At 73.6% G+C, this 54919-nt stretch carries 55 protein-coding genes and 1 pseudogene (2 of these 56 running past the window's edge); 27 read left to right on the top strand and 29 right to left on the bottom strand.

The window, feature by feature from the left end; all coding sequences use genetic code 11:
• On the top strand, positions 1-1162 hold the 3' portion of the coding sequence (locus ACFV9J_RS05640) for a polysaccharide pyruvyl transferase family protein (protein ID WP_385350287.1). The gene continues 62 nt to the left of window position 1, outside the view; the window shows 1162 of its 1224 coding nt (coding positions 63-1224); its start codon lies beyond the left edge, outside the window; the stop codon is at positions 1160-1162.
• Between the two features lie 14 nt (positions 1163-1176).
• Positions 1177-2613 carry an FAD-dependent oxidoreductase gene (locus tag ACFV9J_RS05645; RefSeq protein WP_385350290.1) on the top strand — a complete coding sequence of 479 codons (1437 nt, stop codon included), beginning with the start codon at positions 1177-1179 and terminating at the stop codon, positions 2611-2613.
• A gap of 12 nt (positions 2614-2625) precedes the next feature.
• On the opposite strand, the gene ACFV9J_RS05650 is transcribed toward ACFV9J_RS05645, so the two are convergent.
• From ACFV9J_RS05650 to ACFV9J_RS05670, 5 genes are all read right to left on the bottom strand, one after another.
• Positions 2626-3675 (bottom strand): RNA polymerase sigma factor RpoD/SigA, encoded by a 1050-nt coding sequence (locus tag ACFV9J_RS05650; protein ID WP_385350293.1) that lies wholly within the window; start codon positions 3673-3675, stop codon positions 2626-2628.
• A gap of 25 nt (positions 3676-3700) precedes the next feature.
• Positions 3701-3955, bottom strand: a complete 255-nt coding sequence (locus ACFV9J_RS05655; protein ID WP_385350295.1) for a DUF6343 family protein — start codon at positions 3953-3955, stop codon at positions 3701-3703.
• 12 nt (positions 3956-3967) lie between these two features.
• Positions 3968-4393, bottom strand: a complete 426-nt coding sequence (locus tag ACFV9J_RS05660; protein WP_385350298.1) for a CBS domain-containing protein — start codon at positions 4391-4393, stop codon at positions 3968-3970.
• A gap of 95 nt (positions 4394-4488) precedes the next feature.
• Positions 4489-4917 (bottom strand): PPC domain-containing DNA-binding protein, encoded by a 429-nt coding sequence (locus tag ACFV9J_RS05665; protein WP_385350300.1) that lies wholly within the window; start codon positions 4915-4917, stop codon positions 4489-4491.
• 44 nt (positions 4918-4961) lie between these two features.
• Positions 4962-5342 carry an IclR family transcriptional regulator C-terminal domain-containing protein gene (locus ACFV9J_RS05670; protein WP_385350303.1) on the bottom strand — a complete coding sequence of 127 codons (381 nt, stop codon included), beginning with the start codon at positions 5340-5342 and terminating at the stop codon, positions 4962-4964.
• Positions 5343-5459: 117 nt separating this feature from the next.
• Between ACFV9J_RS05670 and ACFV9J_RS05675 the strand changes: the two genes are divergently transcribed.
• Positions 5460-5585, top strand: a complete 126-nt coding sequence (locus ACFV9J_RS05675; RefSeq protein ID WP_385350306.1) for a hypothetical protein — start codon at positions 5460-5462, stop codon at positions 5583-5585.
• Positions 5586-5599: 14 nt separating this feature from the next.
• On the top strand, positions 5600-5722 hold the full coding sequence (locus ACFV9J_RS05680) for a hypothetical protein (protein ID WP_385350309.1): 123 nt from the start codon (positions 5600-5602) through the stop codon (positions 5720-5722).
• 33 nt (positions 5723-5755) lie between these two features.
• Here the strand turns inward: ACFV9J_RS05680 and ACFV9J_RS05685 are convergent, their stop codons facing one another.
• Positions 5756-7738 (bottom strand): BTAD domain-containing putative transcriptional regulator, encoded by a 1983-nt coding sequence (locus ACFV9J_RS05685; RefSeq protein ID WP_385350312.1) that lies wholly within the window; start codon positions 7736-7738, stop codon positions 5756-5758.
• A gap of 216 nt (positions 7739-7954) precedes the next feature.
• Between ACFV9J_RS05685 and ACFV9J_RS05690 the strand changes: the two genes are divergently transcribed.
• Positions 7955-8833 carry an alpha/beta fold hydrolase gene (locus ACFV9J_RS05690; RefSeq protein WP_164275907.1) on the top strand — a complete coding sequence of 293 codons (879 nt, stop codon included), beginning with the start codon at positions 7955-7957 and terminating at the stop codon, positions 8831-8833.
• Between the two features lie 85 nt (positions 8834-8918).
• Positions 8919-10200: pseudogene (locus ACFV9J_RS05695) on the top strand (MFS transporter).
• Between the two features lie 498 nt (positions 10201-10698).
• Here ACFV9J_RS05695 and ACFV9J_RS05700 read toward each other — a convergent pair.
• From ACFV9J_RS05700 to ACFV9J_RS05715, 4 genes are all read right to left on the bottom strand, one after another.
• Positions 10699-11730 carry a hypothetical protein gene (locus tag ACFV9J_RS05700; RefSeq protein ID WP_385350314.1) on the bottom strand — a complete coding sequence of 344 codons (1032 nt, stop codon included), beginning with the start codon at positions 11728-11730 and terminating at the stop codon, positions 10699-10701.
• 159 nt (positions 11731-11889) lie between these two features.
• Complete coding sequence (locus ACFV9J_RS05705) at positions 11890-12318, bottom strand: VOC family protein (protein WP_385350316.1); 429 nt, start codon at positions 12316-12318, stop codon at positions 11890-11892.
• Between the two features lie 110 nt (positions 12319-12428).
• Positions 12429-12851, bottom strand: a complete 423-nt coding sequence (locus ACFV9J_RS05710) for a PPOX class F420-dependent oxidoreductase (RefSeq protein ID WP_385350319.1) — start codon at positions 12849-12851, stop codon at positions 12429-12431.
• A gap of 124 nt (positions 12852-12975) precedes the next feature.
• Positions 12976-13866, bottom strand: coding sequence for an NAD(P)-dependent oxidoreductase (locus ACFV9J_RS05715; RefSeq protein ID WP_385350321.1), 891 nt, complete (start codon positions 13864-13866; stop codon positions 12976-12978).
• Positions 13867-13998: 132 nt separating this feature from the next.
• Between ACFV9J_RS05715 and ACFV9J_RS05720 the strand changes: the two genes are divergently transcribed.
• Complete coding sequence (locus tag ACFV9J_RS05720; protein WP_003977950.1) at positions 13999-14463, top strand: type II toxin-antitoxin system PemK/MazF family toxin; 465 nt, start codon at positions 13999-14001, stop codon at positions 14461-14463.
• On the opposite strand, the gene ACFV9J_RS05725 is transcribed toward ACFV9J_RS05720, so the two are convergent.
• Complete coding sequence (locus ACFV9J_RS05725; RefSeq protein WP_385350326.1) at positions 14448-15287, bottom strand: TIGR02452 family protein; 840 nt, start codon at positions 15285-15287, stop codon at positions 14448-14450. The two genes, ACFV9J_RS05720 and ACFV9J_RS05725, sit on opposite strands and share 16 nt — an antisense overlap.
• A 286-nt stretch (positions 15288-15573) precedes the next feature.
• On the opposite strand from ACFV9J_RS05725, the gene egtA reads away from it, so the two are divergent.
• The 4 genes from egtA to egtD are packed head-to-tail and all read left to right on the top strand — an operon-like array spanning position 15574 to position 19995.
• Positions 15574-16875, top strand: coding sequence for an ergothioneine biosynthesis glutamate--cysteine ligase EgtA (gene egtA / locus ACFV9J_RS05730; RefSeq protein ID WP_385350329.1), 1302 nt, complete (start codon positions 15574-15576; stop codon positions 16873-16875).
• The gene (gene egtB / locus ACFV9J_RS05735; RefSeq protein ID WP_385350331.1) at positions 16872-18212 is read left to right on the top strand and encodes an ergothioneine biosynthesis protein EgtB; all 1341 of its coding nucleotides are present in this window, start codon (positions 16872-16874) and stop codon (positions 18210-18212) included. The genes egtA and egtB overlap by 4 nt, the downstream gene beginning before the upstream one ends.
• Entirely contained in the window at positions 18212-19027 is an 816-nt protein-coding gene (gene egtC / locus ACFV9J_RS05740) for an ergothioneine biosynthesis protein EgtC (protein WP_385350334.1), read from the top strand. The genes egtB and egtC overlap by 1 nt, the downstream gene beginning before the upstream one ends.
• Positions 19024-19995, top strand: a complete 972-nt coding sequence (egtD, locus tag ACFV9J_RS05745; protein ID WP_385350337.1) for an L-histidine N(alpha)-methyltransferase — start codon at positions 19024-19026, stop codon at positions 19993-19995. The genes egtC and egtD overlap by 4 nt, the downstream gene beginning before the upstream one ends.
• A gap of 39 nt (positions 19996-20034) precedes the next feature.
• Here the strand turns inward: egtD and ACFV9J_RS05750 are convergent, their stop codons facing one another.
• Positions 20035-21303 (bottom strand): extracellular solute-binding protein, encoded by a 1269-nt coding sequence (locus ACFV9J_RS05750; RefSeq protein WP_385350340.1) that lies wholly within the window; start codon positions 21301-21303, stop codon positions 20035-20037.
• 251 nt (positions 21304-21554) lie between these two features.
• Between ACFV9J_RS05750 and ACFV9J_RS05755 the strand changes: the two genes are divergently transcribed.
• On the top strand, positions 21555-21770 hold the full coding sequence (locus ACFV9J_RS05755; RefSeq protein WP_016325534.1) for a dodecin: 216 nt from the start codon (positions 21555-21557) through the stop codon (positions 21768-21770).
• 33 nt (positions 21771-21803) lie between these two features.
• Here ACFV9J_RS05755 and ACFV9J_RS05760 read toward each other — a convergent pair whose 3' ends face one another.
• The gene (locus tag ACFV9J_RS05760) at positions 21804-22295 is read right to left on the bottom strand and encodes a hypothetical protein (protein ID WP_385350343.1); all 492 of its coding nucleotides are present in this window, start codon (positions 22293-22295) and stop codon (positions 21804-21806) included.
• 57 nt (positions 22296-22352) lie between these two features.
• On the opposite strand from ACFV9J_RS05760, the gene ACFV9J_RS05765 reads away from it, so the two are divergent.
• Entirely contained in the window at positions 22353-23372 is a 1020-nt protein-coding gene (locus ACFV9J_RS05765; protein WP_385350346.1) for an LLM class flavin-dependent oxidoreductase, read from the top strand.
• A gap of 40 nt (positions 23373-23412) precedes the next feature.
• Positions 23413-25758 (top strand): ATP-binding cassette domain-containing protein, encoded by a 2346-nt coding sequence (locus ACFV9J_RS05770; protein WP_385350349.1) that lies wholly within the window; start codon positions 23413-23415, stop codon positions 25756-25758.
• 45 nt (positions 25759-25803) lie between these two features.
• On the opposite strand, the gene ACFV9J_RS05775 is transcribed toward ACFV9J_RS05770, so the two are convergent.
• The 6 genes from ACFV9J_RS05775 to ACFV9J_RS05800 all read right to left on the bottom strand — a co-directional run bounded on the left by ACFV9J_RS05775 (position 25804) and on the right by ACFV9J_RS05800 (position 32016).
• Positions 25804-26775, bottom strand: a complete 972-nt coding sequence (locus ACFV9J_RS05775; protein WP_385350352.1) for a DUF2382 domain-containing protein — start codon at positions 26773-26775, stop codon at positions 25804-25806.
• A gap of 72 nt (positions 26776-26847) precedes the next feature.
• Complete coding sequence (locus tag ACFV9J_RS05780) at positions 26848-27675, bottom strand: lysophospholipid acyltransferase family protein (RefSeq protein ID WP_385350355.1); 828 nt, start codon at positions 27673-27675, stop codon at positions 26848-26850.
• Entirely contained in the window at positions 27675-28445 is a 771-nt protein-coding gene (locus ACFV9J_RS05785; protein ID WP_385350358.1) for a GNAT family N-acetyltransferase, read from the bottom strand. The genes ACFV9J_RS05780 and ACFV9J_RS05785 overlap by 1 nt, the downstream gene beginning before the upstream one ends.
• 205 nt (positions 28446-28650) lie before the next feature.
• On the bottom strand, positions 28651-29397 hold the full coding sequence (locus ACFV9J_RS05790; protein WP_385350361.1) for a succinate dehydrogenase/fumarate reductase iron-sulfur subunit: 747 nt from the start codon (positions 29395-29397) through the stop codon (positions 28651-28653).
• A complete protein-coding gene (locus ACFV9J_RS05795; RefSeq protein WP_385350363.1) occupies positions 29394-31343 on the bottom strand; it encodes a fumarate reductase/succinate dehydrogenase flavoprotein subunit in 1950 nt (649 codons plus the stop codon). The genes ACFV9J_RS05790 and ACFV9J_RS05795 overlap by 4 nt, the downstream gene beginning before the upstream one ends.
• A 1-nt stretch (position 31344) precedes the next feature.
• Positions 31345-32016, bottom strand: a complete 672-nt coding sequence (locus ACFV9J_RS05800) for a succinate dehydrogenase (protein WP_385351307.1) — start codon at positions 32014-32016, stop codon at positions 31345-31347.
• Positions 32017-32147: 131 nt separating this feature from the next.
• Here ACFV9J_RS05800 and ACFV9J_RS05805 point away from each other — a divergent pair, with 131 nt between their 5' ends.
• On the top strand, positions 32148-33032 hold the full coding sequence (locus ACFV9J_RS05805; RefSeq protein WP_003977934.1) for a LysR family transcriptional regulator: 885 nt from the start codon (positions 32148-32150) through the stop codon (positions 33030-33032).
• 31 nt (positions 33033-33063) lie between these two features.
• On the opposite strand, the gene ACFV9J_RS05810 is transcribed toward ACFV9J_RS05805, so the two are convergent.
• Positions 33064-33963, bottom strand: a complete 900-nt coding sequence (locus tag ACFV9J_RS05810; protein ID WP_385350368.1) for an NAD(P)H-binding protein — start codon at positions 33961-33963, stop codon at positions 33064-33066.
• Positions 33964-34140: 177 nt separating this feature from the next.
• Here ACFV9J_RS05810 and ACFV9J_RS05815 point away from each other — a divergent pair, with 177 nt between their 5' ends.
• A complete protein-coding gene (locus tag ACFV9J_RS05815) occupies positions 34141-34977 on the top strand; it encodes a LysR family transcriptional regulator (RefSeq protein WP_385350370.1) in 837 nt (278 codons plus the stop codon).
• A 422-nt stretch (positions 34978-35399) separates the two neighbouring features.
• Here the strand turns inward: ACFV9J_RS05815 and rmdA are convergent, their stop codons facing one another.
• The 3 genes from rmdA to ACFV9J_RS05830 form a co-directional block, all read right to left on the bottom strand.
• On the bottom strand, positions 35400-37544 hold the full coding sequence (gene rmdA, locus ACFV9J_RS05820; protein ID WP_385350373.1) for a cyclic Di-GMP phosphodiesterase RmdA: 2145 nt from the start codon (positions 37542-37544) through the stop codon (positions 35400-35402).
• Positions 37541-38353 (bottom strand): SAM-dependent methyltransferase, encoded by an 813-nt coding sequence (locus ACFV9J_RS05825; protein ID WP_385350375.1) that lies wholly within the window; start codon positions 38351-38353, stop codon positions 37541-37543. The genes rmdA and ACFV9J_RS05825 overlap by 4 nt, the downstream gene beginning before the upstream one ends.
• Before the next feature lie 225 nt (positions 38354-38578).
• Positions 38579-39526, bottom strand: coding sequence for an SCO0930 family lipoprotein (locus tag ACFV9J_RS05830; RefSeq protein WP_385351310.1), 948 nt, complete (start codon positions 39524-39526; stop codon positions 38579-38581).
• 748 nt (positions 39527-40274) lie between these two features.
• Here ACFV9J_RS05830 and ACFV9J_RS05835 point away from each other — a divergent pair.
• The 3 genes from ACFV9J_RS05835 (at position 40275) to ACFV9J_RS05845 (ending at position 41916) form a co-directional block, all read left to right on the top strand.
• Positions 40275-40406 (top strand): hypothetical protein, encoded by a 132-nt coding sequence (locus ACFV9J_RS05835; protein WP_385350378.1) that lies wholly within the window; start codon positions 40275-40277, stop codon positions 40404-40406.
• A 15-nt stretch (positions 40407-40421) separates the two neighbouring features.
• On the top strand, positions 40422-41186 hold the full coding sequence (locus ACFV9J_RS05840) for a hypothetical protein (protein ID WP_385350381.1): 765 nt from the start codon (positions 40422-40424) through the stop codon (positions 41184-41186).
• Between the two features lie 211 nt (positions 41187-41397).
• The gene (locus tag ACFV9J_RS05845; RefSeq protein ID WP_385350384.1) at positions 41398-41916 is read left to right on the top strand and encodes a hypothetical protein; all 519 of its coding nucleotides are present in this window, start codon (positions 41398-41400) and stop codon (positions 41914-41916) included.
• Between the two features lie 82 nt (positions 41917-41998).
• Here the strand turns inward: ACFV9J_RS05845 and ACFV9J_RS05850 are convergent, their stop codons facing one another.
• A complete protein-coding gene (locus ACFV9J_RS05850; RefSeq protein WP_385350387.1) occupies positions 41999-42493 on the bottom strand; it encodes a hypothetical protein in 495 nt (164 codons plus the stop codon).
• Between the two features lie 330 nt (positions 42494-42823).
• On the opposite strand from ACFV9J_RS05850, the gene ACFV9J_RS05855 reads away from it, so the two are divergent.
• Complete coding sequence (locus ACFV9J_RS05855) at positions 42824-43489, top strand: class F sortase (RefSeq protein WP_385350390.1); 666 nt, start codon at positions 42824-42826, stop codon at positions 43487-43489.
• Between the two features lie 31 nt (positions 43490-43520).
• Here ACFV9J_RS05855 and ACFV9J_RS05860 read toward each other — a convergent pair whose 3' ends face one another.
• Positions 43521-44360: a polysaccharide deacetylase family protein gene (locus ACFV9J_RS05860; protein WP_385350392.1), complete on the bottom strand. Its 840-nt coding sequence runs from the start codon at positions 44358-44360 to the stop codon at positions 43521-43523.
• A gap of 110 nt (positions 44361-44470) precedes the next feature.
• On the opposite strand from ACFV9J_RS05860, the gene ACFV9J_RS05865 reads away from it, so the two are divergent.
• Together ACFV9J_RS05865 and ACFV9J_RS05870 are read left to right on the top strand one after the other, a co-directional pair.
• On the top strand, positions 44471-44932 hold the full coding sequence (locus ACFV9J_RS05865; protein ID WP_003977923.1) for a universal stress protein: 462 nt from the start codon (positions 44471-44473) through the stop codon (positions 44930-44932).
• 120 nt (positions 44933-45052) lie between these two features.
• The gene (locus tag ACFV9J_RS05870; RefSeq protein ID WP_385350395.1) at positions 45053-46459 is read left to right on the top strand and encodes an amino acid permease; all 1407 of its coding nucleotides are present in this window, start codon (positions 45053-45055) and stop codon (positions 46457-46459) included.
• Here the strand turns inward: ACFV9J_RS05870 and ACFV9J_RS05875 are convergent.
• Positions 46456-47271, bottom strand: a complete 816-nt coding sequence (locus ACFV9J_RS05875; RefSeq protein WP_385350398.1) for an alpha/beta fold hydrolase — start codon at positions 47269-47271, stop codon at positions 46456-46458. The genes ACFV9J_RS05870 and ACFV9J_RS05875 overlap by 4 nt on opposite strands.
• A gap of 57 nt (positions 47272-47328) precedes the next feature.
• Between ACFV9J_RS05875 and ACFV9J_RS05880 the strand changes: the two genes are divergently transcribed.
• Positions 47329-47802, top strand: a complete 474-nt coding sequence (locus ACFV9J_RS05880; RefSeq protein ID WP_385350401.1) for a MarR family winged helix-turn-helix transcriptional regulator — start codon at positions 47329-47331, stop codon at positions 47800-47802.
• Between the two features lies 1 nt (position 47803).
• Here ACFV9J_RS05880 and ACFV9J_RS05885 read toward each other — a convergent pair whose 3' ends face one another.
• Positions 47804-48958 carry a CapA family protein gene (locus ACFV9J_RS05885; protein WP_385350404.1) on the bottom strand — a complete coding sequence of 385 codons (1155 nt, stop codon included), beginning with the start codon at positions 48956-48958 and terminating at the stop codon, positions 47804-47806.
• Between the two features lie 253 nt (positions 48959-49211).
• Here ACFV9J_RS05885 and ACFV9J_RS05890 point away from each other — a divergent pair, with 253 nt between their 5' ends.
• From ACFV9J_RS05890 to ACFV9J_RS05900, 3 genes are all read left to right on the top strand, one after another.
• Positions 49212-49766: a sigma-70 family RNA polymerase sigma factor gene (locus ACFV9J_RS05890; protein WP_385350407.1), complete on the top strand. Its 555-nt coding sequence runs from the start codon at positions 49212-49214 to the stop codon at positions 49764-49766.
• Between the two features lie 140 nt (positions 49767-49906).
• Complete coding sequence (locus tag ACFV9J_RS05895; RefSeq protein WP_003977917.1) at positions 49907-50422, top strand: hypothetical protein; 516 nt, start codon at positions 49907-49909, stop codon at positions 50420-50422.
• Positions 50423-50617: 195 nt separating this feature from the next.
• Entirely contained in the window at positions 50618-51268 is a 651-nt protein-coding gene (locus ACFV9J_RS05900) for a zf-HC2 domain-containing protein (RefSeq protein ID WP_385350411.1), read from the top strand.
• 53 nt (positions 51269-51321) lie between these two features.
• Here ACFV9J_RS05900 and ACFV9J_RS05905 read toward each other — a convergent pair whose 3' ends face one another.
• Together ACFV9J_RS05905 and ACFV9J_RS05910 are read right to left on the bottom strand one after the other, a co-directional pair.
• Positions 51322-52185: an Fpg/Nei family DNA glycosylase gene (locus tag ACFV9J_RS05905; protein ID WP_385350414.1), complete on the bottom strand. Its 864-nt coding sequence runs from the start codon at positions 52183-52185 to the stop codon at positions 51322-51324.
• A 40-nt stretch (positions 52186-52225) separates the two neighbouring features.
• Positions 52226-54316: a SpoIIE family protein phosphatase gene (locus ACFV9J_RS05910; RefSeq protein ID WP_385350417.1), complete on the bottom strand. Its 2091-nt coding sequence runs from the start codon at positions 54314-54316 to the stop codon at positions 52226-52228.
• 139 nt (positions 54317-54455) lie between these two features.
• Here ACFV9J_RS05910 and ACFV9J_RS05915 point away from each other — a divergent pair, with 139 nt between their 5' ends.
• Positions 54456-54919, top strand: the 5' end (the start) of a protein-coding gene (locus ACFV9J_RS05915) for a lipase maturation factor family protein (protein WP_385350420.1). It continues 949 nt past the right edge of the window; the window shows 464 of its 1413 coding nt (coding positions 1-464); it begins with the start codon at positions 54456-54458; its stop codon lies beyond the right edge, outside the window.

The raw sequence follows: 54919 nt of genomic DNA on the forward strand, positions 1-54919 counted from the left end.
TTCCTACGGCGGCTTCAACACCGGCGACGAGGCGATCCTGACCTGCGTGCTGGGCTGCCTGCGCGTCCGGCGGCCCCACGCGCACCTCGTCGTGCTGAGCCGGAACGCGGAGCACACCCGCGCCCATCACCCCGACGCCGACGAGGTGGTGCCCTGGGAGGGGGTGAGCCGCAACCACGTCCTCGATGTGCTGCCCGGCCTGGACCTGCTGGTACTGGGTGGCGGCGGCATCCTCTACGACGGCGAGGCGCGGCGCTATCTGCGGCTGGTGCGGGCCGCGCAGACCCGGCACGTGCCCACGTTCGCCTACGCCGTCGGCGCCGGGCCGCTCACGGACCCCGAGGACCGGGACGCGGTGCGCACGGTGCTGGCGGAGATGGACGACGTCGTCGTACGGGACGAGGAGTCGCGGCTGGTGCTGGAGGAGGTCGGCCTGGAGCGGGAGGTCGCGGTGACCGCCGACCCGGCGCTCCTGCTGGCTCCGGAGCCGTTCACCGAGGCGATGATGCGCGACGAGGGCATCCCGCCCGGCACCCGGCTGGTGGGGATGTCGGTGCGCGAACCGGGGCGGGCCGCCGAGAAGCTCGACGAGGGCGACTACCACGCGCTGCTCGCCGACGTCGCGGACTTCCTGGTCCGCCGGCTGGACGCGCGCGTGGTGTTCCTGCCGATGGAGCGGCACGACGTACGGCACGCGCACGCCGTGCTGTCCCACATGACCGCCCCCGACCAGGGCCGCATCCTGCACGGCGACTACAGCCCGGGGCAGGTCCTCGGCTTCATGCGGCATCTCGACGTGGCCGTGGGCATGCGCCTGCACTTCGTGATCTTCGCCGCGCTCACCGGCGTACCGGTGCTGCCGCTGCCGTACTCCGGCAAGGTCTTCGACTTCGCGCGCCGGCTGGGCGCCCCGGCGCTGGTGGGGGTGGCGCGGGAGCAGGCCGGGCTGCTGCTGGCGGAGGTGGACCGGTTGTGGGACGAGTATCCGCGGCGCCGGGAGGACCTGCGGGGCCGGATGGGCGAACTGTCCGCGTCGGCGCGGGAGACCGGCGAGCGGTGCGGGGCCCTGCTCGACGAGATCGGTGCCGCACGCGGGCCGGGCGGCGCCCCCGCGGCGGGTGCGGGCCCGTACCGCGCCGAGCCGCGGCCGCTGAACGCCTGACCGGAGGGTGAGCGATGCCGATCCTGGAAGAGCCCCACGAGTCCCGCACCGTCACCCTGCCGCCCCGCCCGGCCCGGCTCGGGGGCCGCTGCGACGTCCTGGTGGTGGGCGGCGGCCCCGCCGGCTTCGCGGCCGCGGTCGGCGCGGCCGACGCCGGGGCCGACACCGTGCTGGTGGAGCGGTACGGCTTCCTCGGCGGCAACGCGACCGCGGCGCTGGTGATGCCGCTGATGTCGTTCCACAACGAGCACGAGCAGGCCGCGTTCACCGAGGCCGGGGACACCTCGCGGCTGCTGCCCACCGACCACGGCGAGGGCGAGCCGGTGGTCGCGGGCGTGCTGTGGCAGTTGCTCGACCGGCTGACGGGCCGCGGCGGCTGTCTGCCGCCCTCCCCGAAGACCGGGTACACGGTCCCCTTCGACCCGGAGCTGTTCAAGTTCTGTCTGCTGGAGATGGCGGACGAGTCGGGGGTGCGGATGCTGTTCCACTCCTTCGCCTCCGGCGCGCTCCCGCTGGAGGACGGCTCGGGCCGGCGGGTGGTGTTCGAGACGAAGTCGGGGCCGGTGGTGATCGACGCCGGGGTGGTGGTGGACGGCACGGGCGACGGCGACGTGGCGGCGGCCTGCGGGGCGCCGTACGAGATCGGGCGGCCCGAGGACGGGCTGGTGCAGCCCATGACGCTGATGTTCCGCGTCGCGGACTTCGCCCGGCCGGACTTCGCCGCCTACGTGCGCGAGCACCCCGACCAGTGGCGGGGTGTGCACGGACTGTGGGACCTGATCGAGGAGGCCAGGAGGAACGGCGAACTGCGGCTGCCGCGCGAGGACATCCTCTTCTTCGCGACCCCGCACCCGCACGAGGTCGCCGTCAACAGCACGCGGGTGAACCGGGTCCTGGGCACCAGCGTCTGGGACCTCACCCGCGCCGAGTACACGGCCCGGCACCAACTGGCGCAGATCGACCGCTTCCTGCGCACCCGCGTGCCGGGCTTCGAGGAGTCGTACGTGGTGCAGAGCGGCACGCACATCGGCGTGCGGGAGAGCCGGCGGGTGCTCGGCGACCACCTGCTGACCGGTCACGACATCCTGGCGGCGCGCACCTTCCCGGACGTGGTCGCGCACGGCGCCTATCCGGTCGACATCCACAACCCGCGCGGCTCCGGCACCGTCCTCAAGCGGGTGCCGCGGGGCAGTTTCTACGACATTCCGCTGCGCTGTCTGCTGCCCCGGGACACCGACCGGCTGCTGGTGGCGGGCCGCTGCATCTCCGGGACGCACGTGGCGCACTCCTCGTACCGGGTGATGCCCATCGCCATGGCCACCGGTCACGCGGCCGGGGTGTGCGCGGCGCTGACCGTACGGCACGGCAGCGGGCCGCGCGGTCTGCCCTACCGGCTGGTGCAGCGGGAACTGCTCCGGCAGGGGGCGAGGCTGCGGACGGAGCCGCACTAGGTCAGGTCCGGGTCAGCTCGCCCAGTCGAGGAGGCGTTCGCGGTTCTCGGGGGCGCGCAGGTGGGCGAGGGACTCCTTCTCCAGCTGGCGGACGCGTTCGCGGGTGAGGCCCACGTGCTGGGCGACCTGTTGCAGGGTGCGGGGGCGGCCGTCGTGCAGCCCGTAGCGCAGGCTGAGGATCAGGGACTCGCGGGGCGCGAGGGTGCCGACGGCCTCCCGCAACTCCGCCGCGAGTGCCTGGAACTCGGCGACCTCCGGGGCGCGCAGCACCTCGGTGTCGGGGATGAGGTCGCCGACGACGGTGTCGCCGGTCTCGTCCACGGGGGTGTCCAGGCTGACCGCGTCCCGGCCCACCCTGCGCAGCCAGACGACCTTGTCCGCGTCGATGCCGCTCTCGGCGGCGACCTCCTCGGTGGTCGGCTCCCGGTCGAGGCCCGCGCGGAGCCTGCGTTCCACCTTGGCGAGCTTCTGGAGCTGCTCCACGACGTGGACCGGCAGCCGTACCGTGCGGGCGTGGGTGGCCAGGCCCCGTTCGATGGCCTGGCGGATCCACCAGGTGGCGTACGTGGAGAACTTGAAGCCCTTGGTGTGGTCGAACTTCTCCACGGCCCGGATCAGTCCGAGGTTGCCTTCCTGGATGACGTCCAGGAGCGGCAGTCCGCGGTGGGCGTGGCGCTTGGCCATCGACACCACGAGCCGCAGGTTGGCCCGCACCATGTGGTCCTTGGCCTCCTGGCCGTCGTGGACGGTCTCCTCCAGCGTGCGGCGCCGCCCGGGTGTGGGGGCGGGCTCGCCGGTGTCGGCCGCCTCCAGTTGCTCCCTGGCCCGGACTCCCGCCTCGATACGGATGGCGAGGCGGACCTCGTCCTCGGCGGTCAGCAGGGGGGTGGCCCCGATCTGGGTCAGGTACTGGCCGAGCAGGTCGGGTTCCTCGTCGGGTTCGGGGATCCGGGTGCGCAGCCGCGCGGTACGGGTGGTGGCGCGGCGGTCCTCCCGGGTGCGTGCCGTCGGTGTGCGTGCCGTCGGTGTGCGTGCCGTCGGTGTGCGTGCCGTGGGCTCCATGTCGTTTCCTCCGTCCCCTTCCGGATCACGGGCTTCCGGGCCCGCGTCCGCTTCTCAGCCGGCGGACCACCACCAGCAGGTCGGCGGCCGCCAGCAGGGTGAGCGCCGCGCACACCACGGCGACGACCACGAGCATGCCCCGGCCGGGACTGTCGCCGGGGGCGGTGTCCGCGGCCCACACGCCGAAGAACACGGCCCCCGCGAGGAACAGCGGCAGGAAGACCGCCGACAGCAGCAGTCTCAGCCGCAGGGCGCTCCGTGCGTGGACCGGCTCGCTCATGACGGCCCTGTGTCAGTGGCCGGGTGCGGCCCGGCTGATGTCCGCGAGCGCGGAGTGCGGGTCGTCGGTGGCGGCGAGGTCGCCCAGGGTGACCACGCCGACCGGGACACCGCCGTGCTCGACGACCGGGAGCCGGCGCACGGCGTGGCGGGCCATCAGCTCGGCCGCGCGGTCGGTGGTGTCGTCGGGTTCGAGGGTGACGACCGGCGGGGGCGTGCACACCGCGCCGACCGTGGTGGCGTCGGGGTCCCGCCCGTCGGCGACGCCGCGCAGCACGATGTCGCGGTCGGTGAGGACGCCGAACAGGTCGCAGTCGTAGGTCACCAGGACGTCGCCGACGTCCTCCTCGCGCATCAGCCGGGCCGCCCGGGCCACCGTCGTCATGGGCTCGACGGCCACCGCGGCCGGTGACATCACGTCTCGGATGCGCCGTGTCATCTCGCGCCTCCCGGGGTCGGTACGTGTCGGTACGGGACTGCCTGCGGGCCGCGTAGCCCGTACCGGGGCCGGTAAACCGTTCCGCGGCGCCGGGCTCAGCCGGGGTCGATCAGGGCCAGGCCGAGGTCGGGACGGTGGGTCTTGGCCAGCTCCGCCGGGCTGTCCCGGACGACGACCTCCAGGGTCGGCCAGACCCGGCCGGACAGCAGGTGGCCGCCGCGGGTGGAGCCGTCGGACAGGCCCAGTACGGCGTGCAGGTGCGGGGTGGGTCCGTCGTCGGCGACGGCGATGTCCCCGAGGAGGGACAGCACCTCGCACTGCTCCCGCACCGGGATGTGCCGGTAGTCCCTGGCCTGCCGGTCGAACCAGCCGACGACCGCCTGGGAGAAGGCGCCCACGGCGGTCACCTGGGAGGCCCCCAGGGACCGGTCGCGGGCGAAGGCGGTCAGCTCGGCGACCGCGTCCTCGCCCGGTCGAGCACCACCACGTACACCGCGGACGGGCCCTCCTGCACCTGCTGCCACTTCATGGCCCGGCGGGTACCCGGCGCGGGCCGGGGCAATCCCGGTCAGCGCCCCGGCCCGGGGCCCGCCGCGAGGTCCGCCTCCAGGGCCCGTGCGGCCGCGTTGAGCGTCGCCACCAGGGACGGCAGGCGGTGCGGGTCGTAGCGCACGCTCGGCATCGACACCGACAGGCCCGCCACCGCCCGGCCGCCCTCGTCGCGCACGGGGACGCCAACCGCGACCAGCCCGCGCTCGGAGCGCTCCTGGTTCACCGCGAAGCCGCTGCGGCCCACCCACTCCAGCTCGGCCCGCAGCGCGCCGAGGTCCGGGAGGTCGCCGGGTCGGTCGCGGTGGCGCTCGGGGGCGTACACGTCGGCCCGTTCGTCCTCGGTCAGCTCGGCGAGCAGCAGCAGTCCGGTCGTGGTGCGGTGGGCGGGGAAGACCATGCCCTCGCGGGAGCCGACCCGCAGCGCCTGGGTGCACTCCTCACTGGCGATGAAGCGGGCGGTGTCGCGGGTGCGGATGGTCAGGTTCGCCGTCTCGTTCAGGAGGCCGACGACCCGGTGCAGGTGGGGCAGGGCGGCGGCGCGCAGCAGGGAGACCTGGGAGCGGGAGTGCGCGGCCAGTTCCCGGACGAGCTGCCCGGCGGCGTCCGACCCGCGCTCGACGTACGGCTGAGGAGCGGCTGAGGCGCAACGCGATCATGCGGGAACGGGACGCCTACGACTACGGTTTCACGGACTGGGTGTACGGCCCCACGGCGCTGAGCCCCGACGAGGAGCCCGCGCCGTTCACGCCGATCCCGCTGGCCTCGGCACGCCTGTGACGATCACCGCCCCGCCGGGTCGCGCCGGCGCCGTCATGCCGCCAGGGCCCGGCGGATCGCGTCCAGCCAGCCGTCGACCGGCCCGAAGGTGAGCAGCCCGCTGCCCGCGCCCGCGAGTTCACCGGACGCGGGCAGCAGCCTGTCGTGGGTCCGCCGCAGCGCCGGACGGTCGGCGAGGGCGAGGGCGAGCGCGGCCTCGGCGCAGCACAGCGCCTCGTAGAGGAGGTCGGGCGGCGGTTCGGTCAGGGCCCGCAGGGCGCTTCGGGCCTCGGTGCGGCGGCCCTCGGCCAGCAGGGCGAAGGGCTCGGCCCAGGGCCGGTACGGTCCCCAGTCCGCACCCGGGTCCACCTGCGCGGGCCGGCCGTGGGACAGCCGCAGGCCGAGCAGCGCGAGTGGCAGGAGTCCGCGTTCCAGGCCGGGCATTCCCGCGCCGTCGAGCCGGGCGGCGGCCGACCGGTAGGCGGCCTCGGCGCTGTCGTGGGAACCGGCGGACGGGCCGGCGGTGGCGGCCCGGCGCAGGGCCAGGTACCAGGCGGTGAAGACGGCCACGAGGGGCCGTTCGTGCCGTTCGGCGAGGCGGTCCACGGCGTTCGCGTGTGCGTCGGCGGCGGTGAAGTCGGCGCCGGCCGACCGGGCCTGGAGCCGGATCAGCTGGCCGAGCACCTCGTAGTTGACCAGGCCGTGCCGGGCGCCGAGGGCGACGAGTTCGGCGCCGATGGTGTCCCGGCGCGGCGCCAGTCCGGCGCGGGTGCAGGACTGCATGAAGACGCCGTTGAGGGCGAACGCGAGCAGGGCGGGGTCGTCCAGGCGGCGGGCGATGCCCTCGGCCTCGGCGGCGGCCCGCGGCCCGCGCGGGGAGCGCACGCCCCGCGACTCCAGGGCGACCGTGGCCAGCAGACGGCAGCGTGCCGCCTCGGTGGTGGGGTCCTCGGGCAGGGCGCCGAGGGTGCGCTCGGCGGCGTCGACGAGGCGCCGCGCCAGTGCGGGGTCGTCGCTGCGGGTCCAGTTGGCGGGGACGTCGTAGGCGCCGATCACCCGGGCCGTCAGCTCCGCGTCGCCCGTCTCCTCCGCCGCCTGGACGGCCGTCATCCGGTGCTCCCGGGCGGCCTCCAGGCCACCGCCGCCGGTGACCGCGAGGCTCCGCAGCAGGCCGACGGTGGATTCCAGGCGGGCCCGGGAACCGGCGGCGACCGTGCGGTCGTACGCCTCGGTCGCGCGGGCCCACAGCCGGGCCGCCGCGTCCGCCGGTTCGCGGGGCGGGTCCAGGTCCGGGTCCTGGGCGAGGATGCCGGCCTCCAGGCGGCGCAGCCGCGGGCCGGGGTCGATGCCGAGCCGCCCGGCCAGCAGGGCGCGGGCCCGGCGCAGCACGGCGAGGGCGTCCGCCTGCCGTCCGGTCCGGTACAGGGCGAGCGCGAGCAGGCGCCAGGACTCCTCGCGCCAGGGGTGCTCGGTGAGGTGCGCGTCCAGGTCGGGGACCGCCTCGGCGGCGCGCCCGAGTTCCACGAGCAGCTCCGCGCGCCGCTCGACGGCGCGCAGCCGCAGCTCGGTGAGCCGGGAGCGTTCGCCGCGGGCCCAGTCCGCCGCGCCGAACTCGGCGTAGGCGGGTCCCCGCCACTCCCCCAGCGCCGCCCGCAGCCGCTCGGGGGCCTGAGCGGCCGGCAGCCGGTCCGCCTCGGCGACGGCGGCCTCGAAGCGCCACGCGTCCACGGTGTCCGGCGCCGCGCGCAGGGCGTAGCCCGGCCCCTCGGTGACCAGCAGCCGGGCGGGGGCGCGCGGCGGGCGGTCGGGTTCCAGGGCGCGGCGCAGGTCGCCGACGAAGGTGCGCACCGCTCCGACGGCCCGCGGCGGCGGGGCGTCCCACAGGTCCTCGACCAGGCGGGCGACGGGGACGACCCGCCGCCGGGCCAGGATCAGCCGGGCGAGCACGGCCCGGTGCCGGGGGCCCTTGAGAGCGAGGGAGTGGGGGCCGCGCCGGGCGGTGACGGCTCCGAGCACACCGAACGTGACCGCTTCCATGTCCGTCTTCCGTCCGCTCCGATCCGCCACCGCGTGTGCGATCACCACGGTACGCGTGCGGGCCGGTACCCGGCCGGTCGGCGGTCGGCTGCCGGCCGGCTGCTGATCGGTTGCTGATTCGGGCGCGGCAGCCTCGAAGGCGTCGCCAGGACGTGTGACACGAGCAGGAACAGAGAGGCGCTGACCACCATGACGACCCAGACCAACCAGTCCACCGTGGAACCGGCCATTCCCGGCTTCACCCGCGAACGCGTGACGGTCGCCGACGGCGTCGGCCTGCACGTGGCCGTCGGCGGCACGGGCAGCCCGGTCGTGCTGCTGCACGGCTTTCCCCAGACCCACCTGATGTGGCGGCACGTCGCCGCCGACCTGGCGGCCGACCACACGGTCATCTGCCCCGACCTGCGCGGCTACGGCGCCAGCGACAAGCCCGCCGACCCGGACGGCACCGCGTACGCCAAGCGGGCCATGGCCGCCGACGTGGTCGCCCTGGCCCGGGAGCTGGGGCACGAGCGGTTCGCGCTGGCCGGTCACGACCGGGGCGCGCTGGTCGCGGTGCGCGCCGGGCTCGACCATCCCGACGCGGTGACGCACCTGGCCGCGCTGGACGTGCTGCCGACGCTGGACATGTGGGACGTCCTGCACGGCACGACGGCGGCGGTGGGCTTCCACCTGTATCTGATGGCGCAGCCGCCGGGGCTGCCGGAGCAGCTGATCGGCGCCGCGCCGGACGCGTTCTTCGGTCACTTCCTCGACGTCTGGACCCGGGACCCGGACGCCCTGCCCGCCGACGTCCGGGCCGCCTATCTGAAGGCGTCCCGCGAGGCGGTGCCGTCCATCGTGGCCGACTACCGGGCCTCGGCCGGCGTCGACGTGGACCACGACCGGGCGGACCGGGAGAACGGCAACCGGCTCCGGATGCCGGTGACCGTGCTCCAGCAGGACTGGGGCGCCGCGCTCGGCTACGACGCCGCCGCGCTGTGGCGGGCGTGGGCCCCGGACCTGCGGCACGAGACCGTCGGGTGCGGGCACTTCATGGCGGAGGAGGCGCCGGACGAGGTCGCCGGAGCGTTGCGCGAGCTGCTCACCCGGTAGCGCCCGCCTCGGGGCATGTGCACAACGATCGGTTGTACGTGCCGACCGGCCGGTTGTTTGATCCGCCCGGCCCCGGCTCGCTTGGATGTCGGGCGTGACGGAGTCGGGTGTGGTCGAGTCGGACGTGGTGGGCGGCGGGTCGTTGGGGCGGGGGTTCGGATGGCTGTGGGGTGCGTACGCGGTCAGCACGTTCGGCACCCGGCTCGCCTTCGACGCCTTTCCGTTGATCGCGGTCATGGTGCTGGACGCCGGTCCGGCACGGGTGGCGGCGCTCTCGGCGGTCGGCCTCGCGGTGGGCGCGGTGGTGGCCGTGCCGCTCGGGCCGTGGGTGGAGTTCCGGCGCAAGCGGCCCGTGATGATCGCGACGGACCTGCTGCGCTGCGCGGTACTGCTGAGCGTGCCGCTCGCGTACGCCCTCGGCCGGCTCGGTTTCGCCCAGTTGCTGGTCGTGTCGGTCGTCGTCGCCGCGGCCGACATCACGTTCAGGGCCGCGGCCGGTTCCTGTCTCAAGGCGCTGGTGCGAGGGCCGGACCTGCTGCGGGCCAACGGCCGGTTCGAGGCGACGACCTGGACCGCGGCCATGCTCGGACCTCCGGTCGGCGGGGCCGCGATCGGGCTCTTCGGCCCGGTGGTGACGGTGGCGGCCGACGCGGTCAGCCATCTCTTCTCGGCGCTGGGCATCCGCGCGATCGGGGGTGGGGAGCCGCACCCGCGGCGCGCGGCGGCGAGCCGGCTGCGCGCCGGTGACCTGCTGGACGGCTGGCGGTACGTGCTCGCCTCACCGGCCCTGCGCCCGCTGTTCCTCAACACGGTCCTGGTCAACGGTCTGATCATGGCGACGGCACCGCTGCTGGCCGTGCTCATGCTGGGCGACCTGGGCTTCGCCCCCTGGCAGTACGCGCTCGCCTTCGCCGTGCCGTGCCTCGGCGGGCTGGTCGGCTCGCGCATGGCCGGACCGCTCGTGGCCCGCTTCGGGGAGCACCGGGTGCTGGTGACCAGCGGCGTGCTGCGGGTGTGCTGGCCCGTGGGGCTGGCCTTCGTCGGTCCGGGGACCGGGGGGGGTGGTGCTGGTGATGGCCGTCGAGTTCGGACTGATCGCGTCCGTGGGCGTGTACAACCCGGTGTACGCCACCCGTCGGCTGGAGCTGACGCCCGCGGACCGGGTGGCGCGCACGCTGTCGGCCTGGACGGTCAGCGGGAAGCTGACGACCGCCGCACTGACCGCGCTGTGGGGTCTGCTGGCCGGCCTGACCGGGACGCGTACGGCGGTCGCGCTCGCGGGCGTGCTGCTCCTGGCGACCCCGCTGCTGCTGCCGCGACAGCCCCACACGTCCACTCCCACCCCGCCCCGGCCCGCCGCCGACTGAGACCCCACGGTCACGCTCCTGCCGCCGCCCCGACACCGGCCGGGCAAGCACCGAAAGCCCCGGCGAACCGGACCCGCCAGCCCGTGCGCCACGCCCCACCCGGCGCAACACCCGTCGCGCCCGGCCCCGAACCCCGCCGACCGGACGCGAAGGCCCGTCGGACTCCCACCCCGCACACCGCTCCGACACGTCCGCACCCAGGCCCGGGCAAACAACCGAGGGCCCCGGCCAACCGGGCCCGACGCCCGGGCGCCACACACGACCCCGACGGGACACCCGGCCCTGCCCGGCCCCGGACCGGCGCGCCGAACACGAAAGCCATCAGTCACCCCGGCCCTCACGCCCGCGCCGACCCGACCGCACCCAGGTCGGGAGGCCGATGGCCCGGCGAACCGGGTACGACAGCCGGTGCGCCACACACGACTCCGTCGGGACACCCGTCCCTGCCCGGCCCCGGACCAGCCCGTCGAGCGCGAGAGAAGACCGGGCTCCCGTCCCTCAAGCCCGCGGCGACGCGTCCGCGCGCAGGTCGGGGAAGCGTCGGCGGGCCTCGGCGAACAGGGCCGGGTAGTCGGTGCCGTGGGTGACCGCGGCGGCGAAGAGGGCGCCGAGCGCGGCGCGCAGGGGGTCCGGGTCCGCGGCGGCGCGCAGGGCGGGCAGGGCCAGGGCGCGGCACAGCGGGGCGCCCTGGCCCGCGCCGGGCGGGTCGGGCGCGGTGAGGGCGGTGCGGGCGTCGGTGAAGAAGCGGTCCCAGGCCCGCCGGGGATCGTCGAACGGGGGCGGCAGGGGCTCTCCCCGGTCCAGCGCGGCCAGCGCGGGCGCGATCCAGTCGACGCCGTCCAGTCCGGCGGCGGTGAGGGCCCGGCGGGCGGCCCAGCGGGCGAGGCCGCGCTGGGTGGCCGGGCACGCCGCGTCGACGGCGTCGAGCAGCTCCCGGTCCAGCGGTACCAGCCCGCGGGCGTCGGCACCGGCCTCCCGCACCCGTCGGCTGGGCAACCGGCCGCCCCAGGACCGGATCTCGGCGCGCTCCCGCTCGGTCCGCGCCCCCGGAACGGGCGGCTCCAGGGCGCGCGCGTAGCGGTGCCGGTGTGCGGCGCTGCGCGAGGTCTGCCGGACCACCCGGTCCGCGGTGGGCGGGGCCGGCCAGAACTGCAGCAGGTACTGGCCGACCGGTCCCGCGTCCCGGGCCGTGGCGGGCCCGCCCCCCGCACCGCCGTCCATGCCTCGCCCGCAGTAGCGCACCCGGTGGTCGGCGGGCGGCAGGGCCCATTCGCACAGTGCGCCGCGGCCGCAGGGCAGGACGGCGGTCGAGGCGGTCAGCGGGCGGAAGGACGCCTCCACCACGTCCTCCCAGCGGTCCTCGAGGGGCGGCGCGGCGCCGTGCACCTCGACGGTCAGGGCGATCTTCCCGCTGCTCAGGCCCGTGCAGAGGAAGAGGCAGCCCGGGACGGCCGCGCCGCACAGACCGTTGGTCTGCCCGGCGCAGGCCTCCGAAGGCACCGGTGCCCACGGCTCGCGACGGCTGTCCACGTGGAACCGCCCGTGGACGACCGGTAGTTCACCCCTGTACACCGTCCGCATCCGCACGGCCAGTCCCCCCTCGCATCCGGCACTTCGAGGCCACCAGTATGCGGAGGGGGTCTGACAAACGGTCCCGGCCGTGGCCGGTGACGGCCTCGGGGACGCCGGTCAGCAGGCCCCGGGCACGTCCTCGGTGACGCCGTTCAGCGGCGAGGCCGGGTCGCTGCCGTAGGGGCGGGTGAAGGCCTCCATGCCGTGCCCGGACGGGTCGGTGAAGTACACGCCCCGGCCGCCGTCGTTGCGGTTGATCCGGCGCGGGTGCCGGCCGGGCGGGTCGGCCTGGATGGGGATCCGGCCCGCGACGAGGCGGGCGAGGATGCCGTCGAACTCGTCCTCGGAGACGAGGAACGCGTAGTGCTGCACGGGGATGTCGATGTCGACGGTGGCGAAATCGAGGGTGACGCCGTTGGCGGTCGTCACGGGCAGGAACATTCCGGCCGGTTCGCCGACCTCGAGACCGAGGATTCCGGCGACGAAGCGGGCGGACTTCTCCCTGTCCTGGGAGAGAACGATGGTGTGGTTGAACTCGACTGACACGGGGCAATGCCTCCACGGGCATCTCCGCGGCGCCTCCATGCCTCACCCGGACGGTGACCGACACGCGATGCCGCGCGACGATCATACGCCCCGGGTCCGCCCGCCGTCCGTCAGCCCGACTGGGAACTGTCCTTCAGCTCCCCCCAGCCGTGCCAGCGCTCCACCTCGATCCAGGCGCTGACCCGGGGACGCTCCCGGTTCGGGTACGGGTTGCCCGTGTAGTGCCGGGCGAGACGGTCGATGCCGGAGAGGTCCTCGTCGTCGCGCATCTCGGCGACGCGGCCGATGAGGGTGACGTGGGTGTACCAGTCGTCGGCCGAGAGGACGGTGAGGGTGACGCGCGGGTCGCGGCGCAGGTGTCCCAGGCGCACGCGGCCCGCGTCGAGGTTGATCAGCACCCGGCCGTCGTCGTCCCACGCGTACCAGGTGGGCGTGGAGACGGGGGCGCCGTCCTGGCGGAGGGTGGCCATGACGCACGGGTTGGGGCGGCGCAGCAGTTCGACGGCCTCGGGCGGCAGCGGCGGCTTCGACATGCGGACTCCTCGCGGTGTGGTGTGGTGTGGTGTGGTGTGGTGTGGTGTGGTCCGGCACCGGGTCCGGACGCCGGTGTCGGTGCGGGTGCCGGGGTGTCTCGTGCACCCGGTACCCCGGGTGGGCTCAGTCGCTCGCCTTCTCCTCGAAACTGGCGAAGTAGGCCGCCGCCATGTCCTCGTCGCCGTGTCCCTGGGCGGCGGCCCGGGCGAAGCGCTGCGCACCGGCCGCGGCGAGGTCCAGCCGGACGCCGTTCGCCTCGCCGGCCTCGACGATCAGGCGGGCGTCCTTCTCGGCGGTGGCGACAGCGAACTGGGCCGGCCTCAGCGCGCCGTCGCGGATCAGGCCGGCCTTGGCCCGCAGGTAGCCCATGTCGAGCGGACCACCGGCGATGGCGTCGAAGAAGGTGTCCGGGTCGACGCCCAGGGCCTTGGCGAGCGAGAGGGTCTCGCCGCCGGCGTTGGTGACGGCGAGGACCCAGCTGTTGGCGACCAGTTTCAGCCGGGTGGCGCTGCCGGCCGCGCCGTCCTCGCCGGTCCACACGGTGCGCGAGCCGACGGCGTCGAACACGGGGGCCACGGTGTCCCGCGCCTCGCCCGGACCCGCCGCCAGCACCAGCAGTTGACCGGCCTCGGCGGGCTGCCGGGTGCCGAGGACGGGGGCGTCGAAGAAGACGAGGCCCCGCTCGTGGGCGTAGGCGGCCAGGTCGGCGACCGCGTCGACGCCCGCGGTGGTGGACTGCGCCCACACGGTGCCGGGCCGCAGGCCGGGCTCGGCCCGCCGCATGACGTCGAGGGCGGCCGGGCCGTCGTAGAGCATCGTCAGGACGACGTCGGCGCCGCGTACGGCCTCCTCCGGGCTGTCCGCGACGTGCGCGCCGTCGGCGGCCAGCGGCTCGGCCTTGTCCCGGCTGCGGTTCCAGACGCGGACGGCGTGTCCGGCGCGGGCGAGGTTGCGGGCCATCGCGGCACCCATGATGCCGGTGCCCAGGACGCTCACGGTGAGCTGGTCGGTCATGACGTCGCCTTCTGACTCGTACTGTCGCGTGTCGCCGGTGGCCGGGCTCCTGCGAGCCGGGCCCGGGGGCCAGCCTGCCACCGGACTCGGGTCCCCGCGCGTCCGCGCGGACCCGTCCCGTACGGTACGGCCGTGAACGCCTTCACCGACGACATCGACAGCAACGGCGAGACCGCCCCGGGCCGTTACGGACCCGCCGCCACCACCGAGGCCGACCCGCGGGAGGTGGGCCGGGTACGGACGGAGTACTCCCCCGCGCACGACGGCGATCCCGATCCCGGCGAGATCGTCTGGACGTGGGTGCCCTATGAGGAGGCGGACGGCCGCGGCAAGGACCGGCCCGTGCTCGTGGTGGCCCGGGAGGCCGCCGGGACGGTGCTGGCCGTGCAGTTGTCCAGCAGGCGGCACGACGGGGACCGGGAGTGGGTGCCGATCGGCAGCGGGCCCTGGGACCGCTCCGGGCGGGATTCCTGGGTCGACGTGGACCGGGTGCTGCGGCTGCACGACGCGGGGATGCGCCGCGAGGCGTGCGCTCTGGACCGGATGCGCTTCGACCTCGTACGGCAGCGGCTGCGGGAGCGCTACGGCTGGAGCTGACCGGGACGGCCGGCGCCCTCCGGGAAGGCACGCTCGAAGGCCGCCCGGACGGTGGCGCCCGGGGTGCGGTCCAGGATGCCGAAGGCCACCCGTTCGAAGGCGCCGGCGAACCGCCCGCCGGGCCCGAGCAGTGACCGGAACGCGCCCGCCACCTGGGCGGGGTCGTTGCGGAACACGCCGCAGCCCCAGGCCCCGAGGACCAGCCGCCGGTACCCGTGGGCCGCGGCCGTCTCCAGCACCCGCTCGGCGCGCCCGGTGAGGGCGGCGGGCAGGCCGGCGGCCCGCTCCGGGGCCGTGCGCAGCACCACGCCCGCGTTGGGCGCGGCGGCGGTGAGGAACCCGGCCGTGAACGGCTCGTCCAGCAGGCGGCCCCGGTCGTCCCGGAAGACGGGTACGCCGGGCGAGTGGACGACGCGGTCCGTGTAGAACGGGTCGCGGTGGGCGCGGTGGTGGTCGTAGAACTCGCGCGCCCGCAGCAGGCAGGTGTACAGGGCGGAGGCCCGGCACAGGGCCTCCTCCTGGGCCTGGGCGCCGCCCAGGTAGCCGCCGCCGGGGTTGCGCGCGGAGGCGAAGTTGAGCACGGCGACCTCGCCGCCGAGGCGGCGGGCGGCCTCCAGGCTGCTCTCGCCGGTGACCTCGAAGACCGTGCGCGCCCCGGCCGCAACGGACACCTCGACGGGCCCCGGCCCGTACATCCGCGTACCGTCCTGGGCCGCCCCGACCGCCGTCGCAAGGGGCACCTCACGCCCGTCGGACGCGCGGTAGGACCCGGCCGCGACGATCTGCTCCGTCTGCTGTGCGATGCCCCGCAGGCGCGCGCTCACGGCGCCACCCCCGTGGACGCCGTGACCGCGCGCGGTGCGGTCTCCCCCGTCGTGCTCATGCGGGAATCCTGGGTGATGCTGAGGGTGCGGTGCAACGGAGTTTCCCGACCGGCGTACGACGTGGAAAGCCCTCGGAAACGGGCGGATCGCGGAGATTACCGAGCGGGAACGTCCCGAAATGCATCCTTGTGCGGAGCGGCACGAGGGTCTTGGGTGGGACGAGTGTGCCGGCCCGGCCCACCGCAGAGGGGCCGGCGGCATGGTGGAATCTCAGGAGGATCCCGACATGTCCGATTCGGTTGGTGGCTGTATCCGGCCCCGTACCGCGGTCAGTGAGGCCGAGGTCGAGGCGCTGGTCCGCGGCATCTGCTTCAAGACCGGTCCGCCCAGGCTCCTCGGCGTCGAGGTGGAATGGCTCGTCCACGAGCTGCGCGCGCCGCGGCTCCCCGTGTCACCCGAACGGCTCCGTGCGGTGTACACCGCGCTGCGGGCCGTGCCCCTGAGGTCGGCGCTGACCGTCGAACCCGGCGGCCAGCTGGAGCTGAGTTCGCTCCCCGCCGCCTCGCTGACGGAGTGCGTCCGCTCCGTTGCCGCCGATCTGGAAGCCGTCCGCGCCGTGCTGCGCGAGGACGGCCTCGCCCTGGTCGGCCTCGGCCACGATCCCTGGCAGCCGCCGCGCCGCTACCTGCGGCAGCCGCGCTACGACGCCATGGAGTCCTGTCTCGACCGCACCGGCCCCGGTGGCCGCTTCATGATGTGCGCCTCCGCCTCGGTGCAGGTGTGCGTGGACGCCGGGCACGAGGAGCCTGGGCCACTGGGGTACGTGCGCCGGTGGTGGCTGGCCCATCATCTGGGCGCGGTCCTGCTGGCCGCGTTCGCCAACTCCCCGCTGTCCGGCGGGCGCCCCACCGGCTGGCGGTCCACCCGGCAGCTGCGGTGGGCGCAGATCGGCGCCGGGCGGGCGGGCGGTCCCCCGCTGGACAGCGACCCGCGCGGCACCTGGGCGCGGCACGTGCTGGACGCCCCGGTGATGTGCGTGCGCCGAGACGGCGGCCCCTGGGACGTGCCGGAGGGCCTGACGCTGCGGGAGTGGACCCGCGAGCTGGTGCCCCGGCCGCCGACCCGGGAGGACCTCGACTACCACCTGACCACGCTCTTCCCGCCGGTGCGTCCGCGCGGCCACCTGGAGCTGCGGATGATCGACGCGCAGCCCGGGGACGACGGCTGGATCGTGCCGCTGGCGGTGACCGCCGCGCTGTTCGACGACCCCGAGGCCGGCGAGACCGCCTACCGGGCCGTCAAGCCCCTGGCGGAGCGCACCCTGGGCCTGCCCGCGCCGCACAATCCGCTGTACGAGGACGCGGCCCGTGACGCCCTCACCGATCTCGAGCTGCGCGAGGCCGCCGTCACGTGTTTCACGGCGGCACTCGCCGCGCTGCCCCGGCTCGGCGCGAGCACCGAGGTGACGGACGCCGTCGCCGCGTACCGGGAGCGCTACGTCCTGAGGGGCCGCTGCCCCGCCGACGATCTGCTGGACATGCCGGGCGGCGCGGACCGTGGCCCGCACGGGAGGGAGACCCGCTCATGACCGACCCCACTGACGCGACTGCGCCCACCACCGCCGAGGCCCTGCGTGAGCGGGCCCTGACCACGCTGGTCACCGCCCGCGAGCGCACCACGCTGCTCACCAGCTGCGTGGAGGGTCCCGACCTGACCGCCCAGGTGTCGCCGCTGATGTCCCCGCTGGTGTGGGACCTGGCGCACATCGGCAACCAGGAGGAGCAGTGGCTGCTGCGCGCGGTCGCCGGGCAGGAGGCGATACGCCCGGAGATCGACAGCCTGTACGACGCCTTCGAGCATCCGCGCTCCGAGCGGCCGAGCCTGCCCCTGCTGTCGCCCGCCGAGGCCCGCAGGTACGCGTCGGACGTGCGCGGGCGGGCCCTGGACGTGCTGGAGGCCACCGCGTTCGACGGGACGCGGCTGACGGAGGCGGGCTTCGCCTTCGGGATGATCGCCCAGCACGAGCAGCAGCACGACGAGACCATGCTGATCACGCACCAACTGCGCAAGGGGCCCCGCGTGCTGACCGCGCCCGACCCGGATCCGGCGCCGCTGTTCACCGGACCGGCCGAAGTCCTGGTGCCGGGCGGCCCGTTCACCATGGGCACCTCGACCGAGCCGTGGGCCCTGGACAACGAACGCCCCGCGCACCGGCGCGAGGTGGCGCCGTACTTCATCGACACCGTCCCGGTGACCAACGGCGCGTACCTGGCGTTCATCGACGACGGCGGCTACGACGACCCGCGCTGGTGGACGCCCGAGGGCTGGGACCACATCCGCCGGCACTCCATCGCCGCCCCGCTGTTCTGGCGCCGGGACGGCGGGCAGTGGCTGCGCCGCCGCTTCGGGGTGACCGAGGCGGTACCGGCCGACGAGCCGGTGCTCCACGTGTGCTGGTACGAGGCCGACGCGTACGCCCGCTGGGCCGGGCGCCGGCTGCCCACCGAGGCCGAGTGGGAGAAGGCCGCGCGGTACGACCCGGCCGGGGACCGCGCGATGCGCTATCCCTGGGGCGACGCCGACCCGGGCCCGGAGCACGCCAACCTCGGGCAGCGGCACCTGCGTCCGGCGCCCGCGGGCAGCTACCCGGCCGGTGAGTCGCCGCTCGGTGTACGGCAGTTGATCGGCGACGTCTGGGAGTGGACGTCGAGCGACTTCGCCCCGTACCCGGGCTTTCGGGCGTTCCCGTACAAGGAGTACTCGCAGGTGTTCTTCGGCCCCGAGTACAAGGTGCTGCGCGGGGGTTCCTTCGCCGTGGACGCGGTGGCCTGCCGGGGCACGTTCCGCAACTGGGACTATCCGATCAGGCGGCAGATCTTCTCCGGGTTCCGCACCGCCCGGTCGGCTTCCGCGCAGGCCGCCTGATGTGCCGTCACCTGGCCTACGTGGGCCCCGGCGAGCCGCTCGGCGACCTTCTCGTGACGCCGCCGCACGGTCTGTACCGCCAGTCGTGGGCGCCGCGGCACCAGCGGTACGGCACGGTCAACGCCGACGGGTTCGGCGTCGGCTGGTACGCCGAGGGCGACCCGGTGCCGGCCCGGTACCGGCGGGCCGGCCCGATCTGGGCGGACCGGTCCTTCGCCGACCTCGCCCGGGTGGTGCGGACCGGCGCGCTGCTCGCGGCGGTCCGGGACGCGACGCTGGCCGGCGCCGACGCGGAGGCGGCCGCGGCCCCGTTCGCCGCGGGGGCCTGGCTGTTCAGCCACAACGGCGCCGTGGCGGGCTGGCCCGCTTCGCTGGCTCCGGTGGCCGCGACGCTGCCGCCCGGTGAGCTGCTGTCGCTGGAGGCGCGCAACGACTCGGCGCTCGTGTGGGCGCTGGTCCTGGCCCGGCTGCGGGCCGGGGACGACGAGGGCCGGGCGCTGGCCGAGACGGTGCTGGAGGTCGCCGCGGCGGCCCCGGCCTCCCGGCTCAACCTGCTCCTCACCAACGGCTCCACCGTCACCGCCACCACCTGGGGCGACACCCTGTGGTACCTGTCCCGCCCGGGTGGCGGCACGGTCGTCGCCTCCGAACCGTACGACGACGACCCCCGCTGGCAGGAGGTCCCCGACCGCACCCTGCTCACTGCGAGCCGCACGGACGTGCGACTCACCCCGCTCAAGGACCCGGGCGGGACCACCGCGCCCGGCCTCGGCCCGACCGACGCTTTCGTCTCTGCGAAGGAGCCCCGCACGTGAGCCAGTTCCGTCTGACCCGGACGCTGCCCGAGGACGCCACGGACGCCGCCCTGCGCGCCGACGTCCTGGCGGGCCTGACGAGCACGCCCAAGTGGCTGCCGCCGAAGTGGTTCTACGACGCGCGGGGCAGCGAGCTGTTCGAGGCGATCACCGCGCTGCCCGAGTACTACCCGACCCGGGCCGAACGGGAGATCCTCGTCGACCGGGCCGGGGAGATCGCGGCGGCGACCGGTACCCGCACCCTGGTGGAGCTGGGTTCCGGCTCCTCGGAGAAGACCCGCGTGCTGCTCGACGCGCTCACCGAACGGAACGGGCTGCGCGGCTACGTGCCGGTCGACGTGAGCGAGAGCGCCCTCGTCCAGGCCGGGCAGGCGCTCGTCGCCGAGCGCCCCGGCCTCCGGGTGCACGCGCTGATCGCCGATTTCACGGGCGGGCTGACGCTGCCCGACACGCCGGGCCCCCGGCTGGTGGCGTTCCTCGGCGGCACGATCGGCAACCTGCTGCCCGAGGAACGCGCCGGGTTCCTGGCCTCCGTGCGCTCCCTGCTCTCCCCGGGCGACACCCTGTTGCTGGGCACCGACCTGGTCAAGGACGAAGGGGTGCTGGTCCGCGCCTACGACGACGCGGCCGGGGTGACGGGCGAGTTCAACAAGAACGTGCTGTCCGTGGTGAACCGCGAGCTGGAGGCCGACTTCGCGCCCGCGGCCTTCGATCACGTGGCGCTCTGGAACGCCGAACGGGAGTGGATCGAGATGCGGCTGCGCTCGCGCACCGCGCAGACCGTGAAGATCCAGGCGCTCGACCTGGCCGTGGACTTCGCGGACGGGGAGGAGTTGCGCACCGAGGTGTCCGCGAAGTTCCGGCGGGAGGGGGTGCGGGCCGAGCTGGCGGCGGCCGGTCTGGACCTGGCCCACTGGTGGACGGACGGCGAGGGCCGTTTCGCCCTGTCGCTGAGCGTGGCGCGCTGAGTCCGGGGCGCCGGCCCGCGCGCCCCCGGCACCCGCCGGTCAGCGCGTGTTGACGTCCAGCAGTTCGGTGATGCGGTCGGAGGCCTTCTGGGCCTCCGACTTCGCCTTCGCCCCCTTGAGCACGTTCGTCATGTACTCCTTGATCGGGTTGTCCGCCTCGACCGCGCCCCACCGGGGCGTACCGGGGGTCGCCCGGCCCTGTGCGGCGCCGGCCGCCATGGCCTCGATCCCCTCCTCGCCGGAGACGTCCTTGGCGAGCGACTTCTTGTTGGGGACGTAGTTCATGGTGCGGGCCAGGTCGGTGTTCCACTTGGTGCTCACCAGCGCCTCGACCACGGCACGGGCGCCGTCCTCCTGGTCGGTGTTCTTCGGGACGACGAGGTCGGAGCCGCCGGTGAAGACGGCGCCGGGCTTGTCGGCGCTCTTGCCGGGCACGGGGAAGAAGCCGATCCTGCCCTTGAGTTCGGGGTTCTCCCGCAGGATGGACTGGGCCTGGCCCGGCACCGCGATGATCTGCGCGACCTGTCCCTTCGCGAAGACCCCGGCCTGCGGCGGGTGTTCCTCGTCGGCGTCGACCGGGCCGTCGCCCAGGGCCTGCAGTTCGCGGTAGAAGTCCATGCCGCGCAGGGCCGCCGCGGAGTCCAGGGCGCCCGTCCAGACGCCGCCCTCGCCGTCCTGGGTGGCGAGTTCGCCGCCCTCGTCCCAGATGAATCCGGAGAGCGTGTACCAGTCCTGCCCGGCCAGGTAGATGCCCTGGTCGCCGTTCTTGTCGAGCTTCTCCGTGGCGTCGAGCCACTCCTCGCGGGTGCGGGGCGGCTCGCCCACGCCGGCCTGCTCGAAGAGATCCTTGCGGTAGATCACCACGCGGTTGGCTGCGTACCAGGGGATGCCGAACTGCTGGGACATCCACTGCCCCGGTTCGGCGAGGCCCGGCAGCCAGTCACGGATGCCCCAGTCGCGCATCGACTCCAGGGTCAGGTCCTGCAGCCGGCCGCCCTCCGCGTACTGCGGGACCTGGGTGTTGCCGACCTCGACGACGTCGGGGCCGTCCGTGCCGTCGGCCTTCAGCGCGGCCTGCACCTTGTCGCCGATTCCGGTCCACTCCTGGATGCGGATGTCCAGGTCGAGGTCGGGGTGGTCGGCCTCGAAGCCCTCGGTGAACCGCTTCAGGAAGTCCTGCGAGGCACTGTCCTTCATCAGCCACACGGTGACGGTGTGCCGCTCGCTCCCGCCGTCCTGCGAGATCAGGCCGCAGCCGCTGAGCACGGTGGCGGACACACAGACAAGGGCGAGGAGGCGACGTCTCACGAGGGGTCCTTCTGACTGACGAACAGAGGGCGCGGGCAGGTGTGTCCTGCACACGCGAAGGGAGACCCGACGTGGGGGACGAGCCCGAGGCTCGAACGGGTGTCTGGGATTTTGGTATGGACCATTACAAAGGTCAAGGGGAGGTACCGGAGGGTTTCCACCCCGGCGGCCGATGCCTCGCGCTCCGTCCCGTCTTGGGGCACGGTGGAGTGACGCAGGGCACACCGCTGCCCCGTGGAAGGGAGCCCCGCATGTCGAACCACACCTACCGGGTCACCGAGGTCGTCGGCACCTCGCCCGACGGCGTCGACCAGGCCGTCCGCAACGCCGTCACGCGCGCCTCGCAGACCCTGCGCAAGCTGGACTGGTTCGAGGTGACGCAGGTCCGCGGCCAGATCGAGGACGGGCAGGTCGCGCACTGGCAGGTCGGGCTCAAGCTCGGCTTCCGCCTGGAGGAGTCCGACTGACGTCCCCGGGGCGCCCTTCGGCGACCACGTCCGTCAGGTGCGGCCCTCGCGCTCCTGCGCCACGCGCAGCTCGGCCGACCGGGCCGCCCAGCGTGCCCGGAGCACGGGGAAGCCGGCCCGTTCGGCGTCGTCGCAGACCAACTCGTCGTCGTCCACCAGGACCCGGACCTCGCGGGTCCGCGCGAGCCGCCGCAAAATCTCCAGCTTGGTGCGCCGGGCGGGCCTGCGGTCGGCGTTGCCGCGCATGTGCACGGCAACGTCCGGCAGGCCGTGCGCGGCCAGCCAGTTGAGCGTGTCGCGCCGGCAGCGCTCGGGCCGTCCGGTGAGGTAGACGACCTCGCACTCCTTCGCGCGCTCCCGCACCAGCGCGATGCCCTCCGCGAGCGGCGGATCGTGCGGCGCGGCGGCGAAGAAGGCGGCCCAGTCACGGGGCCTGCGCTCCAGGAACCGCTGCCGGTGCGCGGTGTCGGCGAGGGTGTTGTCCAGGTCGAACACGGCCACCGGGGGCCTGCTGCTGTCGCTCACCCGCCCACCCTAGGGCGCCGCCGGGAATCTGTGCGGCCTGCGGACGTTGAAGACGGTGTGACCTCCGCACTCGCCACCACCCGCTTCTCCGTCCTCGACCGCTCCCGCATCCGGGCGGGCCGCAGCGCCGGGGAGGCGCTGCGCGACACCGTGGACTTGGCCCGGGAGGCGGAGCGGCTCGGCTACCACCGGTTCTGGGTGGCGGAGCACCACGGCGTGCCCGGAGTGGCCGGCTCGGCGCCGACCGTCCTCGCGGCCGCCGTGGCCGGGGCCACGAGCCGTCTCCGCGTCGGCACCGGGGGCGTGATGCTGCCCAACCACCGGCCGCTGGTGGTCGCCGAGCAGTTCGGCGTGCTGGAGTCGCTCTTCCCCGGCCGGATCGACATGGGGCTCGGCCGCTCGGTGGGCTTCACCGACGGCGTCCGCAGGGCGCTGGGCCGGGAGAAGGACGACGCCGAGGACTTCGACGCGCAACTGGCCGAGCTGCTCGGCTGGTTCCGGGGGACCTCGCCCACGGGCGTGCACGCACGCCCCGCGGAGGGGCTGACCGTACCGCCGTTCGTGCTGGCCATGGGCGAGGGCGCGGCCGTCGCCGCCCGTGCGGGCCTGCCGATGGTCATCGGGGACCTGCGCGACCGGGACCGGATGCGCCGCGGCATCGACCGCTACCGTGCCGCCTTCCGCCCCTCCCAGTGGGGCGCGGAGCCGTACGTCGTCGTCTCCGGCACCGTCGCGGTGGCCGCCACGCCCGAGGCGGCCCGGCGGCTCCTGGTCCCGGAGGCGTGGTCCATGGCCGAGGCCCGCACGCGGGGCTCCTTCCCGCCGCTGCCGACGGCCGAGGAGGTCGAGGCCCGGACGATGACCGCGAAGGAACGCGACCTGTACGAGGGCGGTCTCGGCGGCCACATCACCGGCACCGAGGAGCAGGTCGCCGAGGAACTGGAGACGCTCGTGAAGGAGACGGGCGCACAGGAGGTGCTGGTCACCACCAGCACCTACGACCGTGCCGCGCTGCTCGACTCCTACCGGCGGCTCGCCCGTGTCACCGGCAGGGGACCGCTCGGCACCCCGGCGTAGAATCGCGGGGTTTGTCCCACCCACGGTACGGAGCCCCGCGATGCACAGCCCCCACGACCCGTACGTCCGGGTGCGCGACGCCCGCGAGCACAACCTCAAGGGCGTCGACGTGGACGTCCCCCGGGACGTGCTGGCGGTGTTCACGGGCGTCTCCGGGTCGGGGAAGTCGTCGCTGGCCTTCGGGACGGTCTACGCGGAGGCGCAGCGGCGCTACTTCGAGTCGGTCGCGCCCTACGCCCGGCGGCTGATCCACCAGGTCGGCGCGCCCAAGGTCGGCGGGATCACCGGGCTGCCGCCCGCCGTCTCGCTCCAGCAGCGGCGGGCGACGCCGACCTCCCGCTCCTCGGTGGGGACGGTCACCAACCTCTCCAACTCCCTGCGGATGCTCTTCTCCCGCGCCGGCACGTACCCGCCGGGCGCCGAGCGCCTGGACTCCGACGCGTTCTCGCCGAACACCGCGGCCGGGGCCTGCCCGGAGTGCCACGGGCTCGGCCGGGTGCACCGCACGACCGAGGAACTGCTGGTCCCGGACCCGTCGCTGTCGGTCCGGGACGGGGCGATCGCCGCCTGGCCGGGCGCGTGGCAGGGCAAGAACCTGCGGGACGTCCTCGACGCGCTCGGGTACGACGTGGACCGGCCCTGGCGCGAGCTGCCCGCCGAGGCGCGGGAGTGGATCCTGTTCACCGACGAGCAGCCGGTGGTCACGGTCCACCCGGTGCGGGACGCGGGCCGCATCCAGCGGCCGTACCAGGGCACGTACACGAGTGCCCGGCGCTACGTGCTGAAGACGTTCGCGGACTCGAAGAGCGCCACGCTGCGGGCGAGGGCGGAGCGCTTCCTGACCAGCGCGCCCTGCCCGGTGTGCGGCGGCGGCAGGCTGCGGGCCGAGGCGCTCGCGGTGACCGTCGGCGGCCGCACCGTCGCCGAGCTGGCCGCGCTGCCGCTCGCCGAGCTGCCCGGCCTGCTGCCGACCGAGGGCGAGACGGCCAAGGTGCTGACCGAGGACCTCACCTCCCGGATCGCGCCCGTCATGGAGCTGGGGCTCGGCTATCTGAGCCTGGACCGGCCCACCCCCACCCTGTCGGCGGGCGAGTTGCAGCGGCTGCGCCTCGCGACCCAGCTGCGCTCCGGGCTGTTCGGCGTCGTGTACGTCCTCGACGAGCCCTCGGCGGGACTGCACCCGGCGGACACGGAGGCGCTCCTGACGGTGCTCGAACGGCTGAAGGCGGCCGGCAACTCGGTGTTCGTGGTGGAGCACCACCTCGGTGTGATGCGCGGCGCCGACTGGATCGTGGACGTCGGTCCGCTGGCCGGGGAGCACGGCGGGCGGGTGCTGTACAGCGGCCCGGTCGACGGACTGGCCCGCGTCGCGGAGTCCGCCACCGCCCGCCACCTCTTCGACCACTCCCCCGCGCCCGCCCGCGAGCGGCGCACCCCGCGCGGCACCGTGACGGTCGGTCCGGTGACCCGGCACAACCTGCGCGGGGTGACCGCGCGGTTCCCGCTCGGGGTGCTGACCGCGGTGACGGGCGTGTCAGGGTCGGGGAAGTCGACGCTGGTCGGCGAGGTCACGCAGGACCTGGCGGGGGTGGACCGGCTGGTCTCGGTCGACCAGCGGCCGATCGGCCGCACCCCGCGCTCCAACCTGGCCACCTACACGGGCCTGTTCGACGTCGTGCGCAAGGTCTTCGCCGGCACCGACCGGGCGCGGGAGCGCGGTTACGGCGTGGCCCGGTTCTCCTTCAACGTCCCGGGAGGGCGCTGCGAGACCTGCCAGGGCGAGGGTTTCGTCAGCGTCGAGCTGCTGTTCCTGCCGAGTACGTACGCGCCGTGCCCGGACTGCGGCGGGGCGCGCTACAACCCTCGGACGCTCGAAGTGGCCTACCGGGGACGGAACATCGCCGAGGTGCTGGACCTGACGGTGGAGGGCGCGGCGGAGTTCTTCGCGGACACGCCGGTGGTGGCCCGCGCGCTGGCCGCCCTGCTGGACGTCGGTCTGGGCTACCTGCGGCTCGGCCAGCCCGCGACCGAGCTGTCCGGCGGCGAGGCGCAGCGCATCAAGCTGGCCGGCGAGCTGCAGCGGGGCCGTCGCGGCCACACCCTGTACCTGCTCGACGAGCCCACGACCGGTCTGCACCCGGCCGACGTCGAGGTGCTGATGCGCCAGTTGCACACTCTGGTGGACGCCGGGCACACGGTGATCGTGGTCGAGCACGACATGAGCGTGGTGGCGGGGTCCGACCACGTGATCGACCTGGGGCCGGGCGGCGGGGACGCGGGCGGCCGGATCGTCGCCGCGGGCTCGCCGGCCGAGGTGGCGCGCGCCCGGGAGAGCGCCACCGCGCCCTATCTGGCGCGGGCCCTGGACGGCGGGAAGCGCCGGTGAAGTCCGTTCACCGGCGCACGGTCCCGCGTCGACGACGGGGGACGGTCACTCGCGGCCCCGCCGCTTGCCGCCCCGGCCCGTCTCGTCCTCCGTGAAGGACTCGGTCTCGGCCTCGATGCGCTCCTTGCGGACCTGGCCGCGCACCGTCTCGTTCTCCGTGAGCTCCTCCGTGGTCATCCGGACCCGCTCCACCGGCACCGTCTCCGTCTCCACGACGGGGCGTTCCGCGTACAGCGTGACCTCGTGCTCGGCCTCGCTGATCTCCGGCCCGGCCAGGGCCTCGTCACGGTTGGCGTCCGTGATGGGCTCGCGCACCACGCGCACTTCCTCGTGGGTCACCGGAACGGTCTGCTGGACCTCTTCCGTCACCACGTACTTGCGCAGCCTGGCCCGGCCCGACTCGTGCCGTTCGACGCCGATGTGCATCTGCTCCTCGGAGCGGGTCATGGCCTCGTCGCCGCGCATGCCCTCGCGTGCCATGGCGTCCTTGCGGCCGGTCATGCCGCCCGCGGTCCCGGCGGTCCCGGCGGTGCCGCCGGTACCGGCCGCAGCGCGCATGTCCTTCCCGCCGGCCTCGCCGGTCCGGCCGGCCACGCCCGCCGCACCCGCCGCACCGGCGGCTCCGGCCGCGCCCGCCGTGCCCGTTCCCGCGGCGGAGCGGCCGTCGTCGGTGCGCTCGGCCTCGGACAGCACGCTGTCCCAGTTGATGCCGTAGTAGTCGTAGAGCCGGTGCTCCTCGGTCTCCGACAGATGGCCGCCCGCGTCGACGTCGACAGAGGGCGCGCCCTTGACCTGGTCCTTGCCGTAGGGAACCTCGAGGTGGTCCTGCACCAGTGCGGCGTCCCGGATGGGCACGAAGGACTCGGTGGAGCCGAACATGCCCGTCTTGACGCTCACCCACTCGGGGCGCCCGGTCATGTCGTCGAAGAAGACATGCTTCGCGTCGCCGATCTTGTTGCCGTCACCGTCGTAGACCGGTTGGTCCAGGACGTTGGCGATCTCTTCACGGGTGATCATCTGCCATCACCCTCCTTTCGAGTGCCTGCCTTCCGGTTGTCCGCATCCAGCGGTATGGAAACGGCACAAACCTCACAAAGCACACATACTTTTCGAAGGTGCTTTCCCCTGGTCACCGTGGACCGCGTCCTCGACGGCCCGGGCCAGGGCGCGGCGGTCACGGTGGCGGCCGTGCGGTACGACGGGCCGGACCTCCACCTCGGCGGTCAGTCCGCGCGCCGACGCCACCCGCCACAGGGAGGCGAGCAGCGTGTCCACGCCGACGAACGCGGGCGCCGTGCTCACCCTCCGCTCCCCGGCCCGGTAGCGGATCCGGACCGGCTGGACCGGCACGGCGGCGTCCAGTGCGGCCTGGAACACCGCCCGGCGGAAGGGTCCGTGGGCCCGTCCGCACCACGTGCTGCCCTCGGGGAAGGCGGCCACGGCGGCGCCCGCGCGCAGGGCCCGCGCGATCGCGTCGACCGTGTCCGGCAGGGCCCGCGGCCGGTCCCGTTCGATGAACAGCACCCCGGCGCGCGCCGTCGGCCCGCCCGCCACGGGCCAGCGCCGGATCTCGCTCTTGGCCAGCATCCTCGCGGGGCGTACGGCGGCCAGCAGCGGGATGTCGAGCCAGGAGACGTGGTTGGCGACGAGGAGCAGCCCGCCCCGGGGGACGGCGGCCCCCGTGACGCGGACCCGGACGCCCGCGGCCCGCACCACCCACCGGCACCAGCGCCGCACCATGGCCGCGGGCAGCCTGCGCCGCAGGCCGGAGGGGGCCAGCACGACGGCGATCCCGGCGAGGAGCAGCACGGCGACCGCGGTGAGGCGCAGCACGGCGCGCGGTACGGCCGCCGCGGCCCGGGTCCGTTCCACGCACGCGGCGGGCGTGCAGGGCGCCAGGGGCAGCCAGCCGCTCATCAGGCCGGTGCCAGCGAGAGGAAGTGCCGCAGGTAACGCGGGTCGACCCGGTTCATCGGCAGCAGCACGTACAGGTCCGCGACGCCGAAGTCCACGTCGTGCGCGGGCTCCCCGCAGACCCAGGCGCCGAGCCGGAGGTAGCCGCGCAGCAGCGCCGGCAGTTCGGTGCGGGCGGCGGGCGCCGCCGGGCGGGGGACCCACGGCAGCAGCGGCCGTACCCGGTACTCCTCGGGCGCCAGGTGCTTGGTCCGCACCCGGTCCCAGGCTCCGGCGGCCAGCGCACCGCCGTCGGCGAGCGGGAGTGAGCAGCAACCCGCCAGCCAGGCGTGGCCGCGGTCGGTCATGTAGCGGGCTATGCCGGCCCAGACGAGTCCGATGACGGCGCCGTCGCGGTGGTCGGGGTGCACACAGGACCGGCCGACCTCGACCAGGGAGGGCCGGATCGCGTCCAGGGAGGTGAGGTCGAACTCGCCCTCCGCGTACAGCCGTCCGGCGACCGACGCGCGCTCCGGCGGCAGCAACCGGTAGGTTCCGACGACCTGTCCGGTCGTCTCCTCGCGCACGAGCAGGTGGTCGCAGTACGCGTCGAAGGGGTCGGCGTCGTATCCGGGCTCGGCGCTCGCCAGCAGTGCTCCCATCTCCCCGGCGAACACGTCGTGCCGCAGCCGCTGCGCGGCCCGTACGTCGTCCTCGTCGCGGGCGAGGGCGACGGTGTAGCGGTGGGGAGCGGCGGGCTTCGGGGGACGGTCCGCGGTCAGTACGCCGGTCATGGGTGCTCTCCTGGTCGTGAGAACGGTGGTGGTGGGGACGGCTCCGCCACAGTTCTCCCGACGTCGGCTGTACTGCACATGACGACTGCCGGGAGCCCGGATGTGCGCTTCCTGAATGCCGGGAGCAGAAGCGAGACGGGGCCGAGGGGAGCACCTCCCTCGACCCCGCCCGTCCGCACCTTGTCGGCGAACGTTCACTGAACCCCTACCGCTGCACCTTCCGTGCGGCCCGCAGCCACTCCTTGTTCATGCTGGTGATGGACATCAGCGGGATGCCCTTCGGGCACGCGGTCGCGCACTCTCCGGTGAGCGTGCACCCACCGAACCCCTCCGCGTCCATCTGCCCCACCATGTCGAGCACCCGTGTCTCGCGCTCGGGCGCGCCCTGCGGCAGGACGCCCAGGTGGTTCACCTTCGCGGAAGTGAACAGCATCGCCGCTCCGTTGGGGCAGGCCGCCACGCACGCGCCGCAGCCGATGCACTCCGCGTGCTCGAAGGCAAGGTCGGCGTCCGGCTTCGGCACCGGCGTGGCATGCGCCTCCGGCGCGGCCCCGGTGGGCGCGGTGATGTAGCCGCCGGCCTGGATGATCCGGTCGAAGGCGGAACGGTCGACGACCAGGTCCTTGACGACCGGGAAGGCGGAGGCCCGCCACGGCTCGATGTCGATGCTGTCGCCGTCCTGGAAGGACCGCATGTGCAGTTGGCAGGTGGTGGTGCGCTCGGGGCCGTGGGCGTCGCCGTTGATGACCAGCGAGCAGGCGCCGCAGATGCCCTCGCGGCAGTCGTGGTCGAAGGCGACCGGGTCCTCGCCCTTGAGGATGAGCTCCTCGTTGAGGGTGTCGAGCATCTCCAGGAAGGACATGTCGCTGGAGATGCCGTCCACCTCGTACGTGGACATGGCGCCGTCGGCGTCGGCGTTCTTCTGCCGCCAGACGCGCAGGGTGAGCTTCATGCGTAGCTCCGCTGGGTGGGGTGGACGTACTCGAAGACCAGGTCTTCCTTGTGCAGGGCGGGGGCGTCGCCGGTGCCGGTGAACTCCCAGGCGGCGGCGTAGCCGAACTCGTCGTCCCGGCGGGCCGCCTCGCCGTCGGGGGTCTGGGACTCCTCGCGGAAGTGGCCGCCGCAGGACTCGGCGCGGTGCAGCGCGTCGAGGCACATCAGCTCGGCGAGTTCCAGGTAGTCGACGATGCGGTTGGCCTTCTCCAGCGACTGGTTGAACTCCTCGCCGGTGCCGGGGACCTTGATGCGCCGCCAGAACTCCTCGCGGATCTGCGGGATGCGCTCCAGGGCCTTGCGCAGGCCGGAGTCGGTGCGGGCCATGCCGCAGAACTCCCACATCAGCTCGCCCAGTTCCCGGTGGAAGGAGTCCGGGGTGCGGTCGCCGTCCACGGACAGCAGCAGGTTCAGCCGGTCCTCGGTCTCGGCCAGCACCTCCTGCACCACCGGGTGGTCGTCGTCCACGTCGTCCTTGTGGGGGTTGCGGGCGAGGTAGTCGTTGATGGTGGCCGGCAGGACGAAGTAGCCGTCGGCCAGGCCCTGCATCAGCGCGGAGGCGCCGAGCCGGTTGGCGCCGTGGTCGGAGAAGTTGGCCTCGCCGACCGCGAACAGGCCGGGGACGGTGGTCTGGAGGTCGTAGTCGACCCACAGTCCGCCCATCGTGTAGTGCACCGCCGGGTAGATCCGCATGGGCACCCGGTACGGGTCCTCGTCGGTGATCCGCTGGTACATGTCGAAGAGGTTGCCGTACTTGGCCTCCACCGCCTTGCGCCCCATGCGCTCGATGGCGTCGGCGAAGTCCAGGTAGACGCCCTGGCCGCCGGGGCCCACTCCCCTGCCCTCGTCGCAGACGTTCTTCGCGGCGCGGGAGGCGATGTCACGCGGGACCAGGTTGCCGAAGGACGGGTAGACGCGCTCCAGGTAGTAGTCGCGCTCGTCCTCGGGGATCTTGTTGGCGGGCCGGTCGTCGCCCTTGGCCTTCGGCACCCAGATCCGGCCGTCGTTGCGCAGCGACTCGCTCATCAGGGTCAGCTTGGACTGGTGTTCGCCGGTGCGCGGGATGCAGGTCGGGTGGATCTGCGTGAAGCAGGGGTTGGCGAAGTAGGCACCCCGCCGGTGCGCCCGCCAGATCGCGGTCGCGTTGGAGTTCATGGCGTTGGTGGAGAGGTAGAAGACGTTGCCGTAGCCGCCGCTGGCCAGGACGACGGCGTCCGCGTAGTAGGTGTCGATCTTCCCGGTGATCAGGTCGCGGGCGACGATGCCGCGGGCCCGGCCGTCCACGACGATCAGGTCGAGCATCTCGGTGCGGGCGTGCATCTCGATGTTTCCGGCCGCGATCTGCCTGCTGAGCGCCTGGTAGGCGCCGAGCAGGAGCTGCTGGCCCGTCTGGCCGCGGGCGTAGAAGGTGCGGGAGACCTGCACGCCGCCGAAGGAGCGGGTGTCGAGCAGACCGCCGTACTCGCGGGCGAAGGGCACGCCCTGGGCCACGCACTGGTCGATGATCTCGACGGAGATCTGCGCGAGGCGGTGCACGTTGGACTCGCGGGAGCGGAAGTCGCCGCCCTTGACGGTGTCGTAGAACAGGCGGTGGATCGAGTCGCCGTCGTTGCGGTAGTTCTTCGCGGCGTTGATGCCGCCCTGGGCGGCGATGGAGTGGGCGCGGCGCGGGGAGTCCTGGTAGCAGAACTGGACGACGTGGTAGCCCTGTTCGGCCAGCGTCGCGCCCGCGGAGCCGCCCGCGAGGCCGGTGCCGACGACGATGACGGTCTTCCCGCGCCGGTTGGCGGGGTTGACCAGCTTCGCCTCGAAACGGCGGGTGTCCCAGCGCTCGTTGACGGGTCCGGCCGGGGCCTTGGTGTCGGCGACCGGCTCGCCGGTCGTGTAGTCGGCGTAGGTTGTCATGTCAGCTCACCACTTTGGTCATGACGCCCACGGGTACGGCGACGAAGCCGATCGTGAGCAGCAGCGCGAGGACGTTCGCGGTCGTCTTCAGGGCCCGGTCGCGGGTGCGGCTGCCGGCGCCGAGGGTCTGGGCCGCGCTCCAGAAGCCGTGCCGGATGTGCAGGCCGAGGGCGAGCATCGCGACGATGTAGATGACGTTGCCGTACCAGGTGGAGAAGGTGTCCACGACGTTCTGGTAGGGCTTGCCCGTCTCGAAGCCGCCCGAGTGCACGGTGCCGGTGGTCAGGTCGAGGATGTGCCAGACGATGAACAGGCCGAGGATGATCCCGCCCCAGCGCATGGTGCGCGTCGCGTAGCTGGAACGGGCCTTTTTGTGCACGTACTTGCTGGGCCGCGCCTTGATGTCGCGGCGGCTGAGCTGGTACGCGGAGACGGCGTGGGCGACGACGGCGACCACCAGCACGACGCGGATCAGCCAGAGCGTCCACTCGTAGTGCATGAACGGCTCGCCGACCGTGCGCAGCCAGTGGGCGTAGTGGTTGAACTCCTCGGCCCCGAAGTAGATCTTCAGGTTCCCGATCATGTGGGCGACCAGGTAGAGCAGCATGACGAGACCACTGAGGGCCATCACTGTCTTCTTGCCGACGGTCGAGTCCCACACGGTGCGCGCCATGGACGGCCGTCGGTCCGTCCGCGTTGCCAGAGCCATGTCACAGGACGTTACGGGGCCGGTGCCCCATCGGTCCAAGACATGGAACGCCTGGTTTCCATAGGGCTTGCCTATCGACGTCGTATGCTCGCGGTATGCAGTTGCAACAGCTCCAGTACTTCGTGGCGGTCGCCGAGACCCGGCACTTCACCCGGGCCGCCGAGGTGGTCCACGTGGCGCAGCCCTCGCTGTCGCAGCAGATCAAGGCGCTGGAGCGGGAGCTGGGCGCCGACCTGTTCCTGCGGGCGCGCGGGAACATCACGCTCACCGACGCCGGGGAGGCGCTGCTGCCGCTGGCCCGGCGCATCCTGGCGGACGCGGACACCGCCCGGCACGAGGTGCTGGAGCTGGCGCAGCTGCGCCGGGGCCGGGTCCGGCTGGGCGCCACCCCGAGCCTGTGCACCGGCCTGCTCCCGGACGTGCTGCGTGCCTTCCACGACCGCTATCCCGGCATCCAGTTGCTGATCGAGGAGGGCGGTTCGCACGACCTGGTGCGCGAGCTGGCACGCGGTGCGCTGGACCTCGCCCTGGTCGTGCTGCCGCTGCCCACCGCGTCACCGGCGCTGACCACGGTGGAGCTGCTGCGGGAGGACCTGGTGGTGGTGTCCTCCCCGGAGTCGCCCCGGCCGGGCGGCGGGCGCCGTGCCGTGCGCATCACCGACCTGGAGGGCGAGCGTCTGGTGATGTTCCGGCACGGCTACGACCTGCGGGAGCTGACCGTGGCCGCGTGCCGCTCGGCCGGGTTCGAACCGGACTTCGCCGTGGAGGGCGGGGAGATGGACGCGGTGCTGGGTTTCGTGCGGGCCGGGCTCGGCATGGCGGTCGTGCCGCGGATGGTGGCCGCCCGCTCCGGACGCGGACTGCGGGTGACCCCGCTGGCCCGGCCCGGCCTGTACCGGACGATCGCCCTGGCGCACCGCAGCGACGTGGCTCCGCCGCGGGCGGCGCGGGAGCTGCAGCGGATGCTGCTGGAGCGGTGAAGGCCTCCGGCTCGGGGGCTCGGTTCCGCCGTCAGGCGAGCGTGGCCGGCCTGAGGACCTCCTCGCACCAGCGGCGGAAGCTCGTGGGCGCGGTGTCCGGGGTGCTGGGCTCGGCCGCGCCGTAGAAGCCCTGTGCGTCCATCGCCGAGGCCATGTCGGCCAGACCCTGGGCCCCGCTCTCGCTCGCCCCGAACCGCAGGGCGGACGCCTTGTAGGCCTCCGGGGTGGTCTCCCGTACCCGTACCGGACGGCCCAGTACGTCGGACAGCACCTCGGCCATGCCCTCCGGGGTGAGGTCGTCGGGGCCGACGAGCGGGACGTCGGCGCGGCCGGTCCAGGAGTCGTCGAGGAGCAGACGGGCGGCGGTGGCGGCGATGTCGGCGGTGGCGCAGGTGCGCAGGACGCGGTCGGCGGCGTACGCCATGCGGAACTCGCCGGTGTCGCGCAGGGCGGCCGCCTGCCCGAGCAGGTTCTCCATCAGGAAGGGCGGGCACAGGGCCCGGTAGTGGACGCCCGTGGCGGCGATCCGGTCGTCCATGGCGAGCGAGGCGGAGACCGGTCCGGCGTCCTTCGCCACGCCGCGTCCGAGGGTGGAGACGGCGAGGATCCGTGCCACGCCCCGCCGCGCGATCACCTCGCACAGTGGCAGCGTGAAGTCCCGGAAGTGGTCCTCGACGCTGTCGGCGCCGGGCGCGGGCGGCACCAGCCAGAACACCTGGTCGGCACCCTCGCAGGCCGCGCCCAGGACCTCGGGGTCGGCGTGCGAGCCCTGGAACACCTGGGCCCGCTCCCGGGCCCAGGCGCTGAGCCGGCCCGGATCGCGGGCGATGACGCGCAGGGCGGTCCCGTCGTCCCGGGCGCCGAGGGCGTCCAGGACGTTGTCGAGGACCTGTCGGCCGATTCCGCCGGTCGGGGTGGTGATGACGATCACGAGCACAACTCCGGTTCAGGGAGGGAGAGGAGAGGGTGCGCGCCGGGCGGGAAGCCTGCTGCCGTTCGCTCTCCGGCGCTCTCCCATCCTGTTCGCCGGGCAGCCGGAACTGAAGGACCGATCGGATCCCGCTTGTTACCCTGAAGGTAATACCGGGCGGCATCGGAGGAGGCGGGCATGGAGTCGCGTCCCCTGCGCTACTTCGTGGCGGTCGCCGAGGAGCTGAACTTCGCGCGGGCCGCCGAGCGGCTGGGCATCTCCCCGCCGCCGCTGTCCAGAGCGATCCGCCGTCTGGAGGCGGAACTGGGTGTCGCCTTGTTCGAGCGGACCACCCACAGGGTGCCCCGGACCCCGGCCGGGGACGTGCTGCTCGCCGAGGCGCGCGTCGCGCTGGACGCGCTGGAAGCCGCCGGGCGGCGGGCCCGGCGGGCGGCCGGGGGACCGAAGCTGGTGCTGGCCGTGAAGGCCGACGGGGACGGGGGGCTGCTGGAGCCGATCCTCGCCCGCTACGCGTCGGAGCCCGGGTCCGTGCCGGTCGCCGTCCGGCTGTGCGGGTGGCAGGAGCAGCCGCGGCTGCTGCGCGCCGGCGAGGCGGACGTCGCCCTGGTCCACGCGCCGTTCGACGGCACCGGCCTCGACACCGAGACGCTGGCCGCCGAACCGCGCGTCGCCGTCCTCGCCGCGGACCACCCGCTCGCCGCCCGCGACCAACTGGAGCTGGCCGACCTGGGCCTCGACGCGGGCAGCGTGGAGCGGCACATCGACGAGGCCCGGCGCGGCCACGACGACCTGGCCCAGGTGCTCACGGCGGTCTCCCTCGGCAAGGTCGTCACCCTGCTGCCCGCCTCGGTGACCGCCCGCTACCCGAGGCCGGGCGTCGCCTACCGCCCGGTCCCGGACGCGCCGCCGGTCGTCCTGGCCCTCGCCTGGCCCCGGCAGTCCCGCTCGACGGCGACCGCGGCCCTGGTCCGCGCGGCGACGGAAGCCGCCGAGGCCGCCCGCGCCGGGGCGTGAACCAAGTCGTCGGTGCCGGGGCGGAAGCCGGGGCGTCCGCGCCGGGAGGAGAACGGAGACGCCCGCGCCGGCAGGGGGGCCGACGCACCCGCGCCGGGGCGTGAACCGAGAACCGTCCGCGCCGGGGCAGAAGCCGGGGCGTCCGCGCCGGGAGGAGAACGGAGACGCCCGCGCCGGCAGGGGAGCCGACGCACCCGCGCCGGGGCGTGAACCGAGAACCGTCCGCGCCGGGGCGTGAACCGAGCCGTCCGCGCCGGGGCGGGAGCCAAGCCACCCACGCCGGCCGCCCTGCGGCAAGGCGCAGGCTGGGCCGCCCCGGGGCCGGGATGCCGCACGGGCACATGCGGCGACGCATGGCCCGAGCCGCCCGGGGCGGAGCCTGGGCCGGCCGTGACGGGTCCCGGACGGACCGGCGGCCCCGCTCAGCCCGTGGCGTCCACCAGGGCCAGTTCGTGCAGCCGCTCCGGCGGGCCCGGGCGGGCGTAGTACCAGCCCTGGGCCGTGTCGCAGCCCAGTATGCGCAACTGCTCGGCCTGGGCGCCGGTCTCCACGCCCTCCACGGTGACCGCGAGGTCCAGGCTGTGGGCCAGGGCGACGATCCCCTCGACGATCTTCAGGTCGACGGCGTCCGCCGGGAACTGCTGCATGCTCTGCGTGAACGAGCGGTCCAGCTTGAGGACGCTCACCGGCAGCCGGCGCAGGTTGGCGAGGTTGGAGTAGCCGGTGCCGAAGTCGTCCAGGGCGATGTCGACGCCCATCTCGGCCAGCCGGCGCAGCGGCTTCAGCAGGTCGTCGTCCGCGCCGATCAGCGCCGACTCGGTCACCTCCAGGCACAGCGCGTCGGGCGTGACACCGGCCCGCTCCAGGATCTCGACGGTGTCCTGGACCAGGCCGGGGTGGGTGAGCTGGCAGGGCGAGAGGTTGACGTTGATGCGCAGCGGGCCCGCGGCGCCGCTCTCGCCGTACCGCTCCCGCCAGACGCGGGCCTGCCGCACCGACTGCTCCAGGACCCAGCGGCCCAGCGGCACGATCAGCCCGGTGTGTTCCGCGAGCGGGATGAACCGGTCCGGGCCGAGCACCCCGTGCTGCGGGTGCAGCCAGCGCACCAGCGCCTCGGCGCCGCGCACACTGCCGTCACCGAGGTGGACCAGCGGCTGGTACTCGATGAAGAACTCGCCGCGCTCCAGCGCCGCGGGCAGCGCCGTGGTCAGCCCGTGCCGGGTGATGACACGGGCGTCGGCCTCCGGGTCGGCCAGCTCGAAGCGGTTGCCCCCCGCCGACTTGGCCCGGTACATGGTGATGTCGGCGCTGCGCAGCACCTCGGCCGGGCTGCGCTCCCCCGCCGGGCCCTCGACGATGCCGATGCTGCCGCGCACGGTCAGTTCCCGGCCGTCGACGCTGACCGGCGCGAGCAGCGCGTTCATGATGCGGCCGGCCAGCTCGTCGACCTCGCGGCGGGTGTCCGGTCCGGTGGTCAGCGCCACGAACTCGTCGCCGCCCAGCCGGGCCACCATCTCGCCGGGCGCGGTGGCACAGCCCTGGAGCCGGTCGGCGACCTCCACGAGCAGCCGGTCGCCGGCCGCGTGGCCGAGGCTGTCGTTGACGGTCTTGAAGCCGTCGAGGTCGAGATAGCACAGGCCGAAGCGCTGGCCCGGGCCCGCGTTCAGGGCCTTCTCCAGGCGTTCGAAGAAGAAGCTGCGGTTGGGCAGGCCGGTGAGCGCGTCGTGCGTGGCCTCGTAGCGCAGCCGGAGGTTGAGCAGCCGCCGCTCGGTGGTGTCCTCCATCAGCGCGAGCTGGTACTGCGGGGTGCCGTCGGCGTCGCGCAGCAGGGAGACGGTGAGGTTGGTCCACAGGACCGTCCCGTCGGGCCGGTAGAAGGCCTTCTCCACGTGGTAGTGCTCGCGTTCGCCGCGCACCAGCTCCTCGTAGAGCCGCCAGGTCTGCGGCGCGTCGTCGGGGTGCGTCCACTCCGTGGCCCGGCGACCGCCGAACGTGGCGTCCGCGATGCCGAACATGCGCATCAACGCCTCGTTGACCTGGAGGATGTTGCCCTCCAGGTCGGCGATGCCGATGCCTATGGCGGCGCCCTCGAAGACCGCGCGGAAGCGGGCCTCGCTGGCGTGCAGGGCCTCGGCGACCACGCCCTGCGCCTTCAGGGCGGCCTGCGCGATGGCCTCCTGCTCGGCGAGGGTACGGGCGCGCAGCGCCCCGGCGAACCCGGCCGCCATGGCGTGCTGGAGCCGGGCCGAACGGGCCCGCAGGTCCTCCGGGTCGCCGTCCTCGCCGCAGTAGAGCACCAGGTAGGCGTCGACGCAGTCCAGCGTCCGGGAGAGCGCGTCGGGGTCGGTGCAGTGGGCGTCGACGAGGGCGGCGCCGACGGCCCTGGCCTCCTCCGCGTCGAAGCTGCGGGCGCGCAGCACGTCGCTCAGCCGGCGGGCCAGCGGCAGCAGTTCCGCCTCGAACTCGGGCCGGGTGGACGACGTCGAGGTCACCGGGAACACGGCCCGGCTCCAGATCGTCGCGAACCGGCGCAGCCTGTCCTCCGGCCCGTCCGGCTCGGCGCTCACGCCGTACGCCCCACGCCGGCGAACCCGGAGAACGCGTACGGGTCCTCCTCCTCGGGCTCCCCCTCCGGCCTCCAGCGCGGCATCGGAACCAGTCCGGGTTCCACCATGTCGTACCCCTCGAAGAACCGCGCGATGTGCTCGCGCGAACGCATGATCAGCGGATTGCGGATGTCCTTGTACACGTCCACCGCGCCTCCGGCCCGCTCGGCGGGCAGCGGGATGTTCTCGTACGAGGCGTGCGTGAGGACGAGCAGGCTGCCGGGCGCGAGCGCGTCGCTCAGCTCGGCCACCGCAGCGTACGGGTCGTCCTCGTCTTCCACGAAGTGCAGTATGGCAACCAGCAGCAGGGCGACCGGCCGATTCAGGTCGATCAGCCGCTCCACCTGGGGGCTGGCCAGGATCTCTCGCGGCTTGAGCAGGTCGCCGGCCACGACGTCCGCGCCGTCGTGGCCCGCCAGGACGGCCTCGCTGTGCGCGACCGCGACCGGGTCGTGGTCCACGTACACCACGCGGGCGCCGGGGCGGCTGCGTCCGGCCACCTCGTGGACGTTGCCGAAGGTCGGGATGCCGGAGCCGATGTCGAGGAACTGGTCGATGCCCTCGCCGGCCGCGAAGCGCACGGCCCGGCGCATGAACGCCCGGTTCGCCTGCATGATCTTGGGGAGCCCCGGCATGAACTCCATGGCCCTGCGGGCCGCTTCGCGGTCCACCTCGAAGTTGTGCGAACCGCCCAGGTAGAAGTCGTAGATCCGGGACACGCTGGGCACCGAGATGTCGATGCTGCGAGGGGCCCAGGCGGGACGCTCCATCTAGCTCTCCAAGGCATAGGCGATCCGGTGTTCGAGCTGAGGCTACTGATCGCCCGCCAAAGGGGCGAGCCCAAACGGAAATTGACCGTCCGTTCCCGGTCACTGCCCGGGGCACGTGCCGTGGGCGAAGGCATGCCAAAGCGCCCGAACGGGACCGTCCCCTCCGCTGGGCACGGAGGGGACGGTCCGCTGGTCGGACGCCGAAGGGCGGCGGGCGGGAGGTCGCTACTTCTTCGGCGCGCCGACCGGCTTTCCGTCGGGCTTGACGGCGTACCAGGTGCCGCCGACGCCCTGACCGTTGGTGTCCCCGGCCTCCTTGTCGCCGGCGAAGGTGTAGATGGGCCAGCAGTCGATCGTCTGCTGGGCGGCGCCGTCGGGCCGGGTGAAGCTCATCAAGCCCTTCTTCTCGACGCCCTCGGTGTCGTTCGCCTCGACGGGCGCCACGACCGGCCACTTCGCCAGGCAGGCGCCGGTGCAGGCCGACACCGGCTTCGGCCAGGCCTCGTCCTTCATGAAGCGGTAGACGGTCATGCCGTTCTTGTCGACGACGATCTCGCCGAGCTTCGGGTCCTCGCGGGTGGACAGCCCGGCGGCCGGCTCGGCCTTGGCCTTCTTGCCGTCGGCGGCCAGCGCGTACCACTTCTTGCCGACGCCCTGGCCCTTGACGTCCCCGGCGGCGGTGTCCTTGGCGTAGCGGTACGCGGGCCAGCCGCCGATCGTCAGCTGCTTGGTGCCGTCGGGGCGGGCGACCTCGCCGAGCAGGTCCTTGTCGATGCCCTCGCCGGCGAGGGCGTCGTCCGCGGCGACCGGCGGCCACTTGGTGGCGCAGTCGTTCTCGCAGGTCGTCTTGGGCGGCTCGGCGGTGTCGGCGTCGAAGCGGTAGAGGGTGCGGCCCGCTCCGTCGGTCACCAGATCGCCGATCTCGGCGTTCGCCGAGACGGACAGCTTGCCCGCCGGCTCCGGAGCGCTCGCCGAGGTCTGTCCGGCGCCCGCGCCGGTGCCGACTCCGTCACCGGCGCCGGTGCCCAGGTCGCCGACGTCGCCGGGGGCGGCCGTGGCGCCCACGTTCTGGCTGCCGGTGGGGCCGCCGCCGTCCTGGCCGCACGCCGTCGTCAGCGCCAGCAGCGCCGCGGCGCCCGCCACGAGTGAGGCGCTCCGCCAGGAGGTCTTCATCGTCAATCCCCGATCGTCACGAAGGTGTTGGGGCGCCCTGCTGGGCCGCCGCACGACACTGGGTACGCACGGGGAAGCCCGTTGTGTTCAACCGGTCGCGGGTTTTCTTCCCGTCCGCCACCGGCGCGCGGTGCCTCGTACAGGCTTACGGGCCCCGGCGCGGGCAGTTCCGCCCCCGTCAAACCGCTGGTGGGGCCATGTCCCTCCTTCGGGGCAATCACCGGGTACTCGGGCGTGGGACGGTGCGCCAGGCTTCATGATCTGCGTCGTGCATGGACCCGAACCGACCCGATCCGCCGCTGCCGGACGGGTGTTGGCCCTGGTGACGTTGACGTTCACCCTCGTCGGCATACCGGTCGGCGCGGCCCGGGCCGACGCGTGTGCGTACGCGTCGACCGGACCGGACGGCACCGACGCGGTGGCGGTCGCCGGGAGCGCCTCCTGGCCCACCTTCCCGCCCTGTCCCAAGCCGACACCGACACCAACGCCGACGCCCCCACCGGACCCCGAACCGACGCCGCCCCCGCCCGAGCCCACTCCTCCGCCCGCCCCGAAGCCGCCCCCGCCGAAGCCACCGGCGCCGGAGCCCGAACCGCCGCCGCCTCCCGCCCCGCGGCCGGCGCCGCCGCGGCCCGCCCCTGAGCCGAGCCCGACGCCGACGCCCGCTCCCACCCCGCCGCCGGTCCGCCCCGCGCCGCCCGCCCCCGCGCCCTCGGTCACGCCCACGCCCCGTCCGTCGCTCAGCCCGGTGCACTATCCGCGCCACCGTGCCGCCCGGGCGCCGCAGCGTTCCTCGCACGGGACCACGTCACCGCTCGTCTTCGTCCTGCTCATCACGGTGCCCGCGGTGGTCGCCGTCGCCGCGCTCCGTGCGCGCTGATCCTGGAGGCATCTCTTGCCGGAATGGCTTGTTCTCACCCTCGCGATGCTGGCCGCCGGTGTCGTGGTGGTCATCATCACCCTCCTGCGGCACCGCGCCGCGTCCGACGACGAGGACATCACCGAGACCCCGGACGTCATCGAGTACATGACGATGTGGATCGGCGTGGTGTACGCCATCGTCCTGGGCCTGGCCATCGCCGGTGTCTGGGAGGCGCGCAGCGCCGCCGAGGCCGACGTGCAGACGGAGGCCGTCGCGCTGCACGAGGTCTCGGAACGTGCCCGGGTCTACCCGGCCGACGTCCGTGACCGCATCCGGGCGGATGTCAACGCCTATGTCGGACACGTCGTCACCACCGAGTGGAAGGCCATGGCCGACCACGGCGAGGTGACCGACCGCGGCACCGAGCTGCTCGACCGGGTGCGCGCGGACGTCACGGACTACGAACCGAGGTCGGACTTCGAGGCGCAGGCGTACCAGCCCCTCGTGGACCAGGTGGCCCTCGCGGACCAGGCTCGCAACGCCCGTGCGCAGTCGACCGGGGCGACCATGCCGGGGGTGGTGTGGTTCGGGCTGATCGCCGGGGCCGTCATCACCATCGGGATGGTCTTCGCCCTGCAGATCCGGCGCACGCCCCGGGAGCTGATCCTCGCGGGACTGTTCTCCGCGCTGATCGCCTTCCTGCTCTTCCTGATCTGGGACTTCGACGCCCCCTTCAGCAGGGGCGTCTCGGCGTCGACCGACCCGTTCCTGAGCCTGTTCCCCGGCGCCGGGGACTGACCCGGCACCGGCACGGCGCTGGCACGAAAGCGGGGACGGTGACGGCCGACACGCCGTCACCGTCCCCTGAGCGGCCCACACTCTTGCCCCATTCGCGCGACTGCGATCGCGGTGACGTGCACGGCTTCCTAGCGTTTCAGACATCGAGGTGCATTCCTGGCGCGAGCGGAACAGGTCCGCCGCCGCTCCTCGGGGATCCGGAGGATTCACCATGCGCGCGATACCCGTCGCCTCGGTCGCACTGCTGGGCACCGCCGCCCTCTCCGCCTGCGTACCGGCCGGGGCCGTGGGCTCGAACACGTTCGGCTTCACCGTCAGCCCCGCCACCGTGGCACCCGGCGGCGAGGTCACGCTGGGGGTGGGCCGTACCGAGGCGGGCTGCCGGGGGCGGGTCACGGTGACCTCGCCGGTGTTCGACACGGTCACCATCCCCCGGGACGAGTCGTCCGCCACGGCGCGGGTCGACCGGGACGCCCGGCGCGGGGCGGTGTACCGGGTGACGTTCGCCTGCCGGGACAAGACCGGCACGGTGGACCTGACGATCGCGGGCGGCGGCTCGCACCACCCGGCCGACGAGCCCTGGCACGACAAGGGCGTGCACGCCGGGCAGGGCGGCAGCGTCGCGAGGTTCGACCTGAAGCAGATCGGGCTCGGCGCGGCGCTCATCGCGGGGGCGGTGGGCACCGCATACCACCTCTCGCGCCGCCGTTCCGGCGAGAACCGGGCCTGACCCGTCCGCATCACGCGCGGCACTTCGCCCCGGATCCCACCGGATCCGGGGCGAAGTGCCGCTGCCGTCCTGCGCCGTGCGTTCAGATCCGCCGCTCGGACCGGCGGCGCATCCAGAACAGTCCGCCGCCGGCGACGGCCGCGGCGACGAGCCCGCCGCCGATCGCGATGTCGGTCGAGGTCGCCCCGCTGGAGCTGCTGCCGCCGAGGCCGCCGCGGACACCGCCGATGACGGTGAAGGCGGCCGGCCGGGTCAGCCGGCGGCCCGAGCAGTTGACGGTGATGTCGTACGAGCCCGGCCTGGCGTCCTGCTTGATCGTGGCGGTGCCCTTGGACGTCTCGTTGGCTCCCCTGACCGGGGTCAGGTGGGTGGTCCGGAAGGCGTCCGAGGTCATGGTGCCGCCCTGGGGGCAGCCGTCGACCGTGACGGTCATCTGGCCGCCGCGGGCGATCACGCTGGGCAGCGCGACGATGTTGCTGGGCTGGTTGTGGTCACCGCCCGCGGTGGCCGCGGGGGCGGCCAGTCCGAGGACAGCGACGGCGGCGCCGGCTGCCGCGAGGGCACGAGTGTTGCGCATGTGATCCTCCGCGGAAGACGCCCCGGGTCCCGTCCCCGGTCGATCGGCGAGAAAGCGCCTCCCAGAAAGACCCTCAGTTGCCCTGCCCGCAGCCGCATTTCGGGAATGGTCCGTCCTGGTGAGCGGCTTGCCGGACCGAAACCGCGCGAGTGGATATCGCCGCAGGTCACGCCCCGTCAGAAAATCTTGCCGGTCGCCTCCCGGATGGCGCACGGAAGGACGCGCGCACCACCCGTTCGCCGCCGCCCCGTCGCCGGTCCCCCGCACCGCGCTTAGCGTGCTCGTATGCGCGGATGATCCGGCGACGGCCGGGTCGAGAGGGGATGGCGAATGTACGACTCCGAGTTGGCCGAAGAGGAGGAGCGGCGGAGGAAGCGCGCTCCCTGGGGCGTGATAGCGCTTGTTCTGCTGACCGGTCTCGCGCTCATCCGCAACGGCTCCGGGGAATTCGACGTGGGCCCCCCGCAGCCCGCGTCGGCCGCCGCGTCGGACACCCGCTCGGCGACCGGCGACGGCGCAGCGGCCGGAGTGGCCCCGCTGGCGTACTCGGTGCCCGACCGGGTCTCCATCCCGGCCATCCAGGTCGACGCGCCGGTCATGGGGGTCGGTCTCGACGCGGACGGCTGGGTCGACGCGCCGCCGCCCGAGGACCCGAACCTGGCCGGCTGGTTCACCGGCGCGGTCTCCCCGGGGGAGAAGGGCACCGCGGTGGTGGTCGGCCATGTCGACAACCAGCAGGGTCCCGCGGTCTTCTACGGACTCGGGGCCCTGAAAAAGGGAAACAAGGTGGAAGTGCACCGCCAGGACGGAAAGACGGCGGTCTTCGAGATCTACGGCATCGAGGTGTTCGAGAAGAACAATTTCCCCGGCGACCGGGTCTACGGCTCGAAAGGCAGCCCCGAATTGCGGGTCATCACCTGCGGCGGCGGTTTCACCAAGCAGAACGGCTACGACGGGAACGTGGTCGCCTTCGCCCGCCTGGTCGAGGTCCGCTGAGCGTGCCCCGGCCGGGCGGGCCCGGCGGCGGTCAGATCAGGCGCCGCCGGGGGACGGTGAGGTGGTAGCCGGAGTCGAGCAGCTCGGGCAGATAGCGGCGCAGGGCGCGGACACTCTGCGAACGGTCGCCCCCGGCGTCGTGCGAGAGCACCACGACACCGGGGGCCGCGCCTTCCTCGACCCGCTCGACGATGGTGCCGGTGCCGGGTGTCGTCCAGTCCAGGGTGTCCACGGTCCAGGCGAGCGGCTCCATGCCGAGTTCCGCGCCGAGCTGGAAGGCGGCGCGGTTCCACGCTCCGTACGGGGCCCGGAACCAGCGGGGCGCCTCCCCGTAGGCCTGCTCGACGACCTCGCTGGTGCGCTCCATCTCGGAGCGGATGCGGCGCCGGGTGAGTTTGGTCAGCAGCGGGTGGGACCAGGTGTGGTTGCCCACCACGTGTCCCTCGTCGGCCATCCGCGTCAGCAGGTCCCGGTTGTAGTCCGCCATCTCCCCGCACACGAAGAACGTCGCCCGCACCTCGTACTTCGCCAGGGTGTCCAGGATCCGCGGGGTGTACTCGGGGTGGGGCCCGTCGTCGAAGGTGAGCAGCATGGTGCGGCCCCGGCCCGTCATGCGCAGGATCGGCTCGCTGCGCACCGGTGGCCGGCCGGGTGCGGCACGCGGTGCGCCGTATCCGGTCAGGGGCTGGAGCCGGTAGGCGGAGGGTTTGAGCGGGCTGCGCTGCAAAGGTCCCGGGGCGGGTACGGGGGCGGGCGGCCGGGACGGTCCGTGTCCCAGGCCCGCCGCGAGTGCGCCGCCGGCGCCGGCCGCGCCCAGGGCCGCGACGCCGGTGAGCAGGGTGCGGCGGGTGAGCAACTGGTCCTTCTTCATGACTCATCAGTCGCCCGGTCACGGCACGCCGCACCTGAGCAACACCGGTGCGGCGGCATGAAACCACCCGCCCGGCTCAAGATCACCGGGGACTCCGATAGCCTCGCCGCGTGACGGAACAGCACTCCCATCAGTTCGAACGCGGCACGGACGGGCCGAAGGTCATCGTCGTCGGTGTGGACGGCTCCGACTCCTCACTGCGGGCCGCGGCCTACGCCGGTGGGATGGCGCGGCGGCAGGGCGCCCTGCTCGCCGTGGTGTACGTGCAGCCGGTGCTGGCGGGTGGTGCGGCGCTCGGGGCGTCGGTGGCGGAGACGACCGACGAGATCGCCGAGGAACTGGTGGCCCAGATCCGGGAGGCGACCGAGCGGGTGAAGGGGATATTCGACATCCGCTGGGAGTTCCACACCTTCCGCGGCGACCCGTACAGCGGTCTGCGGCAGACGGCCGACGAGCTGAAGGCGGACGCGGTGGTGGTCGGCGCCTCCGAGCAGGCCGGTCACCGGTTCGTCGGCTCGGTCGCGGTACGGCTGGTGAAGGCGGGCCGCTGGCCGGTCACGGTGGTGCCGTAGCACCAGTCGGATCGGTGTGTGCGTCTTGGGACCTTTGTGCGTCGTGACTTCCGTCACGGACGTGTGTGCGTCATCATGATCCACCGTCAGCCGTTTGCCGTTCACGAAGAGGTGAGGCGCATGGCCCGGTTCCGCATGGGCGAGGGTGTTCTCCGCCGCAAACCCATCGAACACATCGAGGAGACGGAGAGCGGCGGGGGCCTGGTGCGCTCGCTGGGGCTGTGGCAGCTCACCGCGATCGGTGTCGGCGGCATCATCGGGGCCGGCATCTTCACTCTCGCCGGTACGGTCGCCAACGGCACGGCGGGGCCGGCGGTCCTGATCTCCTTCCTCATCGCCGGTGTCGCGAGTGCGGCGGCCGCCCTGTCGTACGCCGAGTTCGCCGGGCTGATCCCGAAGGCCGGTTCCGCCTACACCTACGGCTACGCGGTCCTGGGCGAGCTGGTGGGCTGGTTCATCGGGTGGGACCTGCTCCTGGAGTACACGGCGATCGTGGCGGTGGTCGCGATCGGCATCTCGGGCTACTTCAGCTTCCTGGTCGGCGAGATGGGCGCCGACCTGCCGAACTGGATGCTGGGGGCGCCCGGCACCGGGAACGGGCACAAGGTCGACCTGTTCGCTGCCGTGCTGTGCCTGCTGATCGCGTACCTGCTGACGCTGGGCATCAGGAACGCCGCCCGCTTCGAGATGGTCGTGGTGGTGCTGAAGGTGCTGGTGGTGCTGCTGGTGATCGGGGTCGGCGTCTTCCACATCAACAGCTCGAACTACCACCCGTTCTTCCCGTTCGGGGTCGGCGGGGCGTTCACCGGTGCGGCGACGGTGTTCTTCGCGGTCTTCGGCTACGACGCCATGTCGACGGCGGCCGAGGAGTCGAAGGACGCTCAGCGGCACATGCCGAAGGCGATCATCTACTCGCTGATCATCTCGATGGTGCTGTACGTGGCGGCCTGTCTGGTGCTGACCGGCATGCAGAACTACAAGGAGATCGACCCGGAGAGCGGCTTCTCGACGGCGTTCAAGTCGGTGGGGCTCAGCTCGCTGGCCGACATCATCGCGGTGGGTGCCATCATCGGCATCCTCACGGTGATGTTCACGTTCATGCTGGGCGTGACCCGGGTGTGGTTCTCCATGTCGCGCGACGGGCTGCTGCCCAAGTGGTTCGCCAAGACGCACCCGACGCGGCACGTGCCGACGCGGGTCACCTGGATCGTCGGGTGCGCGTCCGCCGTGATCGCCGGGTTCCTGCCGATCGGCGAGGCGGCGGAGCTGACCAACATCGGCATCCTGCTGGCGTTCGTGGTGGTGTGCGCGGCGGTGATCGTGCTGCGCTACCGGCAGCCGGACCTGCCGCGCACCTTCCGTACCCCGTGGATGCCGTTCGTGCCGGCGCTGGGCATCGTCTTCTCGATCTGGCTGATCACGTTCCTGCAGTGGCAGACCTGGGTGCGGTTCGCCGTGTGGTTCGCGGTCGGCCTGGTGATCTACTTCGCGTACTCGTACCGGAAGTCGGAGCTGGCGCGCCGTTAGAGGGTGCGCAGGAACCCGGCGACGATGTCCGTGAAGGCCTCGGGCCGCTCCATGTTCGGGTAGTGCCCGACGCCCTCGACGTTGACGGAGCGGCCGTCCGGGACCGTACGGGCGAACCGTTCCGCCTCGGCGACCAGGTCGGGCGCGTCCAGCGCGCCGTTGACGGTGAGGACCGGGACGTCGATCTTCGGGACGCGGGACCAGGTGTCGGTGAGCGGCACGTGGTGGTTCTCCTCGTCCGGGGTGTGCTTGGAGAGGGTGCCCAGCGCCATCTCGCGCACCCGGCGCAGCACGTCCGGGTCGACGTCGTCGAGGGTGCGGTGCGGCCCCGGCACGAAGCGCAGGAACGCCGTGAGCCAGCCCTCGACGTCGCCCGCGCCCAGGGCGCGTTCCTGGTCGGCCAGCACCTGGCGCACCCACGCGTCGGTGTACTCGAACTCGCTGGTGGAGGCTCCGCAGGCGACTACCGCGCGGACCAGCTCCGGGTACTCGATGACCGTGTCGGTGGCGATGGCGCCGCCCATCGACACACCGACGAGTACCGCGGGGCCGGCGTCGAGGTGGCGCAGCAGCGCGGCGAGGTCGTCCGCCCAGCGGAACGGCCGGGTCGCGTTGGCGGAGGCGCCGTGACCGCGGACGTCGGGGGCGATCACGCGGTACTCGCGGGCCAGGGCCGGGATCTGGTCGTCGAACACGCGGTGGTCGGTGAACCCGGAGTGCAGCAGGACGACCGGGTCTCCCGCGCCGGTGTCGCGGTAGGCGAGGTCGCCGTCGGCGGAGGCGAAGAAGCGGAGGTCCGAAGCGGTAGTCATGACAACCAAGGTGTCATGTGGGGACGGCTTTGGCAACTCAGGTGTCATGATGGCGGGGTGAACGACATCGACGCACCCCTCCCCCCGGACGCGCTCGCCCGGCGCCTCACCGAGGTGTACGACCTGGTCGGCCCCCTCTACCGGCGCGCGCAGCGCGGCGTCGAGCAGGGCCTGGCCGGCGACGGCCTGTCCGTGGGCGTCCGTGCCGTGCTGACGATGCTTCGGCGCGGCGGGCCGATGACCGTGCCGCAGATGGGCCGGGCCCAGGCGATCAGCCGTCAGTTCGTGCAGCGGATGGTCAACGACGCGGCGGTCCAGGACCTGGTGGAGAGCATCCCGAACCCGGCGCACCGCCGGTCCTCGCTGATCCGGCTCACCGCCCGGGGCCGGGAGGCGATCGACGAGGTCCTCGACCGGGAACACCAACTGCTGCGCGAGGTCGGCCCGGACCTCACGGACGCCGACGTCACCACCTGCCTGCGGGTGCTCGGCGCCATGCTGACGGCCCTGGACCACGTGGCGGACGCCTGACCTACTTCCCCATCACGAGCCCGTCCTCGGCGGCGCCCCGGCTGAGCACCACGTCGCGGATGCGGTCCCGCACGCCCCGCAGCTCGGCGCCCTTGTCCAGCGCCCGGTTGAGGTTCACCACCCGGCCGGCGTCCACGTCGAACAGCTGCGGGACGAACTCGGCCTTCGTCACCTTCCAGCGTTCGCCGGCCCGGTCGGGCGGGGCGAAGGTGAAACGGCCGATGGCCGACTGGTTGCCGCGCGGATCGCGCACGCCCTCGTTGTTGACCATCTCGCCCGCGATCTGGTCCCCCATGCCGTACACCACCCAGGTGCCGTTGACCTTCTCGTAGGCCTGCGGGACATGGGCGTGGGTGCCGAGGATCAGGTCGATGTCGGGGCGGTCGCCGGTGCGGGCCGCGGTGAGGCTCCGGGCGAGGGCCAACTGGTCCTGGTCGGGCTCGTCCTGCCATTCGGTGCCCCAGTGCATCGACACGACGACGACGTCGGCGCCGGCCTTCCGGGCGGCCCGCGCGTCCTCGACGATGCGCGCCTCGTCGATCAGACCGACCGCCCAGGGCTGGTCCGCGGGCAGCGGGTGGCCGTTGGTGTGGAGGGTGTAGGCGAGGTGGGCCACCTGGGCCCGGCCCGCGCGCAGCACCGTCGCGATGTCCGCCTCGGCCTCGGTGCGCGCCGTCCCGGCGTGCCGTACGCCCGCCCGGTCGAGGGCGTCCAGGGTGCGCCGGATGCCGTCGGCGCCGTCGTCGACGCTGTGGTTGGAGGCGGTGGAACAGCCGTCGTAGCCGGTGGCGGCCAGCGCCTCGGCCACCTCGGGCGGGGACTTGAAGAGCGGGTAGCCGCGGTAGTCGCCGTTCGCGCCGTAGACGGTCTCCATGTGGCACAGCGCCAGGTCGGCCCGCGCGACGACGGGCCGGGCGCCGGCGAGCATGGGGCGGAAGTCGTAGCCGGTACCGCCGGCGTCGAAGCGGGCCCGTTCGATGATCGAGTCGTGCGGGAGCACGTCTCCGGAGGCGACCAGGGTGAAGGCACCCTCGACGGCGGCGGGCGGAGCCGGTGCCGGCGGCTTCGGCGGTTCGTGGTCGCGGGCCTGGCAGGCCGCGCCCGCGGTGAGGAGGGCGGTCAGGGCCAGGGCCACCTGCCGGCTGCGTGTGATCATCCGTTCACTCCGCTGGGTCGCACACACCAATGAAAAGTCACATTTACTTACAAACAGGTAAAGAGGCTCGGTTCGTCACACGCGGCTCCGACACGCCCATTAGCCCGTCCGGCGTGCGCGAACGGGGTGCCCGAACCCCACAGCCACCGCACCCCGACCGTTCGTCGAACCGTTCGTCGACGCGATCGACCGTCCGCCGCACGCCCGTGCGTACGCCCTGTCCCCGCACGGCCCCCTGCGGTGCCATACGGCCATGACGGCCGGAATCACCCTCACGGACACAGCGAACGGGACGACCGCCGAGCACGAGCTCGCCGCACTGCAACGCGAGCACGGCCGGCCGCTCTTCGCGCTGCTGCTGCGGCTCAGCGACGGCGACCGGCAGCGCGCCGAGGACCTGGTGCAGGAGACCCTGGTCCGCGCCTGGCAGCACCCCGAGGCGCTGCGCGCCGACGACTTCGACTCCGTACGGCCGTGGCTGCTCACCGTGGCCCGGCGGCTCGCGATCGACGCGCGCCGCGCCCGCCGGGCCCGTCCCCCGGAGGTCGGCGACGCCGTGCTGGAGAACGCGCGCGTCTGCGCGGATCACGCCGAACGGGCCGCCGCCGCCCTCGATGTGCGCGAGGCTGTGAAGACTCTCACTCCCGAGCACCGTGAAGTCCTGGTGCTGGTGTACTTCCAGGGGGCGAGTGTGGCGGAAGCCGCGGCTGCCCTCGGCATCCCACCCGGTACCGTGAAGTCCCGCGCGTACTACGCGCTGCGCGCCATGCGCAGGGTGCTACCGGGATACGCCGCCGACCTGCGGTGAAACCGACCTTTTGGTCAAGCCTCCGTAAAGCGCCTTGCCCAGGACCCCGGTTGAGCAGTCGGCTGTCCTCATCCGTGTTCCGGACGGGGGTCCATGACCCGGTCGGGCGACGCGCACGCACCGGAGGAAGGCAGGAAGGGATGCTGCACAGAGGTCAAGAGAGCACGGACGGCACCGGTGGGGGCGAACTGAGCGTTCCCATGGCGTGGTTGTACGCCGAGTACATCGCCGACGAGCTGCTGCGGACCGGCGACCTGATGCCGCCGACGTCCTTCGAGTTCCGCGCCGGACGCGACGCGCTGGCACTCACCGTCTTCCTTTCCGACACGGAGAACGAACTGAGCGGCATCCGGGTCGTCACCCACCTGGAGACCTGGCTGTCCCTGACGGCCTACGACCAGCCCTGGCACGAGTGGGTGCACGGGCGGCTGGCCGAGGTCACGGCCGACGCCGTCGCCGCCGGACGCCACTCGCCGGACCTGGAGCTGGCCCGCGCGGCCTGGCGCTGGCTCCAGGACACCGAACTGCTCGCCCCGGACCTGAACGCGGTGCCCGGGGGTGCGCCGGTGACCGGAGAGGACGAGGGACCGAAGGTGTGGACACCCGCCTGGCAGCTCGGGCTGCCGCTGGGACACCTCGCCATCCACCTCTTCTAGCCTCCCCGGCCGGCCCCTTCCGGCCTTCCCGGCCGGCCTCGCGGACTTTCCCGCGGGACGGACCAATCCACGCCCCTGGCCGCTCCGAACACCTCGGTTGCGATTCCGGGGCGGCTTGAGTGATTCGGCTGTCGGGTGCGTACGGGTGGGAGCAAGGAGTAACCCCACCCGCACCCAACGGTACGAGGATTCGGCATGAGGTCCCTGGAAAGGCATCGTGACGTCGGCGCCTACGCGCTCGGCGTGCTGGACGAAGCGGAGGCCTTCCGCTTCGAGGACCACCTCATGGAATGCCCCCGGTGCGCGGCCCAGGTGACCGAATTCGGCCCCGCCACCCGCCAGTTGATGCTGTTCCGGCAGGCGACCCCCCGTATCGTCCATCCCCTGACCAGGCCGGGACCCCGGCTGCTCGACCGGCTGCTGTCCGAGGTGGCCACGCGCCGGCGGGCCGGCCGGCGGCGGGTGCTGTACGCCGTGGCCGCCGCCGCCGTGTGCGCCGTGGCCGGGCCGGGCGCCGTGCTGTACGCGAGCCAGGGCGACCCGGCGGCACCGGTCACCGCGACCGACGCCCGGTCCGGGGTGTGGGCGCGGATCACGGCCGAGGACGAGACCTGGGGCACGGACGTACGGCTGGACGTAAGGGACGGGGGCGGACCGCGCTCCTGCCGGCTCGTCGCCGTGGGCCGCGACGGGTCCGAACAGACGATCACCAGCTGGATGGTCCCCGGACACGGCACCGGCCCGCACACCATGCGCGGCGGGGCCGCCCTGCATCCCGGCCAGATCGACCGCTACGAGGTGCGGACGGCGGACGGCGAGCACCTGGTGACGCTGCCGGCCGGATGACCGCCGCCCCGGCGACCGCGGCCCCGGCAACCGCCGCCACCGGGTGGGCACCGCTACTTCAGCAGCCGGGACATCCTGCGGTCCGCCAGCGGTTTGCCGCCGGTCTGGCAGGTCGGGCAGTACTGGAGCGAGGAGTCGCTGAAGGAGACCTCGCGGACGGTGTCGCCGCACACCGGGCAGGGCTCTCCGGTACGGCCGTGGACCCGTAGCCCGCTCTTCTTCTCGGCCTTCAGGCGTCCGGCGGCGATGCCCCGGGAGCGTTCCACGGCCTCGGTGAGCGTGCCGCGCAGGGCCGCGTACAGCCGGGCGGTCTCCGCGTCGGTCAGGGAGGCGGCCAGCTTGAACGGGGACATCTTCGCGGCGTGCAGGATCTCGTCGCTGTACGCGTTCCCCACGCCCGCGATCAGGCTCTGGTCGCGCAGGGCGCCCTTGAGCTGCCGCCGCTCACCGTCGAGGAGGGCGGCGAAGCGGACCGCGTCGAAGTCGTCGGCGAGCGGGTCGGGGCCGAGCCGCGCCACGCCGGGCACCTGCCGCGGGTCGGCCACGACGTAGACCGCGAGCCGCTTCTGCGTGCCCGCCTCCGTCAGGTCGAAGCCCGCGCCGGTCTCCAGGGCGACCCGCAGCGCGAGCGGGCCCTTTCCGGGCTTGGGCAGGCCGCTGGGGAGGCTGTCCTTCCAGTGCAGCCAGCCGGCCCGGGCCAGATGGGTCACCAGGTGCGGGCCGCCGGCGGTCTCCACGTCGAGGAACTTGCCGTGGCGGTGCACGGCCGCCACCCGGTGCCCCTCCAGCGCCGTGAGCGGGGGGTCGTACGTCTTCAGGACGCTGATCGCCACCGGCAGAACCCGGACGATCTCGTGGCCGGTGAGGTGTTCGGTCAGGAAGTCGCGGAGCGCCTCGACCTCGGGCAGTTCTGGCATACGTCCAGAGTGCCACCGGCCACCGGGGGCGCCAGTGGGTTCAGCCCGCCCCGTGCGCCACCACGAACTCCGCCCAGACGACCTTGCCGCCGCCGCGCGCCTCCACGCCCCACTCGTCGGCGAGCGTGTCGACCAGGAGCAGCCCCCGTCCGGACACCCCGTCGTCCCCGGCCTCCCGGCGGCGCGGCAGGGCGCTGGAGGAGTCCTCGACCTCGACCCGCAGCCGCCGGTCGGTGCCGGTGAGCAGCCGCAGGGTGACGACGGCGGAGCCCTCGGTGTGCATGAGGGCGTTGGTCATCAGCTCGTCGGCGACCAGTTCGATCTCGTCGCTCTGCGCCTTGGCTCCCCAGGACCGGACGGCGGCGCGGATCATGTGCCGGGCCTCGGTGAGCCCCTCCGGGTCGCCCGGGGAGACGTGCTGCTGGACCCGGCCGAAGGTCCGCGGGGCGCCCAGGCCGTGCCTGCGCAGCACCAGCAGCGCGACGTCGTCGTCGCCGCGCCGCTCGTCGACCACGTCGATCAGCCGGTCGGCCAGGTCCCGCACGTCCTGCGGCCCGGAGGTGATCAGCGCGGTGAGGACGTCCATGCCCTCGTCGAGGTCGGCGCCGGGCTGCTCGACCAGACCGTCGGTGCACAGCAGCAGGGTGTTGCCCGGGTCCAGCTCCAGGGTGGCGACCGGGTAGGCGAGGCGCCCGAACTCGGCGGACAGGCCGAGCGGCAGCCCGCCCTCGACGCGCACCAGGCGGCAGGTGCCGTCCCCGAAGCGCAGCAGCGGGTCGATGTGTCCGGCGCGGACCACCTGGACCACTCCGGTGCCCAGGTCGGCCTCCGCGTACAGGCAGGTCGCGAAGCGGTCGGTGTCCAGCTCGTGCAGGAAGACGGAGGCCCGCGCCATCACCGTGGCCGGCGGGTGGCCCTCGGCGGCGTAGGCGCGCAGCACGATGCGCAGCTGGCCCATGACGGCGGCGGCGTGCGTGTCGTGGCCCTGGACGTCGCCGATGACGGCGCCGACGCGGCCGCCGGGCAGCGGGATCAGGTCGTACCAGTCGCCGCCGATGTCCCGGCCGAGCGCGCCCCCGATGGAGGCCGCGCGATAGCGCACGGCGACGTCGCAGCCGGGGACGCTGGGGATGGTACGCGGCAGCATGGCCTGCTGGAGGCCCTCGGCGAGGTCCATCTCCTGCTCGTAGAGCATGGCCCGCTGGAGGCTCTGCGCGATGCCGCTGCCGAGCGCGACCAGCACGTTGCGGTCCTCCGGGGAGAAGCCGTGCCGGTCGCTGTAGAGCAGCCCGATGGCGCCGATGGGCCGGGCCTGGGCGATCAGCGGCAGATAGGCGGCGGCGGTGATGTCGAGGTGGGTGATGTCCTGCCACAGCCCGGGGTAGCGCTCGGCGAACTCCTCCGGCGACTCGATGAAGCGGGGGCTGAGGGTCCGTACGGCCTCGCTCATCGGGTACGGCTCGTCGATCCGGGTGATCCGGGTCCCGGGGATGAAGCTGTTCTCGGGGCCGTCGGCGACCAGCCGGATGCGGCCCGCCTCGACCAGGCCCATCACCAGGCTGGTGGCGCCCAGCCGGGTGAGTCCGTGGGTGTCGCGCAGCACGTCGATGACGTCGTCCACGGTGCGGGCGTGCGCGAGGGCGGCCGTGGCGAGCTGGACGACGTTGGTGAGCCGCCGACGTGCCTCGTCCAGCGCGGCCTGCTCGCGGTTGGCCGCGATGTCGGCCATCTCCTGGGTGGCGTCGCGGACGATGCCGATGATCCGCCGGGGGCGGCCGGTCTCGTCCCGGCGGATGTAGCCCTGGGTGTGGGTCCAGCGCAGGGTGCCGTCGCGGCGGCGCAGCCGGAAGTAGGTGCCGTAGTTCTCACTGCCGTCCTTCATGGCCCGCGCGACGATCGTGTCCATCCGGCGGCTCTCGGCCGTGGGCACGCGCAGCGACAGCGACTCGGGGCGCCCGTCGTACTCCTCCGGGCGCAGGTCGAACACCTCGTGGGCCTGGGCGTCCATGTGGAACAGCCCGGCGTCCAGGTCCCAGTCGAAGCTGCCCATGCGGTTGAGCGCCAGAATCGGGTCCGGGTGGGCGGGCCAGTCGTCCGGGAGTGACGGGGCGCTCGCTCCCCGATCAGACATGGACCCCACCTTGCCAGGATTTGTCGGAATCTTCGACTCCTGGTCGCCGGACAGGGGGAAACAGAGGGAAAGGGTCCGGAGGGGGGCGGGCGACGGCCGGGGCGGGGGTACCCGGAGCGGGTACGAGAGGAGCCCGGCCGTGGAGTGGTTCACCGCACCCGACTACTGGCTCGCCCGGCTGGTCTTCCAGCGGGCGCTGGCCGTCGTCTACCTGGTCGCGTTCCTGACGGCCGCCCTGCAGTTCCGGGCGCTGCTCGGCGAGCGCGGTCTGACACCGGTGCCCCGCTTCGTCGAGCGGGTGCCGTTCCGGCGGGCGCCGAGCCTGTTCCAGTGGCGCTACTCGGACCGGCTCTTCGCGGGCTGCGCCTGGGCGGGCTGCGCGGTGTCGGCGGCGCTGGCGGCCGGGCTGGACTCGCTGCTGCCGCTGTGGAGCGCGATGCTGCTGTGGCTGGTGCCGTGGGCGCTGTACCTCTCGATCGTCAACGTCGGACAGACCTGGTACTCCTTCGGCTGGGAGTCGCTGCTCCTGGAGACCGGCTTCGTCGCCGTGTTCCTGGGCAACGAGGAGGTGGCGCCGCCGGTCGTGGTGCTGTTCCTGCTGCG

Source organism: Streptomyces sp. NPDC059906 (assembly GCF_042730645.1).
Classification (GTDB): Bacteria; Actinomycetota; Actinomycetes; order Streptomycetales; family Streptomycetaceae; genus Streptomyces; species Streptomyces rubrogriseus.

What these genes read in the sequence shown, in the direction of transcription:
- ACFV9J_RS05680 (WP_385350309.1), top strand. Translation starts at nt 5,600, where the DNA reads ATGCGGGAACGGGACGCCTACGACTACGGTTTCACGGACTGGGTGTAC.
- ACFV9J_RS05855 (WP_385350390.1), top strand. Translation starts at nt 42,824, where the DNA reads ATGTACGACTCCGAGTTGGCCGAAGAGGAGGAGCGGCGGAGGAAGCGC.
- ACFV9J_RS05785 (WP_385350358.1), bottom strand. Translation starts at nt 28,445, where the DNA reads ATGACCGGCGTACTGACCGCGGACCGTCCCCCGAAGCCCGCCGCTCCC.
- ACFV9J_RS05910 (WP_385350417.1), bottom strand. Translation starts at nt 54,316, where the DNA reads ATGTCTGATCGGGGAGCGAGCGCCCCGTCACTCCCGGACGACTGGCCC.
- ACFV9J_RS05905 (WP_385350414.1), bottom strand. Translation starts at nt 52,185, where the DNA reads ATGCCAGAACTGCCCGAGGTCGAGGCGCTCCGCGACTTCCTGACCGAA.
- ACFV9J_RS05660 (WP_385350298.1), bottom strand. Translation starts at nt 4,393, where the DNA reads ATGACACGGCGCATCCGAGACGTGATGTCACCGGCCGCGGTGGCCGTC.
- ACFV9J_RS05895 (WP_003977917.1), top strand. Translation starts at nt 49,907, where the DNA reads ATGCTGCACAGAGGTCAAGAGAGCACGGACGGCACCGGTGGGGGCGAA.
- ACFV9J_RS05800 (WP_385351307.1), bottom strand. Translation starts at nt 32,016, where the DNA reads ATGGCGCGCACCGTGTGGGACTCGACCGTCGGCAAGAAGACAGTGATG.
- ACFV9J_RS05685 (WP_385350312.1), bottom strand. Translation starts at nt 7,738, where the DNA reads ATGGAAGCGGTCACGTTCGGTGTGCTCGGAGCCGTCACCGCCCGGCGC.
- ACFV9J_RS05900 (WP_385350411.1), top strand. Translation starts at nt 50,618, where the DNA reads ATGAGGTCCCTGGAAAGGCATCGTGACGTCGGCGCCTACGCGCTCGGC.
- ACFV9J_RS05795 (WP_385350363.1), bottom strand. Translation starts at nt 31,343, where the DNA reads ATGACAACCTACGCCGACTACACGACCGGCGAGCCGGTCGCCGACACC.
- ACFV9J_RS05825 (WP_385350375.1), bottom strand. Translation starts at nt 38,353, where the DNA reads ATGGAGCGTCCCGCCTGGGCCCCTCGCAGCATCGACATCTCGGTGCCC.
- ACFV9J_RS05650 (WP_385350293.1), bottom strand. Translation starts at nt 3,675, where the DNA reads ATGGAGCCCACGGCACGCACACCGACGGCACGCACACCGACGGCACGC.
- egtA (WP_385350329.1), top strand. Translation starts at nt 15,574, where the DNA reads ATGTCCGATTCGGTTGGTGGCTGTATCCGGCCCCGTACCGCGGTCAGT.
- ACFV9J_RS05780 (WP_385350355.1), bottom strand. Translation starts at nt 27,675, where the DNA reads ATGAGCGGCTGGCTGCCCCTGGCGCCCTGCACGCCCGCCGCGTGCGTG.
- ACFV9J_RS05875 (WP_385350398.1), bottom strand. Translation starts at nt 47,271, where the DNA reads ATGACTACCGCTTCGGACCTCCGCTTCTTCGCCTCCGCCGACGGCGAC.
- ACFV9J_RS05885 (WP_385350404.1), bottom strand. Translation starts at nt 48,958, where the DNA reads ATGATCACACGCAGCCGGCAGGTGGCCCTGGCCCTGACCGCCCTCCTC.
- ACFV9J_RS05775 (WP_385350352.1), bottom strand. Translation starts at nt 26,775, where the DNA reads ATGATCACCCGTGAAGAGATCGCCAACGTCCTGGACCAACCGGTCTAC.
- ACFV9J_RS05770 (WP_385350349.1), top strand. Translation starts at nt 23,413, where the DNA reads ATGCACAGCCCCCACGACCCGTACGTCCGGGTGCGCGACGCCCGCGAG.
- egtB (WP_385350331.1), top strand. Translation starts at nt 16,872, where the DNA reads ATGACCGACCCCACTGACGCGACTGCGCCCACCACCGCCGAGGCCCTG.
- ACFV9J_RS05715 (WP_385350321.1), bottom strand. Translation starts at nt 13,866, where the DNA reads ATGACCGACCAGCTCACCGTGAGCGTCCTGGGCACCGGCATCATGGGT.
- ACFV9J_RS05710 (WP_385350319.1), bottom strand. Translation starts at nt 12,851, where the DNA reads ATGTCGAAGCCGCCGCTGCCGCCCGAGGCCGTCGAACTGCTGCGCCGC.
- ACFV9J_RS05655 (WP_385350295.1), bottom strand. Translation starts at nt 3,955, where the DNA reads ATGAGCGAGCCGGTCCACGCACGGAGCGCCCTGCGGCTGAGACTGCTG.
- ACFV9J_RS05860 (WP_385350392.1), bottom strand. Translation starts at nt 44,360, where the DNA reads ATGAAGAAGGACCAGTTGCTCACCCGCCGCACCCTGCTCACCGGCGTC.
- ACFV9J_RS05645 (WP_385350290.1), top strand. Translation starts at nt 1,177, where the DNA reads ATGCCGATCCTGGAAGAGCCCCACGAGTCCCGCACCGTCACCCTGCCG.
- ACFV9J_RS05890 (WP_385350407.1), top strand. Translation starts at nt 49,212, where the DNA reads ATGACGGCCGGAATCACCCTCACGGACACAGCGAACGGGACGACCGCC.
- ACFV9J_RS05805 (WP_003977934.1), top strand. Translation starts at nt 32,148, where the DNA reads ATGCAGTTGCAACAGCTCCAGTACTTCGTGGCGGTCGCCGAGACCCGG.
- egtC (WP_385350334.1), top strand. Translation starts at nt 18,212, where the DNA reads ATGTGCCGTCACCTGGCCTACGTGGGCCCCGGCGAGCCGCTCGGCGAC.
- ACFV9J_RS05670 (WP_385350303.1), bottom strand. Translation starts at nt 5,342, where the DNA reads ATGGTCTTCCCCGCCCACCGCACCACGACCGGACTGCTGCTGCTCGCC.
- ACFV9J_RS05790 (WP_385350361.1), bottom strand. Translation starts at nt 29,397, where the DNA reads ATGAAGCTCACCCTGCGCGTCTGGCGGCAGAAGAACGCCGACGCCGAC.
- ACFV9J_RS05845 (WP_385350384.1), top strand. Translation starts at nt 41,398, where the DNA reads ATGCGCGCGATACCCGTCGCCTCGGTCGCACTGCTGGGCACCGCCGCC.
- ACFV9J_RS05755 (WP_016325534.1), top strand. Translation starts at nt 21,555, where the DNA reads ATGTCGAACCACACCTACCGGGTCACCGAGGTCGTCGGCACCTCGCCC.
- ACFV9J_RS05850 (WP_385350387.1), bottom strand. Translation starts at nt 42,493, where the DNA reads ATGCGCAACACTCGTGCCCTCGCGGCAGCCGGCGCCGCCGTCGCTGTC.
- ACFV9J_RS05870 (WP_385350395.1), top strand. Translation starts at nt 45,053, where the DNA reads ATGGCCCGGTTCCGCATGGGCGAGGGTGTTCTCCGCCGCAAACCCATC.
- ACFV9J_RS05830 (WP_385351310.1), bottom strand. Translation starts at nt 39,526, where the DNA reads ATGAAGACCTCCTGGCGGAGCGCCTCACTCGTGGCGGGCGCCGCGGCG.
- ACFV9J_RS05815 (WP_385350370.1), top strand. Translation starts at nt 34,141, where the DNA reads ATGGAGTCGCGTCCCCTGCGCTACTTCGTGGCGGTCGCCGAGGAGCTG.